The organism is Colwellia sp. F1 (assembly GCF_056238625.1).
The window spans coordinates 1-57,671 of the sequence record NZ_JBWDLI010000018.1; the positions used below are offsets into that span (position 1 = coordinate 1).

At 39.6% G+C, this 57,671-nt stretch carries 49 protein-coding genes, 1 rRNA gene and 1 pseudogene (1 of these 51 running past the window's edge); 38 read left to right on the plus strand and 13 right to left on the minus strand.

The genetic code is table 11. The features are described 5' to 3' along the window. Positions 1-214 precede the first annotated feature (214 nt). Positions 215-329: ribosomal RNA gene (gene rrf / locus AC0UA9_RS15015) — 5S ribosomal RNA — on the plus strand. Between the two features lie 260 nt (positions 330-589). Here the strand turns inward: rrf and AC0UA9_RS15020 are convergent. Beyond that, positions 590-769, minus strand: a pseudogene (locus tag AC0UA9_RS15020) (IS630 family transposase); the annotation flags it as partial. Positions 770-1,011: 242 nt separating this feature from the next. On the opposite strand from AC0UA9_RS15020, the gene tatA reads away from it, so the two are divergent. The 7 genes from tatA to hemB all read left to right on the plus strand — a co-directional run bounded on the left by tatA (position 1,012) and on the right by hemB (position 6,968). Further along, entirely contained in the window at positions 1,012-1,260 is a 249-nt protein-coding gene (tatA, locus tag AC0UA9_RS15025; RefSeq protein WP_475661178.1) for a Sec-independent protein translocase subunit TatA, read from the plus strand. 3 nt (positions 1,261-1,263) lie between these two features. After that, positions 1,264-1,737 carry a Sec-independent protein translocase protein TatB gene (tatB, locus tag AC0UA9_RS15030; protein ID WP_475661180.1) on the plus strand — a complete coding sequence of 158 codons (474 nt, stop codon included), beginning with the start codon at positions 1,264-1,266 and terminating at the stop codon, positions 1,735-1,737. Further along, positions 1,737-2,522 carry a twin-arginine translocase subunit TatC gene (gene tatC, locus AC0UA9_RS15035; protein ID WP_475661182.1) on the plus strand — a complete coding sequence of 262 codons (786 nt, stop codon included), beginning with the start codon at positions 1,737-1,739 and terminating at the stop codon, positions 2,520-2,522. Before tatB ends, tatC begins: the two co-directional genes overlap by 1 nt. After that, positions 2,519-3,046: a hypothetical protein gene (locus tag AC0UA9_RS15040; protein ID WP_475661184.1), complete on the plus strand. Its 528-nt coding sequence runs from the start codon at positions 2,519-2,521 to the stop codon at positions 3,044-3,046. Before tatC ends, AC0UA9_RS15040 begins: the two co-directional genes overlap by 4 nt. Next, the gene (locus tag AC0UA9_RS15045) at positions 3,046-3,843 is read left to right on the plus strand and encodes a TatD family hydrolase (RefSeq protein ID WP_475661186.1); all 798 of its coding nucleotides are present in this window, start codon (positions 3,046-3,048) and stop codon (positions 3,841-3,843) included. Before AC0UA9_RS15040 ends, AC0UA9_RS15045 begins: the two co-directional genes overlap by 1 nt. Before the next feature lie 26 nt (positions 3,844-3,869). After that, the gene (locus AC0UA9_RS15050; RefSeq protein WP_475661188.1) at positions 3,870-5,735 is read left to right on the plus strand and encodes a diguanylate cyclase; all 1,866 of its coding nucleotides are present in this window, start codon (positions 3,870-3,872) and stop codon (positions 5,733-5,735) included. Positions 5,736-5,930: 195 nt separating this feature from the next. Beyond that, positions 5,931-6,968, plus strand: a complete 1,038-nt coding sequence (hemB, locus tag AC0UA9_RS15055; RefSeq protein ID WP_475661189.1) for a porphobilinogen synthase — start codon at positions 5,931-5,933, stop codon at positions 6,966-6,968. Positions 6,969-7,137: 169 nt separating this feature from the next. Here the strand turns inward: hemB and AC0UA9_RS15060 are convergent, their stop codons facing one another. Next, complete coding sequence (locus AC0UA9_RS15060) at positions 7,138-8,100, minus strand: Ppx/GppA phosphatase family protein (protein ID WP_475661190.1); 963 nt, start codon at positions 8,098-8,100, stop codon at positions 7,138-7,140. Between the two features lie 18 nt (positions 8,101-8,118). Next, a complete protein-coding gene (rhlB, locus tag AC0UA9_RS15065) occupies positions 8,119-9,390 on the minus strand; it encodes an ATP-dependent RNA helicase RhlB (protein ID WP_475661192.1) in 1,272 nt (423 codons plus the stop codon). A 191-nt stretch (positions 9,391-9,581) separates the two neighbouring features. On the opposite strand from rhlB, the gene trxA reads away from it, so the two are divergent. The 9 genes from trxA (at position 9,582) to AC0UA9_RS15110 (ending at position 20,350) form a co-directional block, all read left to right on the plus strand. After that, positions 9,582-9,908 (plus strand): thioredoxin TrxA, encoded by a 327-nt coding sequence (trxA, locus tag AC0UA9_RS15070; protein ID WP_475661193.1) that lies wholly within the window; start codon positions 9,582-9,584, stop codon positions 9,906-9,908. 392 nt (positions 9,909-10,300) lie between these two features. Beyond that, on the plus strand, positions 10,301-11,560 hold the full coding sequence (gene rho / locus AC0UA9_RS15075) for a transcription termination factor Rho (protein ID WP_475661194.1): 1,260 nt from the start codon (positions 10,301-10,303) through the stop codon (positions 11,558-11,560). 136 nt (positions 11,561-11,696) lie between these two features. Then, positions 11,697-13,193, plus strand: a complete 1,497-nt coding sequence (gene ubiD / locus AC0UA9_RS15080) for a 4-hydroxy-3-polyprenylbenzoate decarboxylase (protein ID WP_475661195.1) — start codon at positions 11,697-11,699, stop codon at positions 13,191-13,193. Positions 13,194-13,218: 25 nt separating this feature from the next. Next, positions 13,219-13,932, plus strand: coding sequence for an NAD(P)H-flavin reductase (fre, locus tag AC0UA9_RS15085; protein ID WP_475661197.1), 714 nt, complete (start codon positions 13,219-13,221; stop codon positions 13,930-13,932). Between the two features lie 309 nt (positions 13,933-14,241). After that, the gene (locus AC0UA9_RS15090; protein WP_475661198.1) at positions 14,242-16,620 is read left to right on the plus strand and encodes a TonB-dependent receptor domain-containing protein; all 2,379 of its coding nucleotides are present in this window, start codon (positions 14,242-14,244) and stop codon (positions 16,618-16,620) included. A gap of 35 nt (positions 16,621-16,655) precedes the next feature. After that, complete coding sequence (locus tag AC0UA9_RS15095; protein WP_475661200.1) at positions 16,656-17,255, plus strand: PepSY-associated TM helix domain-containing protein; 600 nt, start codon at positions 16,656-16,658, stop codon at positions 17,253-17,255. Between the two features lie 44 nt (positions 17,256-17,299). Further along, on the plus strand, positions 17,300-17,830 hold the full coding sequence (locus tag AC0UA9_RS15100) for a DUF2271 domain-containing protein (RefSeq protein ID WP_475661202.1): 531 nt from the start codon (positions 17,300-17,302) through the stop codon (positions 17,828-17,830). A 29-nt stretch (positions 17,831-17,859) separates the two neighbouring features. Continuing rightward, positions 17,860-18,699, plus strand: coding sequence for a DUF4198 domain-containing protein (locus AC0UA9_RS15105; protein WP_475661206.1), 840 nt, complete (start codon positions 17,860-17,862; stop codon positions 18,697-18,699). A gap of 100 nt (positions 18,700-18,799) precedes the next feature. Then, positions 18,800-20,350: a flavodoxin domain-containing protein gene (locus AC0UA9_RS15110; RefSeq protein ID WP_475661208.1), complete on the plus strand. Its 1,551-nt coding sequence runs from the start codon at positions 18,800-18,802 to the stop codon at positions 20,348-20,350. A gap of 19 nt (positions 20,351-20,369) precedes the next feature. Here AC0UA9_RS15110 and AC0UA9_RS15115 read toward each other — a convergent pair whose 3' ends face one another. From AC0UA9_RS15115 to cyaY, 5 genes are all read right to left on the minus strand, one after another. Beyond that, positions 20,370-21,581, minus strand: a complete 1,212-nt coding sequence (locus tag AC0UA9_RS15115; protein WP_475661210.1) for a heme biosynthesis HemY N-terminal domain-containing protein — start codon at positions 21,579-21,581, stop codon at positions 20,370-20,372. Continuing rightward, positions 21,578-22,903: a uroporphyrinogen-III C-methyltransferase gene (locus AC0UA9_RS15120; RefSeq protein ID WP_475661212.1), complete on the minus strand. Its 1,326-nt coding sequence runs from the start codon at positions 22,901-22,903 to the stop codon at positions 21,578-21,580. The genes AC0UA9_RS15115 and AC0UA9_RS15120 overlap by 4 nt, the downstream gene beginning before the upstream one ends. A gap of 84 nt (positions 22,904-22,987) precedes the next feature. Continuing rightward, on the minus strand, positions 22,988-23,779 hold the full coding sequence (locus AC0UA9_RS15125; protein WP_475661213.1) for a uroporphyrinogen-III synthase: 792 nt from the start codon (positions 23,777-23,779) through the stop codon (positions 22,988-22,990). A 95-nt stretch (positions 23,780-23,874) separates the two neighbouring features. Then, positions 23,875-24,819, minus strand: coding sequence for a hydroxymethylbilane synthase (hemC, locus tag AC0UA9_RS15130; RefSeq protein ID WP_475661214.1), 945 nt, complete (start codon positions 24,817-24,819; stop codon positions 23,875-23,877). A 23-nt stretch (positions 24,820-24,842) separates the two neighbouring features. Then, positions 24,843-25,169: an iron donor protein CyaY gene (gene cyaY / locus AC0UA9_RS15135; RefSeq protein ID WP_475661216.1), complete on the minus strand. Its 327-nt coding sequence runs from the start codon at positions 25,167-25,169 to the stop codon at positions 24,843-24,845. 124 nt (positions 25,170-25,293) lie between these two features. Here cyaY and AC0UA9_RS15140 point away from each other — a divergent pair, with 124 nt between their 5' ends. From AC0UA9_RS15140 to AC0UA9_RS15185, 10 genes are all read left to right on the plus strand, one after another. Beyond that, the gene (locus AC0UA9_RS15140) at positions 25,294-25,467 is read left to right on the plus strand and encodes a lipoprotein (RefSeq protein WP_475661219.1); all 174 of its coding nucleotides are present in this window, start codon (positions 25,294-25,296) and stop codon (positions 25,465-25,467) included. Beyond that, positions 25,467-26,297, plus strand: coding sequence for a diaminopimelate epimerase (gene dapF, locus AC0UA9_RS15145; protein WP_475661221.1), 831 nt, complete (start codon positions 25,467-25,469; stop codon positions 26,295-26,297). Before AC0UA9_RS15140 ends, dapF begins: the two co-directional genes overlap by 1 nt. A 42-nt stretch (positions 26,298-26,339) precedes the next feature. Continuing rightward, complete coding sequence (locus AC0UA9_RS15150; protein WP_475661223.1) at positions 26,340-27,008, plus strand: DUF484 family protein; 669 nt, start codon at positions 26,340-26,342, stop codon at positions 27,006-27,008. A 73-nt stretch (positions 27,009-27,081) separates the two neighbouring features. Beyond that, complete coding sequence (locus AC0UA9_RS15155) at positions 27,082-27,834, plus strand: HAD-IA family hydrolase (protein WP_475661225.1); 753 nt, start codon at positions 27,082-27,084, stop codon at positions 27,832-27,834. Between the two features lie 203 nt (positions 27,835-28,037). Then, on the plus strand, positions 28,038-30,224 hold the full coding sequence (gene uvrD, locus AC0UA9_RS15160) for a DNA helicase II (protein WP_475661227.1): 2,187 nt from the start codon (positions 28,038-28,040) through the stop codon (positions 30,222-30,224). Between the two features lie 26 nt (positions 30,225-30,250). Continuing rightward, a complete protein-coding gene (locus AC0UA9_RS15165) occupies positions 30,251-31,510 on the plus strand; it encodes a response regulator (protein ID WP_475661228.1) in 1,260 nt (419 codons plus the stop codon). A 127-nt stretch (positions 31,511-31,637) separates the two neighbouring features. Then, positions 31,638-33,275, plus strand: coding sequence for a M28 family metallopeptidase (locus AC0UA9_RS15170; protein WP_475661229.1), 1,638 nt, complete (start codon positions 31,638-31,640; stop codon positions 33,273-33,275). A gap of 164 nt (positions 33,276-33,439) precedes the next feature. After that, a complete protein-coding gene (locus AC0UA9_RS15175; RefSeq protein WP_475661230.1) occupies positions 33,440-34,777 on the plus strand; it encodes a DUF2254 domain-containing protein in 1,338 nt (445 codons plus the stop codon). An 87-nt stretch (positions 34,778-34,864) separates the two neighbouring features. Further along, positions 34,865-35,452, plus strand: a complete 588-nt coding sequence (locus tag AC0UA9_RS15180; protein WP_475661232.1) for a DUF502 domain-containing protein — start codon at positions 34,865-34,867, stop codon at positions 35,450-35,452. Between the two features lie 128 nt (positions 35,453-35,580). Continuing rightward, the gene (locus AC0UA9_RS15185; protein WP_475661234.1) at positions 35,581-35,913 is read left to right on the plus strand and encodes a DUF2956 domain-containing protein; all 333 of its coding nucleotides are present in this window, start codon (positions 35,581-35,583) and stop codon (positions 35,911-35,913) included. 7 nt (positions 35,914-35,920) lie between these two features. Here the strand turns inward: AC0UA9_RS15185 and AC0UA9_RS15190 are convergent, their stop codons facing one another. Continuing rightward, a complete protein-coding gene (locus AC0UA9_RS15190; RefSeq protein WP_475661237.1) occupies positions 35,921-36,751 on the minus strand; it encodes a LysR family transcriptional regulator in 831 nt (276 codons plus the stop codon). A gap of 196 nt (positions 36,752-36,947) precedes the next feature. On the opposite strand from AC0UA9_RS15190, the gene AC0UA9_RS15195 reads away from it, so the two are divergent. Continuing rightward, positions 36,948-38,147: an acyl-CoA dehydrogenase gene (locus AC0UA9_RS15195; protein WP_475661238.1), complete on the plus strand. Its 1,200-nt coding sequence runs from the start codon at positions 36,948-36,950 to the stop codon at positions 38,145-38,147. Here the strand turns inward: AC0UA9_RS15195 and AC0UA9_RS15200 are convergent. Continuing rightward, entirely contained in the window at positions 38,121-38,723 is a 603-nt protein-coding gene (locus AC0UA9_RS15200; protein ID WP_475661239.1) for a YqaA family protein, read from the minus strand. The genes AC0UA9_RS15195 and AC0UA9_RS15200 overlap by 27 nt on opposite strands. A gap of 577 nt (positions 38,724-39,300) precedes the next feature. Here AC0UA9_RS15200 and AC0UA9_RS15205 point away from each other — a divergent pair. Together AC0UA9_RS15205 and AC0UA9_RS15210 are read left to right on the plus strand one after the other, a co-directional pair. Further along, the gene (locus tag AC0UA9_RS15205) at positions 39,301-41,802 is read left to right on the plus strand and encodes a carbohydrate-binding protein (RefSeq protein WP_475661240.1); all 2,502 of its coding nucleotides are present in this window, start codon (positions 39,301-39,303) and stop codon (positions 41,800-41,802) included. Between the two features lie 115 nt (positions 41,803-41,917). Then, a complete protein-coding gene (locus AC0UA9_RS15210) occupies positions 41,918-44,965 on the plus strand; it encodes a TonB-dependent receptor (RefSeq protein WP_475661242.1) in 3,048 nt (1,015 codons plus the stop codon). A 110-nt stretch (positions 44,966-45,075) separates the two neighbouring features. Here AC0UA9_RS15210 and AC0UA9_RS15215 read toward each other — a convergent pair whose 3' ends face one another. Continuing rightward, positions 45,076-46,338, minus strand: a complete 1,263-nt coding sequence (locus AC0UA9_RS15215) for an AraC family transcriptional regulator (protein ID WP_475661243.1) — start codon at positions 46,336-46,338, stop codon at positions 45,076-45,078. Between the two features lie 306 nt (positions 46,339-46,644). On the opposite strand from AC0UA9_RS15215, the gene AC0UA9_RS15220 reads away from it, so the two are divergent. From AC0UA9_RS15220 to AC0UA9_RS15235, 4 genes are all read left to right on the plus strand, one after another. Continuing rightward, positions 46,645-47,916, plus strand: coding sequence for a sugar MFS transporter (locus AC0UA9_RS15220; protein ID WP_475661246.1), 1,272 nt, complete (start codon positions 46,645-46,647; stop codon positions 47,914-47,916). Continuing rightward, the gene (locus tag AC0UA9_RS15225) at positions 47,916-50,480 is read left to right on the plus strand and encodes a glycoside hydrolase family 3 protein (protein ID WP_475661248.1); all 2,565 of its coding nucleotides are present in this window, start codon (positions 47,916-47,918) and stop codon (positions 50,478-50,480) included. The genes AC0UA9_RS15220 and AC0UA9_RS15225 overlap by 1 nt, the downstream gene beginning before the upstream one ends. Before the next feature lie 565 nt (positions 50,481-51,045). Beyond that, positions 51,046-51,918, plus strand: coding sequence for a DMT family transporter (locus AC0UA9_RS15230; protein ID WP_475661250.1), 873 nt, complete (start codon positions 51,046-51,048; stop codon positions 51,916-51,918). A 91-nt stretch (positions 51,919-52,009) separates the two neighbouring features. After that, positions 52,010-52,801 carry an aspartate dehydrogenase domain-containing protein gene (locus AC0UA9_RS15235; protein ID WP_475661252.1) on the plus strand — a complete coding sequence of 264 codons (792 nt, stop codon included), beginning with the start codon at positions 52,010-52,012 and terminating at the stop codon, positions 52,799-52,801. Between the two features lie 146 nt (positions 52,802-52,947). Here AC0UA9_RS15235 and AC0UA9_RS15240 read toward each other — a convergent pair whose 3' ends face one another. Next, complete coding sequence (locus AC0UA9_RS15240; RefSeq protein ID WP_475661254.1) at positions 52,948-53,523, minus strand: TetR/AcrR family transcriptional regulator; 576 nt, start codon at positions 53,521-53,523, stop codon at positions 52,948-52,950. Between the two features lie 315 nt (positions 53,524-53,838). On the opposite strand from AC0UA9_RS15240, the gene AC0UA9_RS15245 reads away from it, so the two are divergent. After that, positions 53,839-55,125 carry a DcaP family trimeric outer membrane transporter gene (locus AC0UA9_RS15245; protein WP_475661256.1) on the plus strand — a complete coding sequence of 429 codons (1,287 nt, stop codon included), beginning with the start codon at positions 53,839-53,841 and terminating at the stop codon, positions 55,123-55,125. A gap of 425 nt (positions 55,126-55,550) precedes the next feature. Here AC0UA9_RS15245 and AC0UA9_RS15250 read toward each other — a convergent pair whose 3' ends face one another. Continuing rightward, complete coding sequence (locus AC0UA9_RS15250; protein WP_475661257.1) at positions 55,551-56,117, minus strand: TetR/AcrR family transcriptional regulator; 567 nt, start codon at positions 56,115-56,117, stop codon at positions 55,551-55,553. 195 nt (positions 56,118-56,312) lie between these two features. Here AC0UA9_RS15250 and AC0UA9_RS15255 point away from each other — a divergent pair, with 195 nt between their 5' ends. The 3 genes in view from AC0UA9_RS15255 to AC0UA9_RS15265 are tightly spaced (at most 12 nt apart) and all read left to right on the plus strand, a layout consistent with a single transcriptional unit that may run on beyond the window. Beyond that, a complete protein-coding gene (locus AC0UA9_RS15255) occupies positions 56,313-57,143 on the plus strand; it encodes an alpha/beta fold hydrolase (protein ID WP_475661259.1) in 831 nt (276 codons plus the stop codon). 12 nt (positions 57,144-57,155) lie between these two features. Then, a complete protein-coding gene (locus AC0UA9_RS15260) occupies positions 57,156-57,464 on the plus strand; it encodes a bifunctional 3-phenylpropionate/cinnamic acid dioxygenase ferredoxin subunit (protein ID WP_475661260.1) in 309 nt (102 codons plus the stop codon). After that, a protein-coding gene (locus AC0UA9_RS15265; protein WP_475661262.1) for an NAD(P)/FAD-dependent oxidoreductase crosses the window boundary here: on the plus strand, positions 57,461-57,671 show its beginning. Its footprint extends 1,034 nt past the window's final position; the window shows 211 of its 1,245 coding nt (coding positions 1-211); the start codon lies at positions 57,461-57,463; the stop codon falls past the right edge of the window. Before AC0UA9_RS15260 ends, AC0UA9_RS15265 begins: the two co-directional genes overlap by 4 nt.

Below are 57,671 nucleotides of genomic sequence, written 5' to 3' on the forward strand. Positions count from 1 at the left end.
GTATTGACAGGCTAAAGTCACTTACTAACTTAGTAATGAAAAGCTCGTGTAGAAAAGCCTACACGTCGCGGTTAATTACGTCGTTATTAAGCGATTTATCGCTGTCAAAAAGTTTGACAAAAATTACGCTCTAGAGAGAGAAAAATCACGTACTCGTGTTACTTGAACTTATTGTTAATTATTTATATCAAATTTCTAGATTGTCCCTTTTTTGTTTAGCGACAATAGCACTGTGGTACCACCTGATCCCATTCCGAACTCAGCAGTGAAACGCAGTAGCGCCGATGGTAGTGTGGGAGTTCCCATGTGAGAGTAGGACATTGCTAAACTTCTATTCGTACCGCAAGGTACACCCGAAGAGCCCGTTACGAAAGTGACGGGCTTTTTGCTGTTAGCTATTAAAAAATACAACAATAGTGCTGTGGCTCCACCTGAACCCATTCGCTAATACAGCCGCGGCGCACAGCAGTGAAACGCAGTAGCGCCGGATGATGATAGCGTGTGGGTGTTCTTCTCTTTAGAGAAGCCCGATGCGAAAGCGTCGGGCTTTTTGCTTTGTAGGGTTTAGGAAAAGTAATACCATTCCACCTTAAATTGTTCCTAATTCAATCCAATCTCTACTGCACATTTCTGTTACTCGTTTCGCATCACTAACAAATGAGTTCCATGCTTGTGAACAAGCATCAACGCTATCATCATATCCCTTAAAACACCTATTCGCTAAATGATGTTGGCGTAACCAACTCTACACTTGTTCTATTGGATTTATACTAACTGGTACTATTCAAAAGTTCAGGGATAACCGGTAATAATTTAATGAGCTTGAAAGTGCTTTTCTGTCTTACTTTATAATATAAAAAACAATTAAGTTAAAAATTTATCTTGATAAAGTCTATAATTGCTCGCAGTTATTGTTATAGCGCATAAATTTGTTAAACAATCGATGCTTTCGCTCGTTTAGTGAATATATTTCAGTGTATACTAGGCTCAAATAGTTTATAGGAGTTTGTTATGGGCGGTATCAGTATTTGGCAATTATTAATTATTGCGGTGATCGTTATTTTATTATTTGGTACTAAAAAATTACGTAATTTAGGTGGTGATTTAGGATCAGCTATTAAAGGGTTTAAAAACGCTGTGTCGGATGAAACTGATGCAACGAAAAAATCACAAAATAGCACGGACTCTTTAGGGGATAATACCGCTGCAAAAACTGAAGTGGACGACAAAGAAAGCAAAAAAGAAAACAGCCAGGCATAACGCATGTTTGATATTGGCTTTTGGGAATTAATGCTTATTGCTATTATAGGCTTAGTTGTACTTGGTCCAGAACGTTTACCTGTGGCTATAAGAACAGTGAAAGGTTGGATCACTGGTGTGCGTAAATTCAGTGATACAGTAAAGTCAGAGCTAACAGAAGAATTAAGGGTTCATGAATTACATGCTAATTTAAAAAAAGCTGAGCAGGGGGGAATGAAAAACTTATCCCCGGAAGTAGCTGAATCTCTTAAATCTTTAAAAGAGGCTGCAGCGATGGTTAATGAACCATTTAAAAAAGTAGATACCTCAGCTTTAGATTCGATGATTTCTAGTTCTTTAGCTACATCTAATACGAATAAAGCTACACATGTAGACAAAAAGTCAAATGAAGATGACGGGTTGAACAACAATGAGATACTATCTTCGCCAGTAACTCATGATTCTACTATAGATGTAGATAACGATAAAAAAGAATAATGAACTCAACAAAGCAAGACCAGACCACTACACCAGGTATTGAAAAAACTGTTACACTTTTCGATCACTTACTTGAGTTACGATCTCGGTTACTTCGTGCCGTTTTAGGGGTGTTGTTGGTTTTTTGTTGTTTAGTGTATTTTGCTCAAGATATATATCAATACTTAGCACAACCGCTGCTCAAAACTATGCCAATTGGCTCGCAAATGATTGCAACAGATGTTGCATCACCTTTTTTTGCACCCTTTAAATTAACGATAGTGCTTTCAATCTTTCTTGCTATGCCACATATTCTCTATCAAATGTGGTCTTTTATTGCGCCGGGGTTATATCAAAATGAGAAAAGGCTAGTAGCACCGTTAATGCTAGGATCTACGCTATTGTTTTACAGTGGTATTGCGTTTGCCTATTTTATCGTTTTTCCTGTGGTTTTTGCCTTCTTTACCTCGGTTGCACCTGAGGGAGTGGTAATAGCAACTGACATCAGTAGTTATCTAGACTTTGTATTAAAGCTATTTTTTGCTTTTGGTGCAGCCTTTGAAATTCCGGTAGCCATTATTTTATTGTGTTGGACCGGTGTTACTTCACCTAATAGCCTACGAAAAAAACGTCCTTATGTTGTTGTTGCTGCATTTGTTATGGGTATGCTGCTCACCCCACCCGATATCATTTCTCAGTCTATGCTGGCAATACCTATGTTAATATTATTTGAAATTGGTATTATTGTTGCGTCTTTATATAATAAAGAAGACGAAGGCTTAGACTTAGAGAAGGATAATTCATGAGCGTAAAATTTATTATACTGCTTAGTTTGCTTGGTAGTTTTTTGTCATGGAGCGCATTGGCAGAAAATAATGAGCTTAATAAGCGTATGCTACATTGTACTACCCTCGCTAATGATGATGAACGTTTAGTCTGTTTTGATCAGTTAGCAAGCAAAAATTTAGCCTCTTTAACTGCTGTCAATAAGGCGGAACGGGCAGCGGTTACAAGTCGTAATAGCCAAGCCACAGACGCAGAGCTTGTTGCAGCTAAAAAAATAGACGCCTTTGCCAGCGAAAACTTACAGAAACCGGAAAATGAACAAAGCCCTGACAGCATTATTGCGACGATTAGCAGGCTTAAAAAGTTACTTCGGGGCCAGTGGGTTATTGATTTTGATAATGGCCAAAAATGGCAACAAACAGATTCTGCTAGCCTTAGACTATCCCTAGGCGATAGGGTTAATTTAAATAAAGGAGGTCTGGGTGCTGTGTACTTATCAAAAGAAGGTAGTAATAGGACAATACGAGTTAAGCGACTTAAGTAATGATTGATATTGGGGTTAATTTAACCAATAAGCGCTTTGATAAAGACCGATCTGAGTTAATAACCCGTGCTAAAGGTAAAGGGATGACTCACTTAATTATCACAGGAACTAACGTTAATGAAAGCGAGCAAGCGTTAGCGCTTTGCCAACACTATCAAGAACAATTTCCCAATGTCTTATACGCCACTGCAGGTGTGCACCCGCATTATGCTGATGAGGTCAATGGCAATTATTTAGCAGACCTAGCACAGCTAGCACGCCACCCTCGGGTTAAAGCAATAGGCGAGTGCGGTTTAGACTTCAATCGAAACTTTTCTAGCCCTACTCAACAATTAACAGTATTTAAGGCGCAAATACAGTTAGCGGCAGAGCTTTGTATGCCACTATTTTTACATCAAAGGGATGCATTTGAACTTTGGTTTAAAGCATTAAAACCCTATGTTGACAAAGTGCCTGCCATGGTTGCTCATTGCTTTACTGGAAACAAAGAAGAATTGTTACAATGCATAGATGCAGGTATGTATATTGGGATCACGGGGTGGGTATGCGATGAAAGAAGAGGCACCTCTTTACAAGAAATTGTAAAGTTAATTCCTTTGGACCGCCTGCTAGTAGAAACCGATGCGCCTTATTTGATGCCCAGAACAATCAGACCAAAACCTAAAACTAGCCGTAATGAGCCCAGTTACCTGCCTTTTGTTATTGACAAAATAGCCAGTATTATAGCGCTTGACCCCATTGATTTAGCTTGTCAAACTAGCATTAACGCACAACAAGCTTTTAACATCTCTACTTAGCCCTTATATTAAGCAGCACTATATTTATGTTTTTTAATCAACTATTAAAAACCATACTGATCTTATTGATGATAATTTCAGTGTTTTTAGTGATGCCTGCTGCACAAGCGAATGTAAAAGTTCCTTCCTATCAGCTAAATCAAGATAAACACCTTATTGTTAACTATTTGTATTGGCTTGAACCAGAGGCGCACACACTAAGTATTGTCCGAGATTTCACTGAAATAAACTGGCAACAAAAAAATTTAGCCAATGGCGATATAGAAATACAAACAGGTAAGAATTGGTTTGCTTTTGAATTAACTAATAACCGCAAAATAGAAAAGGCAGTATACCTTGAAGTAGCCAATCAAGTCAGAATGGAACAGGTAGCGTTGTTTCTAGTTGGAGATGATGGCGATACAACACAAAAAATAATGCAGTTGCAACGAGGTAATAATCTCACGACTAACATTACAGTAGCACCCTATTCACAAACAATTATATATTTATCGGTAGAAAGCGCGACACAACTTCGCTCTGCGATAAAAGTGTATTCAGTTACTGGATATATTGAAGCGGGTGATGCACTACAATTTCAACAAGGTATTTTTGTTGGTGGTTTATTTTTTCTTTCAGTGGCCATCATGTTGTTATTTTTTGCAACTAAGGATAAACCGATTCTTATACTATGCAGTTATTTTTTAACGAATACCTGCATGCTTTCCGCGATGCTTGGTTTTAACTTAAGTTACTTATTTCCAGATGCGCCAGGGTTAATAGGGGCCGAAATTCCTGTGCTGTCGGCAATATCAGCCGTATTTTTATTATTATTCACTACTCTACTCTTTCGTTTAAAAATAAGGTTTTACAGTCTCTATAAGACCATTCGTCTTTATATTTTAATTTTACTCTTGTACATCCCTTTAAGCCTTAAGTTATCAGTAGTAGATAATATTGCTATCAGCATGGCTATTTATACATTAGTTAACCTATTTTTAATGGTATTAGGGTTGTATTTACAAAAACAAAGCAGCCGCTTAGCATTGCTCTTTTCTTTTGTTATGGCAATGCAATTAGGCTTTGTATTAGTGGTTATTGTTTCAGTTAATTGGCTTGATATAGGCTTTGTAACTTACCGAAGTTTATTTTATGGCATTTTATTCTGGACTAATTGTTTATTAGTTACCTTACTAATGAGCCGTCAGTACAGCTATCAATTACTTGATAAACAAGAGGCTCAGCGCCAAGCACTAGCCAGTGCGATTGCGTCTGAAAGAGATCATCAAGCGTTATTAACATTACAATCACAAAGCCAAGAAGAATTAGAAAACCGAGTGCAAGAACGTACACTAGAGCTTAATATTGCCTTACAAGAATTAGAAGAAGTGAATGCTGAACTCAAGAAAAAAAATACTCTTGATGAACTCACAGGTTTATTTAACCGCCGTTATTATGATCAAAAGATTCTCGCAGAATATCGTCGTAGTAAACGAAATTTAACCCCGTTGAGCTTAATCCTAATAGATATAGATCATTTTAAAACGGTTAATGACACTTACGGGCACTTAGCGGGTGACTATTGTTTACAATGGCTTAGTGAACATATTAAGCAAAGCTTAAAACGAAGTAGTGATATGGCCTTTCGTTACGGTGGTGAAGAATTTTGTTTAATATTGCCAGACACAGATACAAAAGGAGCGGTAGCGCTTGCAGAAACCTTAAGAAAAAAAGTTGAAACACAAGCTTGCATCTACAAAAACTTCAATATTCAACTAACCATCAGTAATGGTGTATTTACTTATGAGCAGCAAGATAATGTTAAGCCAGAGCAAATATTTTCAGGTGCAGATAAAGCACTTTATCAAGCGAAACATCATGGACGGAATCAAACAAAAGTAGGCAAAACGTAATAATAGCAGCGCTTCTAAATGAGGCGATATAGTTTTATGTAAAGCAAACAAGGTACTGGCCAAAAGTTTATGCTAATAGTGAGTTATTCATACTATTCAATAGACATGGCAGTAGTGGGTTATCTTAACCAATAGATGTGTTTAGCAAGAAACTGCTAAACACTTATCATAAGCACAGCAACTTAGGAAGAAGTCATGAGTAATAATATTTTTGGTCAGTATCCCGCCCGTCGTATGCGCCGTATGCGTACCGATGATTTTACTCGGCGTTTAATGGCCGAAAACGAACTGACAGTAAACGATTTAATTTACCCAGTATTTGTCCTTGAGGGTGAGAATAGACAAGAAACTATTGACTCTATGCCAGGCGTACAGCGTAAAACAATTGATTTACTGCTTGAAGAGGCGCAAGAGCTGGTTGGCTTAGGGATTCCGGCGATTGCTATATTTCCAGTAACACCTAGCGAAAAAAAATCATTAATGGCAGAAGAAGCTTATAATCCGGAAGGATTAGCACAGCGTGCTGTTCGTGCATTAAAGGAAAAGTTCCCGCAGTTAGCTGTTATTACTGACGTAGCGCTTGACCCATTTACAATACATGGCCAAGACGGTATTTTAAGTGAGAGCGATGAAAATAAAGCAGGCGCAACAGGTTACGTATTAAATGACGTGACCAAAGATATTTTAGTAAAGCAGGCGCTATCCCATGCGCAAGCTGGTGCTGATATTGTAGCTCCATCAGATATGATGGATGGTCGTATTGGCGCTATTCGAGAAACCCTTGAAGCAAATGGTTTTGTTAATACAAAAATATTAGCTTATTCAGCAAAGTATGCCTCTAATTATTATGGCCCATTTCGTGATGCTGTCGGCTCTGCAGGAAATATAAAAGGAGGCAATAAGCATACATACCAAATGGATCCCGCAAACAGTAATGAAGCACTTCACGAAGTAGCACAAGATATTGCAGAAGGGGCTGATATGGTTATGGTGAAGCCAGGCATGCCTTACTTAGATGTAGTACGCCGAGTCAAAGATACCTTTCAAGTCCCCACCTATGCTTATCAGGTTAGTGGTGAATATGCCATGCATATGGCGGCGATTCAAAATGGTTGGTTAGCAGAAAAGCCCTGTATTATGGAAGGTTTACTTGCATTTAAACGAGCAGGTGCTGATGGTATTCTGACCTATTTTGCGAAACAAGTTGCAAGGTGGTTAAAAGAAGATCAATAACCAGATCTCGGTTTAATAAGTGTTTCTCGCGCAGCTATTTTTCCTGATATCATCGATAAATTGACTTACAATAGGCTCGCTATTGACGCGAAGTTTGCTTTGTATTAAAAAATTATCAAGCATAGCGTATTGTAAGCCGTGTTTGGGTTAAAGAGTAAGTTTGCTCGCTTTAGTCAGAGCTCTTTTGGGTAGCTAGCATTTCTGATAATAAGCCCTCTCGTAGGGCTCCTGTAGATAATTTAAGCGCTTTAATTTTAAAACAATTAAAGAGCGCGATTAATATACATAAACCACTGGCTAATACTGCAGCTCTATCGGGGCGCAAACCATCAAAAGCGATCTTATCTACGGATTTATATTCAATTAAGGCTTGCTGAATTTCTTGTAAAAAATCAGCCGTTATTGCTGGTGGTTGGGCTCTTGTTTGCTGGCGATAAGATAAAATCTCAGTTAAAGCCTGTAGTGTGCCAGAGCGGCCAATAACAGATTGCCACCCTTGTTGAATAAAATCTGCACTGATAGGCATTATCATATGGCTAGCAGCATTGATTGCTCTAGTAAAATTGTACTTTGTTAATAGGCCATTAGGAAAAAAGCGAGTATTAAAACTTACACAGCCTAAATCTAAACTAATTGCTTTATGGGCCGTTAATCCCTGGCCTATTACTAATTCAGTACTAGCGCCGCCAATATCGACTACCAAACACTTTTGCTCAGGAGGAGTGCTACAAGCATAGGTCGCCCCCTTGTAAATAGCCTCGGCTTCTTGTTCACCACTGAGAACTTTTACGCTAACGGGTAGAATTTTATCGGCTTGCTCCAGAAACTCATCGCGGTTGGTGGCAATTCTTAATGTAGCTGTTGCGATAATACGGATATTATTGACAGGAATACTGGCAAGGTGCTTGGCAAATAGTGTTAAACAGTCTAAACCGCCCTTCATGGCTTCAGAACTAAGGCGTAACTGTTCATTTAGCCCAGCCGCTAAACGCACCTTTTGTTTAACTTTACTTATTGGTATTAGTTGGTTTTTTTGGCGCTTAACAATCAGTAAATGGAAACTGTTAGAGCCGAGATCAACCACAGCATAATGATTAACATCGTACTGTGGTATTGTATCAGAGATAGACATAATACTTGGCTAATAGGCTTATCGACGACCACGGTAATTACTGTTACCGTTTTGTCTATTACCACCAGGGCGACCTGAATTAGGTCTTTGGCGACGAGGACGGGGTTTAGGCTTAGGTAAATCGTCAATTAATGCATCAGCATCGTATTTTGTTACCGGAAGCGAGTGCTCTATATATGCTTCAATGTCTGGTAAATTAAATACATATTGCTCACATGCTAAACTAATAGCATGCCCAGTTGCCCCCGCGCGACCAGTACGACCAATGCGATGGACATAATCCTCACAATCATCAGGTAAGTCATAGTTAAACACATGTGTCACGGCTGGAATATGTAAACCACGCGCCGCAACATCAGTCGCCACTAAAAAATCTATACTACCCTCAGTGAATTGCTCTAATATTTTCAAGCGCTTTTTTTGAGGTACATCACCCGTTAGTAAACCAACACGTAGTTGATCAGCAACGAGGTGGTCATAAACTTTTTCACATACATGTTTAGTGTTAGCAAAAATAATGGCTTTTTCAGGCCAGTCCTCTTCGATAAGTGTTTGTAAAAGAGACATTTTATCTTCATTGGAGGGGTAAAAGAGTTCTTCACTTATACGTGTATTAGTTTTTTGCTCAGGCGCTACTTCTACACTGGTTGGGTCATTCATGTGGTCAAAAGCAAGCTCTTTGACACGAAATGATAAAGTAGCCGAAAATAACATGCTTAAACGTTCTGTAGCCGCAGGCATTTTGTTAAACATATAACGAATGTCTTTGATAAAGCCTAAATCGAACATTCGATCTGCTTCATCGAGTACAACAACCTCAGTATGCCTTAAGTTGTATATGCCTTGCTTCATGTAATCAATTAAACGACCACAGGTGCCAATTAAAATATCAACCCCTTGTTCTAGCGCTAAACGCTGGCTTTCATAACCCTCGCCACCATAAACAACACCAAGGCGTAACCCTGTACTTTTCGACATTTCAATGGCATCACGGTGAATTTGAATCGCTAATTCACGCGTAGGCGCCATAATTAATGCTCGAGGTTGATTATGTGTTGGTGCTTCTTTTGTTTGCAATAAGTGATGGAAAGTTGCCGCTAAGAAAGCAATGGTTTTACCTTCTCCTGTTTGCGCTTGACCAGCAATATCAGTGCCCTGAAGCAGCACAGGTAAGGATTTCGCCTGAATAGACGTACAATGTTCGAAGCCCATAGCTTCTAATCCGGTTACTACTTGCGGAGCAAGATTTAAGTCTGCGAATTTTATTTCAGTTAAGTGTGTTTTTTTCATGGCGCTAGCTTAACACCTTTTAATTAGTTAATAACTAATTTTATTTTAGCGTGATTAAAGTGCATTAAGTTTAAATCAAAACTTGATCTTTTAGTAACTAAACCCCATTAATATAATATAAAGGTTTTATCGAAACAGTAAATACTATAATTTATAGATCGGCGCTAATGCCATAATGAACGGAGAAAGAGATGAGCGACAAAATTATTCAGCTAACTGATGACAGTTTCGAAGCAGATGTTTTAAAAGCATCTGGTTTAATATTAGTTGATTTTTGGGCTGAATGGTGTGGCCCTTGTAAAATGATAGCGCCAGTGCTTGATGATATTGCTACCGAATATGAAGGCAAGGTCACTGTAGCTAAATTAAATATTGACCAAAACTCAGATACACCACCCAAATATGGTGTGAGAGGGATACCAACCCTGTTATTATTTAAAAATGGTGAAATTGCTGACACTAAAGTTGGTGCACTTTCAAAAACTCAATTAAAAGAGTTTTTAGATAAAAACCTTTAAGGCATAGTGCTTCATATTTCTACTAATTTAATGCCGCTATTTTTTTGGTACGCGGCATTTTTATTACCTATTTAACAGCGGCGGCTTATTATTTATAAGGCAAGTATGCTAGCGCCAGTGCTTGGAGGATATAATAAAAAATCCATATTTTTTTTCTTACATTTTAATTAGCGCCTTTACCTAGTTCATTTTTAATGCTAAATTGTTGCCCTGAGTAAAAAACAACACCCCTTTATCCCTATTTTATTGTCTTTATTTGCTAGTTTTTTAGCGTCATTATTATATAAATAGCGTCAATATTAGATACGAAGATTATAAAATCATATTTAACATATACTGCCGTTGGCAATCGCCTCAGGCATAAACACTTAAAATAATTTAAGAAACCCCCTATGAACCTTACCGAATTAAAAGAAAAATCCATCAATGAATTAGTTAAACTAGCCGAAACAATGAAGCTAGAAAACCTCGCTAGAACACGCAAGCAAGATATAATATTTGCTATATTAAAAAAACATGCTGAAAATGATAACGATATTTTTGGTGGCGGTGTTTTAGAAATTCTACAAGATGGGTTTGGCTTTTTACGTTCAGCAGACTCATCTTACTTAGCTGGACCAGATGATATTTATGTATCGCCTAGTCAAATTCGTCGCTTTAGCATGCGAACAGGCGATACAATTCAAGGTAAAATACGCTCACCCAAAAAAGGTGAACGCTACTTTGCTTTATTGAAAGTTACAGAAGTTAACTTTGACCGCCCAGAAAACGCTCGTAATAAAATCCTCTTTGAAAACCTAACACCTATTCACCCAAACGAACGATTTACCATGGAACGTGGTAATGGCTCTACTGAAGACATAACTGCTCGTATTTTAGATTTAGCATCACCAATAGGTAAGGGGCAGCGTGGTTTAATTGTTGCACCACCCAAAGCAGGTAAAACGTTATTATTACAAAATATTGCCCAAAGTATTGCCCATAATCAACCAGATGCCGAACTAATGGTTTTGCTTATTGATGAGCGACCGGAAGAAGTAACAGAAATGGATCGCTTAGTAAAAGGTGAGGTTATTGCGTCAACATTTGATGAGCCCGCTAGTCGTCATGTGCAAGTCGCTGAAATGGTAATCGAAAAGGCTAAGCGTTTGGTTGAGCATAAAAAAGATGTTGTTATTCTACTCGACTCAATTACCCGCTTAGCGCGTGCTTATAACACAGTTATACCTTCCTCTGGTAAAATCTTAACCGGTGGTGTTGATGCGAATGCACTGCATCGCCCCAAACGCTTCTTTGGTGCAGCACGTAAAATTGAAGAGGGTGGTAGCTTAACCATTATCGCGACAGCACTAGTAGAAACCGGTTCGAAAATGGATGAAGTAATTTACGAAGAGTTTAAAGGTACAGGTAATATGGAATTACACCTGTCACGTAAAATATCTGAAAAGCGTGTTTTTCCAGCGATTAATATTAATCGTAGTGGTACGCGTCGTGAAGAGCTTATTACTAAACCTGATGAATTACAAAAAATGTGGATTTTACGCAAAATTGTGCATGAAATGGATGAAATAGGCGCGATAGAGTTCCTTATTGATAAACTGGCCATGAGCAAAACCAACAATGAATTTTTCGATTCAATGAAACGTAAATAATATATTGTCGTATTACCGAAAACCAGTCATTGTGGCTGGTTTTTTTTTAGATATTCGCATCCAGTCTATCTGGTTTAATTAAAGAGCATTTTTTAACATCAAGGTAGCGTTTACTTGCTCTATAATGGAAAACTATATGAAATATAATGATTTAAGAGATTTTATCAGCCAGTTAGAAAAAGTAGGCCAGTTAAAGCGTATTAGTAGTCCTATCTCTACCCACCTAACGATGACTGAAATTAGCGACAGGGCCTTGCGTGCTAAAGGGCCTGCGTTACTGTTTGAAAATGCGGTAGATGAACAGGGCAAGCCATACCATGTTCCCGTATTAACCAATCTTTTTGGTACGCCTGAGCGTGTGGCTTTGGCTATGGGGCAAGATAATATCGAAGCATTGCGTGATGTTGGTAGGCTACTGGCTATGCTTAAAGAGCCTGAACCACCAACGGGATTTCGCGATGCATTAGGTAAAATACCTATTTATAAGCAAGTGCTTAACATGCCAACTAAACTGGTTAAAAAAGCACTTTGTCAGCAAATAGTACTTAGTGGCGATGAGGTTGATTTATCGAAATTGCCAATTCAAACGTGCTGGCCAGGCGATGTGGCTCCCTTAATCACTTGGGGATTAACGGTGACTAAAGGGCCACATAAAGAGCGACAAAACCTAGGCATTTACCGGCAACAAGTACTCTCTAAAAATAAAGTTATTATGCGTTGGTTATCTCACCGTGGTGGCGCGCTTGACTTTCAAGAGTTTAAGAAAACTAACCCAGGGGAAAAATACCCCGTTTCTGTTGCACTAGGGGCAGACCCTGCCACCATTTTAGGTGCCGTGACACCCGTACCTGATACACTGTCAGAATACGCCTTTGCCGGATTATTACGTGGCGCTAAAACAGAGGTCACGAAATCGATAAGCAATGACTTAGAAGTGCCTGCTACCGCAGAAATTATTTTAGAAGGCTACTTAGATCCAGATGAAACAGCACCAGAAGGGCCTTATGGTGACCACACGGGATATTACAACGAAGTTGATGACTTCCCTGTTTTTACTGTCACTCATATTACGATGCGTAAAGACCCTATTTACCACAGTACCTATACCGGTAGACCACCTGATGAGCCAGCAATTTTAGGGGTGGCTTTAAATGAAGTTTTTGTGCCTATTTTACAAAAACAGTTTCCTGAAATTCAAGACTTTTACTTGCCTCCCGAAGGCTGTTCTTACCGTTTAGCCGTAGTCACTATAAAAAAACAGTATGCAGGACATGCTAAGCGCGTGATGATGGGAGTTTGGTCTTTTTTACGTCAATTTATGTACACAAAGTTTGTTATTGTGTGTGACGATGATGTCAATGCAAGAAGCTGGGAAGATGTTATTTGGGCGATGACTACACGTATGGATCCAAGCCGAGACACCGTATTAATAGAAAACACCCCGATCGACTATTTAGATTTTGCTTCACCTGTATCTGGTCTAGGCTCAAAAATGGGTTTAGACGCGACCAATAAATGGCCAGGTGAAACCAATAGAGAATGGGGTGAGCCTATTGTTATGGATGAAGCTATCAAGCAGCAAGTTGATGAAATATGGCATGAGCTTGATATTTTGCCAGTAGCAAATAATTAAAAAATTTTACAGAAAGGTTTAATGAATGAATATAGTTAATTGTCAAATTGTGTCGTTAACATCACTAACGGCTCATGTTTATAAAGTGCTACTAAAACCAGAAACAAAAGTCGACTTTGCTGCCGGCCAATACTTAAATTTTGTCATGAGCGAGGACGATAAGCGTGCATTTTCTATTGCGAGCTCGCCTAATAATGAGCTGATAGAACTGCAAATTGGTGCCTTTGTCGCGAATAGTTACCCAATGCAAGTGATTGAGCGGTTGCAAGCCGCACTGGCCAACAATAAACCTGTTGCGGTTGAAATCCCGTTAGGGACAGCTCAGCTACGGACCGACAGTGAACGACCCTTATTATTACTGGCAGGGGGCACAGGGTTTTCGTATATAAAATCAATGTTTGAATATTTAGCGGAACAAAACTCACAACGCCATATTATGGTATATTGGGGCTTACGTGAGCTTTCAGCAGCTTATGAGTTAGCAGAAACAGCAGCTATTATTGCTAAGTTACCCCATGCTAACTTTATCCCCGTGATTGAAAATGTGGGTACCATGGAAAGCTGGCAAGGTAAAACAGGTTTAGTGCATCAAGCGGTTATGCACGACATTGATAATTTAGAAGCTTACGATATATACCTTGCTGGGCGGTTTGAAATGGTTGGTGTAATTCGTGACGACTTTATTGAACGTGGTGCATTGTTAGAGCACATGTATGGAGATGCTTTTGCTTTTATCTAACAACAAATGAGCGCTAAGCGTTGTACAAGGATGTATAGCGTCAAAGCCTAAGCAGGTTTCTGGCGTTATTATAAACTTGCTTAACATGCCTTTCTTCTGCTTTAGCTGACATCAACGTAAAGCTATATTTTATCTACCCCATGCGCTTTAAGCGACCACCGTTTTAGACGAATAACTTTATCCCATAATAAAATACCTCAATTCAATATGATTACTAAATGATAATGGTTATCATTGACATTCTTGATTGTGTTTTGTAAAGTGCCCGCATTAAAAATAACAACACAACTTTTTACAAGGGATTTTTCAATGAATATCAACTTTAAACATCAATCATTAGCGCTGAGTATTGCTTTGGCTTGCTGTTCAAATGTTTACGCACAAACTGCAAACACGGCAGAACTAAAAACGTTTGAACCACTAGAGCATATGGTTGTTACTGCAACAGGCTTCGAGCAAAAACTTACCGCTGCACCGGCCAGCATTTCAATTATTACTGCCGATGATATTCAAACTCGTCCATTTACAACCTTGCTAGATGCCATTAAATATCAAGAAGGTATTGATGTGGGAACTAGCCGTGACAAAAGTGGCCAAGGCTCAATTAGTATGCGTGGTTTAACGAGTGAATACACCTTAGTGTTAGTTGATGGTAAACGCCAAAACAATCATGGTGATATTTATCCGAATAACTTTGGTGGTAATGCCTTTGGTCATATTCCGCCACTAGACTCAATTGAGCGTGTTGAAGTTATCCGTGGCCCTGCTTCTACACTCTATGGTGCAGACGCGCTAGGTGGTGCTATTAATATTATTACCAAAAAATCTCAAGGTAAATGGTCGGGCTCATTAAGTTTTGGTCGAAGCTTACAAAGTGATGACCAATTTGGTGATGACATTACCACTGATTTCTCGGTAATGGGGCCTTTAATTAAAGGGACGTTAGATTTAGGTTTGCGGGGAAGTATTTATGAACGTTTAGCCTCATCACCAGAATTTGAGCCAGCGGTAGATTCAAATGGCGATATACACTATCGTTCATTAGGATTTGGCAGCGGTGGTAAAACTGTAGATAACACCAATCAACAATATGGCTTCTCTTTATCTTTTACACCAGGAGATGATCACAGACTACGTTTTGATTATGATAACTCTCATCAAGCCTATGACAATACACCAAACTATGATGTTGAAAGTGGCAGTATTAGCTACCCGTTAGGCACAAAAGATAATATCGAATCTATTTGGGCAGAAAAAAACGGTCAAGTAAACCCGCGTGCCGGCTATGCCGCCACACAAGAATTTGACCGCCAATGGTGGTCATTAACATATAATGGTGATTGGGACTTTGGTCGTGCCTTTGTTTCTTTAGCTTATGTTGATACACAAAATAATGGCCGCACTATGCCGTTAAGTGTAGAAGAGCGGAAGTTATTAGGCGAAATGTATTATGCGACTGGTGAGTATGCTGGTATGGCAGAGGCTGACCGTAAAGCCTTGGCAGAAGAAACATTTTTACCTAGAAATCAACGCCCGTTAGAAAGTAGCCAATATACTTTTGATGCTCGTTTAGACATTCCGGTAGAAGATTTTGCGGGGTACCATACATTTGTTATTGGTACTCAAGTTACACAAGGTGAGTTACTTGATGGGGTATTTGGCTTAGAAGATGACCAAGTAAATGGGGTGCAAGAGCAAGAAATGTATGCCTTTTTCATTGAAGATAACTGGACCGTTATTGACCCTTTAACGATTACCGCTGGGGTTCGATACGATAATCACGATGTTTTTGGTAGCAACATTTCGCCGCGCTTATACTCGGTTTATACCCTGTCAGATAATTGGACAATTAAAGGAGGGGTCAGCACTGGTTTTAAAACACCACAAACAACAGATTTATATGATGGCATCACAGGTTTTGGTGGCCAAGGAACATCTCCTTTTGCAGGTAACCCTGATTTAAAGCCAGAAACCAGTGTTAACAGTGAAATTGCCCTATATTGGAGTGATAGTGAAGCAGGGCATAATTTCAACATTACATACTTTAATACTAAATTTGAAGACAAAATTGCACGAGGCGACACTGTGCAAAGTTGTGAGGCAACCGCAGGAGTGCGCCCTTGTGTAAACCTCGGTGCTTATGATGAATTAGGTTATACAACCTATAGTCAAAAAATAAATATAGACAAAGTAGATATTCAAGGTATTGAAGTGGCGGGCAGGGTCGCTATGACAGACAATTGGAATGTTAGTGCTAACTACACCTGGACAGATAGTGAGCAAAAAAGCGGTGTAAGCGCAGGTCAACCATTAACGAATACGGCAGAACATATGGCCAATGTAAATACTGACTGGACAATCACAGAAAAGCTGAATGCTTATTTGCAATTAGAAATACGTTCAGATCGCTATAGAGACTGGAATAGTGTCTTAGATAAACCTCTTTATTACAAAAACTATAGTGCGGTAAACTTTGGCGCTCGCTATAAAATATCTGATAATCTCACAGTTAACTTACGCGTAAACAACTTACTTAATGAAGACTTTACCTCGTATACAACAAGTTATGTTGATTTAGATAACGACGGTTTATATTCATACGATGACGACGAAGTGGTTTTTACTGATGATTACAACATTAAAGATAAAGCACGTAGCTATTGGGTAAGCATTAACGCTTCATTTTAACTAAAAACAAATAACGAGTAACACGGAAACAGCATATGACAATATCTTTGGGTAACGCACGGCAATGGCATTGGATCAGTGCGGCCATTTGTAGTGTAGGTATGCTGTTTTTTTCTTGGACGGGTATTACACTTAACCATGCTGGTGATATTCCTGCAAACTCAGAGATCACTACACTTGAAATAGAGTTACCGGCCAACTTGCTGCAACCTTGGTTCGCTATTGAAGAAGGAAAAACCACCTTACTCAGTGTTGTCAGTGACTATTTAGTTGCAGAGCACGGGGTGTATATCGCCAAAAATGCCGTGGGTGAATTAAGCGATGGAGAGTTTTATTTGTCAATGCCAAACCCTGGTGTAGACGCCTGGCTTTCTATTGACCTTGAAAGCGGTGAGCTTATTTATGAACATACAGATCGCGGTTGGATTTCATTTTTTAATGATTTGCATAAAGGCCGTTACACCAATGATGCTTGGCGCTGGTTTATTGATATCTTTGCCGTTATTTGTATTGTGTTCTGTTTGAGTGGTTTGTGGTTATTGTACAAACAATCTGGGTTTCGCTTATCAACATGGCCAATGGTGTCATTAGGCATACTGGTCCCGCTTGTTATTATTTTAAGTAGTTTACATTAATTAAGCTGTCAGGTTACAGCCAACATAATTTAAAAGGAAAACTAATGAGTCGTAATGTTTTTTTCAACATGTCACTTTGTGCCGTTCTAGCATTAGGTATTATTTTTAGTCGTGTCACATTCGCCGCTGATAGTTTATTAATTGGGGTAGAAATACCACGGATGAAGGTTGCAGAGTATCATAAGCCGTATGTTGCTATATGGTTAGAAGATAGCAGCCGTAAAGGCAAACAAATAGCGTTATGGTATGACCATGACATGAAAGATGACGAAGGGAAAAAATGGCTGAAAGACATTCGCCAATGGTGGCGACGCATTGGTCGAAAAGCAGCACAACCGTTTGATGGTTTAACTTCTGCAACCAAAGGGCCTGGAAACCATGTTATTTCCATTGCTCTAAAGCAATTTAAGGCATTACCGGCAGGCGAATACCAATTGCGTATTGAGGCATCAAGAGAAGTAGGCGGCAAAGAAGTGTTAAATATTCCTTTGCAATTGCCACTGCAATCAAATAAATACCCATTAAAAGCGCAAGGCAGCACTGAACTAGGTGTTGTTAAAGTCACTTTAAATTAATAAAAAATTAACAGTTAAGGAATAAAACAATGAAAATATCTACACCATTTAAGGCATTACTCTCTATTGGAGTGGCGATGAGTTTAACCTTGAGTTTAAGCGCTAATGCCCACAGAGCATGGATTTTACCCAGCAGTACTAGCTTATCAGGAGAAGCACCTTGGGTTACTTTTGACGCAGCAGTTTCAAATTCTTTATTTGTTTTTGAGTATGTACCATTACGTATGAAAGGCTTAATGGTACAAGACCCAACAGGTAAATCAATTGATGTAGTTAACGCACACACAGGTAAGTTCCGCTCTACATTTGACGTAAACTTAGTGACAGAAGGTACTTATAAAATTGGTTATGCTTCTGGCGGTTTACGTGCGTCATGGAAAGACAAAGAAGGTAAGCGCAAAAGATGGCCGGCGCGTGGTAAGGTCGCCAATGAAGCTGACTTTGCAACAGAAGTACCTAAAAACGCTGATGCGTTAAAAGTATCACGCTCTTACCGTCGTTTAGAAACATTTGTTACCGCAGGTGAGCCAACAGAAAAAGTGTTTGAGCCAACCAACTCGGGCTTAGAGCTAGTGCCTGAGACCCACCCCAATGACCTATTTGTTGGTGAAACGGCAAAGTTTCAATTTTTATTTCATGGTAAACCAGTTGCTGGTGTAAAATTAGCTATTGTTAAAGGCAATACGCGTTATCGCAATGAGCAAAATCAAATTGACCTAGTAACTGATGCCAAAGGCTACGTGAATATTACTTGGCCAGCAGCGGGTATGTATTTACTAGAGGCTGAATTTGAAGATGATAAAGCAAAAGCTCCAGCAACAAGCCGTACTGGTAGTTACAGCGCAACCTTTGCTGTTTTTCCACAGTAATGACGGCATAGTTTACAACCGTTAGTCAGCTGCTTGCATTGGCGTAGGCTGACTAACGTGCTGCTAAAGTAACTACTCACCTGTTTGGTTTAAATATTTTATGCAAAGTCTATTTATTATTGTTGTTTTAAGTGCGGCATGGTTGGCACTTTGTGCGGTGATGTGGCGCTTACATCGCTTAAAGTTTTCTAGCGCGCCAGCGGCTAACGCATCGATATTAATTGCCTATGCCAGTCAAACAGGTAATGCCCAAGCGATTGCCAAACGCTGTGCATCGGCGTTGAACCTCACACAACCGTCAAGTGTCATCGCCTTAAACGCCCTAACACTTGAACATTTAAAGCACATTGAAAAAATATTATTTGTTGTCAGTACTTATGGCGACGGCGAAGCACCGGATAATGGAGCTTTTTTTGCTAGGTTGTCAAGAGTGCTGTCTAGTCAACGCTTACATCATTTGCATTACGCCATTATTGCATTAGGCGATAGCACCTACCCAAAATTTTGCGCCTTTGGTTACCAAGTTGATCAAATGATGAAGGCAGCAGGTGCGCAATCACTCGAAGAGATGATTACTGTAGACAAGTACAACGAACAAACAACCGATTTGGCTAGTATTACGCCCAATTGGATTAAAGTAGATAACGCCCCAGCACTCAAGTCTGAAGTGAAAACAGCGCAATATTGGCAACTCACCAAGCGCGAGCTACTTAACCCTGGTTGTAACGATGCAAAATTATTTCAATTAAGTTTTTCTAGTGTTGGCCCATTACCTCATTGGCAAGCAGGTGATTTAATTGATGTACAACCAGAGCAACCAATGGTACTTGTAGAGGATTGGCTACGAGAACATAATTTTAATGGTAATACTTGGCTAACCCATCAAGGCTGCCAACAGCCACTAAAGCAGTGGTTGTTAGTAAGAGAGTTACCGACATCTTGCCCGTATGCAATTGACGAGTTATTAAATAAACTACCTTATTTAGCCAAACGCAGTTACTCGGTTGCCTCCGTACCACAAACAGGGCAATTAACGCTTATTGTTCGCTTACTGGAAAAAAACAACATAACTAACCCTGCGCTTAACGCTAGCGCATTAACCGATGCAACCAAAGAAAGTAAAGGCATAAATTTTGGTCTAGCTTCTGGTTTTTTAAGTAATACTTGCCAAATAGGCAGTGTTATTGAAGGGCAAATGAGAGGCGTGGGTTTACATCATCACATAGACCAAAGTAAACCGATAATATTGATTGGTGCTGGCAGTGGTTTGGCCGGTTTAAAAGCTCAGATAGCGGCACGGCAGTTCTCAGGACAAAAACAAATTGGCGATAGTTGGTTAATCTTTGGTGAGCGCAATAGTCAGCCGTTATTACCGGTTAATCAGCAATTATTTGCACTGCAAAAAACCGTGTTAACACAATTAAGCTGTGCGTATTCTAATGATGCGCAACACCCTAAATATGTACAAAACATACTATTGCAAGAAGATAAAATGCTTACCAAATGGGTAGAAAAAGGCGCTTTTATTTATGTTTGCGGCTGTTTAACCGGCATGGGCGAAAGCGTTCACCAAACGTTAATAGAAGTGCTTGGGCAGTCAAACGTTGAGGCGTTACAACTGCAGCAGCGATATATTCGAGATGTATATTAGCAGTGAAGCCTTATGAGGTTTAGGTCTTAGCAATTTTTAACCATACCTCATTGGCAGCTTGGTGCTGACCTTCTGCCATTAATGCTTGTGCAAGTGCTTGTAAATCTTGTTTGTCATATTGTTTTTCTTGTTGGTTCGCCTCAAGGTTAATTAAGCTTCTAAAGGCTTTTTCTGCCATAGACCATTGCTCGCTCATCAGTGCTAAGTGCCCTAAACAGCTTAACCACTGTGCATTGTGTCTATCGTTATGAAGGTGCTTTTGTACAATCGCGATCAGCGCATCATTTTGCTTTATCGGTAAGTTACGTAAACGCTGTAAAAAGTGTGTACTAGGCTGTTTTTTGAGTCTGGGGGCGATTAAGCTTACCAGAGGCTCGTTAATACCCTGTTCAGCTAATACTCGGCAGTAAGAAAACAACACCGCTTCGCGTTGCTTGGTTTTACGGCTAAGGCTTTGCCAATAAGCTTGTAAATCAGTTTGATTTTTTTGCATAATAAGCGCGTTAAACGCACCATAATAAGCTGTTTCTTCCCAAGCTTGCACAACCTTGTCGGCAATGTTTTTGTCTTTACGTGCTAGCGTTAACCAAGCAATAGCCGCTTCATAGCGCTGTTCAGCCAAGCATAAGTTTATTTCTAAGGCAAGTAAGCGGGCGTCATGACCAATTTGTTTGTGGTGTTCGTCAATTAAGCTGCGTGCTTTTTTATAGGCTTCATTGTTTGCTTGGTTCATTAACAATTTAACTTTTACAATAACACTGGCAAGGTTAGTGTTGTCTTCTTTGGTAGACGCTTGCGCTAACAAAGCTAAATAGTGGTTGGTATTAGCATCGAGTTGCTGTTTCGCTGAGGCGGCCGCGGCAAGTAAATAAGCACTGTGCTGACGCTTTGCGGGCTCAGCACTTTTGGCAAATAGCTGCTCTGCTGTTTGATAATCTTCAAGCATATAAGCAGCTAAGCCTTTATTGAATTGGGCAATACCGCGTCTTCTGCTAGCAAAGGCGAGGGTATGCCAAGCCTTAAAGCTGATTTTAAAGCCGCCGCGAACAAACTTATAGGCAAAAAACAATATAACCAATGTTGCTGTTATCCAAAAGAGTGCCGCATATACTGTTAGCTCAAGGATAGTTTCACCCATGCTAATTAAAATATAGCCAGGCTCTTCAAGTAATAACGGGCTCAGTGCTAAAACAGCGAAAAAAAGCGCGATAATGACGATAAAGCGAATCATATAATGCCCTCACTTTTTGGCTGCTCAGCTGGGGGCTCTTGTGTTTTATCTTCTTGCTCTTGCGGAGGGAGGTTATTCCCGTCATTGTTAAGCGTATTGTTAGGTTTTTTCAAAGGGGTATTTGTTTTGCTTTTTACCGGTGTAGCCTGCTGAGCGCTTAATGTTGCTCTAATTGCCGTTAATGCGCCAAGTTCACTGGGGTAATTAAAATTAATTTGCTTTTGTTGTAAGTCGTTTAGTGTCTTAACAAAATGTTGGTTAACATTATCGCTCATATCAAAATATTCATTAAGCCATTGCTTGATGTCACTTAATGATTGTTGATAAACCTCGCCTTTACGTTCGGTCGCAGACCATAACGCAAGCTGAAGCTTTAAACGTAAGTTTTGTTTTAAGTTTTCTTGTTGTGTGGGCGAGATTAAAGCTTCGACCGTACCGGATCTTTTGCGCACACTAATAAAGTCATCTAAAAATTTTTGCCATGTAATAGCTAGATTTGTTTGCCAATCACTAATGTTGTCAGATAATTGTACTGTATTAGTTGCATTCTCAGTGCCTAGGGTTGTTATTGCTAACGGTAATTGCGTAACTTGTTTACTTAGTGCCATGAGTGTTAAAACGACTTCGTCGGTATCTAACGAGGGCATGAGTTCAAGTGTATTAATATCTTGGCGAATTACTTCACGCACGGGTAAAAATGCAGGGTCTTTTAATTCAGTTAAACGGGCATCAGCGTCTTTTAATAAACCAATAGCGGCAGTAGCGTCATGCTCTAGCCATAAGGTACGTGCAGCGATACGAATTAAATATTCGGCTTCGTGCAATAGCCAGTCACTTGGCTTCTTCGCTTTAATTCCCTGTTCAAGTTGCGCTACTTTGGCGTTAAGAGCATCAATTTCATCTTGAGCAACACGGCTTATGTTAAGGGCAACCTGTTGAATTTTTTCGGCTAAGTCTCTTTCTTGATTGCCCAATGCTTGCTGTATATTAGCTTTATAACGTTGTAAGGTTGCGTTATTTTCATTACTTATTTTACTAGTAAGTGTTTGCACGACTTGTTGGCTTTGTAATTGCTGCCAATAGAAATGCCCTGCAGGCGCGACGATGGCAACAAGCAGGGCGAGTAGTGCTAATTTAGATAGCTTTCTGCTTGCTGCGTTTGATTCTTTTAACGCTGCAGCGGTAGGAGGCTTCTTGGTAGCACTTTGTTTGACATCGTTTTGCTTGATATCTTTTTGTTGAGTAGCATCTTTTTTTGAACTGACTTTGCTGGTAGATTCGCTCAGTTTTTCTGAGGTTGACGGCGTTTTTGATTCAGTCATTATTCATTCCATTCTTTAAAATAAGCCTGTTATAGACCTAAGCTAAGTTCTCGTTAATTTAAGATTGCTAGCGTGATTATGGATTTACTCATTACCTTGTATTTGCGTTAATATATCAGTTATAGCTACCTCACTAGCACCATCACTTACGATGACATGTTTTAAACCAAACTGCTGTGCGGTGTCGGCGATACGTTGGCTAACGACTATCCATACACACTCTGTACGCCAATACCTCGCTAACGCTTCATCAGCTTTATTACGGGATGTTGGGTTAATCAGTGTTAATTGTAGTAGTCTTTCTAATATAGCGTTACTGGTTGCTACAATACAATTTATTTTCCGAGCATGCCAGAATTCACTCATGTTTTGGTTGAATAGTCGCCATACACATTGGTAGCTATTTAAATAACTGACAGTAGCACCTCGCTCGCCTAATGTTTTGGCTAAAAGCGCTCTGCCGCTATCGCCACGAACAATAGTAATAGGCTCACCATTAAAATGTTTACTTAGCACTGGCAGTGCCAGCAAACCTTCGCTGTTTTCCTGCTCAGGGCAATGAACTTGCGAAAACCCTAATCGCTGCAGTGCTATTTTAGTAACCTCACCAACGGCAATAAGGTGTTGGTATTGCCAATCCTTTGCGGGTAAACATTGATGGGCAAACTCAACCGCAGAAACACTAACAAAAACAATAATATTATTATTGGTTAATAAATCTTTACTTATTTGGCGTTCAGCTAATGACTGATAGTCAAATAAGGGTTGATTAACATGGGCAATATTCATATTGCTCAGCGACCTAGCAAGCGCTTGTGCTTTTTTAGTTGGTCGCGTTATTAAAACATTAAGCGCATTATGGTTATTAAACATCATTTTCATCAAACATTATGTTAATGGACCTGGTAATACCAGGCCTATTAAGTTACTTCCCTCTTAGCGAGAATTAAATGAAACTCATGGTATAAGGACTAGTTATCGGCAGCGTGAGCAGCGAAAACTTCTTCTAAAATTCTTCCTGCACCACGATTCAGTAAGTCTTGTGCTAATGCATTACCTAACGCTTCGCCTTGCTCAACCGGGCCAGTAATTTCACCTTCAATTAACTCACTTCCGTCTGTTGCACCTACTAAACCACGTAAGTGCACTTCTTTACCGTCGTCAGAAACAAGGCTGTAGCTGGCAATAGGTACCTGACAACCGCCTTCTAACGCTTTGTTCATCGCACGTTCGGTTAATACTCTTATTCGTGTGGTGGGGCATTCAAGTGGTTTAAGTAATGCTCTCATGCGTTCATCGTCAATACGAGATTCAATACCTACAGCACCTTGACCGTTAGCAGGGAGTATTTCCTCAGGCTCAATATATTGTGTAATGCGCTCACGCATTTTTAAACGAATTAAGCCAGCTGCCGCTAAAATAATAGCATCGTATTGGCCTTCATCAAGTTTTTTAAGGCGCGTATTAACATTACCGCGTAAATCATGAATTTCTAGATCTGGGCGTTTAGCTTTTAGTTGGCACTGACGACGCAAGCTAGACGTACCAACAATAGCACCTTGGGGTAAGTCGCTAAGGCATGAATAGGTGTTAGAAACAAAGGCGTCACGGGGGTCTTCGCGTGGACAAATGACCTCTAAGCCCAAGCCTTCAGGAAAATCCACTGGTACATCTTTCATTGAATGCACAGCAATATCAGCTCTGCCTTCTAACATAGCGACTTCTAACTCTTTAACAAAAAGTCCTTTACCACCCACTTTAGCCAAAGGTGTATCTAACAGGACATCTCCTTTGGTCGTCATGGGAACAAGCTCAACCTCAAGCTGCGGGTGAAAGTGCTCTAATTGTGCTTTTACGTATTCGGCCTGCCAGAGGGCAAGGGCGCTATTGCGAGTCGCTATTTTTACAGTTGTCATTTTGTTTCTTCCAAAGGTATCGATTATTCAGTGGATAAAGTTACTTCTGTTGCAGCTTGTGTGCTGACGGCGTTTGATAAAAACCGCCAAAACTCATCACCACCGCGCTTATCTGTCCATGTTTTGTCATTGTCAGAATAGGTGAAGTGATGACCATTAAATTTTGTAGCTACCCAAATTTCATGTAATGGTGCTTGCTTATTAATAATTATTTTGCTGCTGTCTTTAAAGGTTAGGGTTAATAAACCACCGGCACTTTCATAGTCTATGTCAACGCCACAGTTTTCAATGGCTTCTTCAACAGCAAGTAACAAATCTTCAGAGATTAAATTATATTGGCTATCGTTCATTGGCTTTCTTTTGTTGTTTGGATAATCAGCATGTGAGTATAATAGCAATCTGACAAAATAAATACCTATTAAGTTAACTTGAAAAGCTTGACTTAAACGACTTTCATGGCAATAACTAGTACTTATGCATTCAATTAAACATTTTTCGCTTTTATTTCTCTGTTTTTCTACCACGCTTATTATTTCTGGCTGTGGTTCAAAAGGTGACTTATACCAAGTCGAAGAAAGTAAAACAATGAAAAAACCCGTAATAAAAGAGCCTGCACAGGTGACTAAACAACTTAAGAAACAGTCATAATGCTAGTGAATTTTTCCAAAATGCATGGCCTAGGTAACGATTTTTTAGTCTTAGACAATGTTACACAGAATGCTTATTTATCGACTGAACAAATCGCCAAGCTAGCCGATAGACATTTGGGTGTTGGCTTTAATCATTTATTGATCGTTGAACCTCCCTATGATCCCGATTTAGACTTTCATTATCGTATTTTTAAGGCAGACGGTAGCGAAGTGAACCAATGTGGTAACGGAGCACGATGCTTTGCACGCTTTGTACGCATGAAGGGCTTATGTAATAAAAATAAAATCCGTGCTTCAACCGGCTCGGGCAAGGTGACCTTGTTTGTTGAGCGTGATGGCAATATTTCAGTCACTATGCCAGTCCCCCAGTTTGAACCGGCTAAAATACCCTTTGTGGCACAAAAAACTGAGGGAACCTATATTTTGCGTAGCGCAACTGAAACTGTACTTTGCGGTGTGGTGTCGTTAGGTGGCCCCCATTGTGTGGTAACCGTTGATGATGTGCTTGACGTACCAGTAGAAAAGTTAGGTAAAGAAATTTCGCAACATGAACGTTTTCCAGAACACGCGAATGTCAGCTTTATGGAAGTGGTTGCGGCAAATCAGATAAAACTACGTGTTTATGAGCAGGGCGCTGCTGAGAATTTAGCCTGTGGTATTAGCGCCTGTGCTGCGGTTGTTGTGGGTCAAATGCAAAACAAACTCAGCAAGCAGGTGACAGTAGAGTTGCCTGGCGGAAAGCTCAGGGTTTACTGGAAAGGGGTTGGGAGTCCAGTAAAAATGTCTGGTCCTGCCGTACATGTTTTTGATGGACAATTGTCTATATAAGCACAATAAAATTGAAGAAATTAGATGAAAAGTGAACAACACATGACAAATATAGATGACTTACCCTTAACTGATGAGTTGGTTAGCGCCTACTTACTAGATAATCCTGAGTTTTTTAACCGTAATAGCGAATTAATCACAGGGTTAAGGTTAAACGACACCAAGCGAGGAACGGTTTCGTTAGTAGAAAGACAGCAACAGCAACTCAGGCAAAAAGTGCAGAATTTAGAAGACGAAATCACCCAGTTAATGTCAGTCGCTCATCATAACGAAGACTTATTTGTACTTTATAGCGATTTATACCTACGCTTGATTGACTGTCAATCGGCAGGTGAATTACTTGATTGCTTAGTACAAACAACAACAGAGCTATTGTCGTTGTCTGCTTTTACATTATACCTTAGCGAAGCAACTAGCATTAAACATGATAGTTTATCTAAAAATGATTGTCAGGGCGTAATGCATAACCGCTTAGCAAGCAGTGATTATTATTTTGGCCGCCTGCAACAAAGCGAGCAAGAATTAATATTCTCGCACAACTGTCCCGGCTCTGTTGTATTGGTGAAGTTAACCCACGCAGAAAAAACGTTAGGTTTTTTAGCCATTAGCAGCAATGACGCACACCATTTTGATCCACGCATGGACACTTTATTATTAAGCCAGTTTAAACGTTTGGTTGCCAAGTTATTGTACCAACACCTTACGACATAGCGGTTAATGTGTTTACCTAAGCAAAGAGTTGCTTTCCACTTAGTTCCGATATTGATAATAGAGCGACCATAAAATGAAATTCTACCGACGTTTGTCTACTATTAAAGCAATAAGCTTTGACTTAGATGATACGCTTTACAGCAATAAACCGATAATGCAGGCAATAGAAAAGAAAATGATTGCTTATTTCTCTGGTTTGGCTATTTGGACCAACGGTTTACCCATTGACAATACAACTAAACTTCCTAAGGTGCTCAACCACCATTTTTGGCGGTATTTTCGTCAACAAGCTGTGCAAAAACAACCCGACTTAGCCCATGATGTTGTACAAGTGCGCTTAGTGACGTATCGCCTTGGTTTTATTGCCCTAGGCTTAAGTGAAAATACAGCCGAGCAACAAGCATTAGCGGCGCTTAACTATTTTATTTCATTACGCAGTGACTTTACTCTCCCTAAGGCAAGCGTAAATTTATTGGCAAATTTACGTGAAAAATACCCACTTATTGCTATTAGTAACGGCAATGTTGATACAAGCACATTAGGTATTGCGCACTATTTTCAGCATATTTACCATGCAGGGTGGCAATCAGATGGCACGTTATTAAGGCAAAAACCGGCAAGTGACATGTTTGACTTAGCGTGCGAAAAGCTCATGATCAAACCGTCTCAGCTACTGCATGTAGGAGACTGCGGACGCGCAGATATTCAAGGGGCATTACTTGCAGGTTGTCAAACCGCCTGGTTGTCTTGTTATGATGTGGGGCAACCCATTACGCTACTGCCAGATATTGAATTAAACCGGCTAACCCAGTTGGCAGGCTTGTAAATTAAGGAGAAGTAGCGCCGCTGTACTGACGCGCTTATTGAGATTGGCGTTAAACTTATACAAAAGGCTGACTGTACATAAAACCAGTGTTACACTATTCACTATACTAATAAATATACCCTAACTCGTAGGCAGGCTTTTAATCACATTACTATATCCTGCCCTATAAAAATTATTCCCCTCTCAAAGTAAAGGTTTCCACGATGGATGTTTCAGAATTACTCGACTCTTTAAACGATAAACAACGCGAAGTTGTTGCAGCACCTAAACAAAACATGTTGGTGTTAGCGGGGGCGGGCTCTGGTAAAACGCGGGTATTAGTTCAGCGTATTGCATGGTTAATGCAAGTGGAACAAGCAGCGTCACATTCTATTTTAGCGGTAACCTTCACTAATAAAGCCGCAGCAGAAATGCGCGCCAGAGTTGAACAAGTTACCGGTGGCAACACCCATGGCATGTGGATAGGCACCTTTCATGGCTTAGCGCACCGCCTCCTTCGTATGCATTTTCAAGAAGCAAAGTTACCACAAACCTTCCAGGTGCTTGATAGTGACGACCAACTGCGCTTAATTAAGCGTATTATTCGCACGTTAGCGCTGGATGAAAAAAAATGGCCCGCGAAGCAATTTGTTTGGTATATCAATGGCAAAAAAGATGAAGGGTTAAGGCCTGAGCATATTGATGCCCAGTTTGACCCTAGCGAAGCGCTTTTTGTCAAAGTGTATAAAACCTATCAAGAAACTTGCGACCGTGCAGGCCTCGTTGATTTTGCCGAATTACTCCTGCGTGCTCACGAACTTTGGCTTAATAACCCTGAATTACTCGCGCATTATCAACAACGTTTTGGCCATATCTTAGTTGACGAATTTCAAGACACCAATGCCATACAATATGCTTGGTTAACATTGCTCGGGCGTGCGCAATCTAAGGTCATGATAGTGGGTGATGACGACCAATCTATTTATGGTTGGCGCGGTGCACGTATTGAAAACATTGAGCGCTTTACCCATGAGTTTAGTGAGGTTCAAACCATTCGTTTAGAGCAAAACTATCGTTCAACCGCAAATATTCTTAACGCCGCAAATCAGTTAATTAGCAATAATAATAACCGCCTAGGTAAAGAGCTGTGGACGGATGATAAAGCCGGTGAAAAAATATCGGTGTACACGGCTTTTAACGAAATAGATGAAGCTCGCTTTATTGTTGGCTGTATTAAAAAATGGCATGACGATGGCGGCAAGCTTGATGAAGTGGCTATTTTGTATCGTTCTAATGCGCAATCACGCTTGATGGAAGAAGCCTTACTGCAAAGGCAGTTGCCGTATCGTATTTATGGCGGACAGCGTTTCTTCGAGCGCCAAGAAATAAAAGATGCCTTAGCTTACTTACGACTCATTAATAACCGAGACGACGACGCGGCCTTTGAGCGTATTATCAACACACCCACGCGTGGTATCGGTAATCAAACTGTAGCGTTAATTCGTGATGCTGCCAGAAGCCTAGAAGTAACCTTATGGCAAGCGTGCCAACAAATGCTGCAGGCTGAGCAGTTAAAAGGACGCAGCGCTAAAACCATTAGCCAATTTATTCAATTAATTGACCAACTCGAAGACGACTCAACTGACCTAGACTTAGACCAACAAGCCAACTTTGTTGTGCAGCATTCAGGCTTAAAAGCCATGTACAAAGCAGAAAAGGGCGAACGCGCTGAGCAGCGTATTGAAAACTTAAATGAATTAGTTACGGCCTGTCAAACCTTTGAAAGTGCGCCTTTATCTGACCAAGACTTGGCCGAAGAACTAACGCCCTTAACCGCATTTTTAACGCACGCAGCTTTAGAGTCTGGTGAGTCACAAGCGGATGAATTTGAATCAGCGGTACAGTTAATGACAATGCATTCAGCTAAAGGGTTAGAGTTTCCGTTAGTTTTTATCGCTGGCCTGGAAGAGGGCATGTTCCCGTCACAACAGTCGGTAGAAGAAATAGGGCGCTTAGAAGAAGAGCGACGCTTATGCTACGTTGGCATGACAAGAGCGATGAGTAAGCTATACTTATGCCATGCAGAAAGTCGTCGTATTTACGGACAAGAAAAGTTTCATAAAGCGAGCCGGTTTTTACGTGAACTACCCGAAGCATGTATTGAAGAAATACGCATGCAAAGCCAAGTGGCCAAACCTAAAGCGGTAGGCAAGTTCTCTAACACCTTTACTTTAGAAACATTTGCCAACACAGGCTTTAAATTGGGACAACAAGTAAAACATGCTAAATTTGGTGAAGGTGTTGTGCTAAATTATGAAGGTAGTGGCGCGCAATCACGCATTCAGGTTAACTTTGCTGATGTGGGTAGTAAGTGGCTCGTGGTTGAGTATGCGAACTTACAAGCAGTTTAATATAAATTCAATAAAAAGGGCTGACAATGTCACAAAAATTACTCGTAGTAGAAGACAGCAAACCAATTGCTAGTGTTATTAAACAAATAGCCCAGTCACTAAACTTTGATGTGGTGATAGCTACGACGTTAGCCCAAGTTGAAGAAATTTTATCAAAGGATACTGATTTTTTTGCCGCCACAGTTGACTTTTCACTGCCTGACGCACCAGACGGCGAAGCAATTGCTTATGTGTTATCACACAAAATCCCCAGCGTTGTCTTAACCGGCAAAATGGATGAGACAACCCGAAAAAAAATATTAGCCCAGCCTGTAATAGACTATATCCCGAAAGAAAACAGCCAAGCGTTTTTATACTTAAAGCGTATTTTACATGGGCAACAAACAAACAGTAATAAGTCTATTTTAGTGGTTGATGACTCATCAGCAGCGCGTACGCATATTGTTGGCTTATTAAAACGCCGTAACTTTACGGTTTACACAGCAAATAATGGCGTGCAAGCGTTAGCGCAATTGCGTCAACATAAAAACATTAAAATGGTGATCACCGACCTAGAAATGCCCGAAATGAATGGCATAACGCTAACCAATGAAATTCGTAAAAAATATACCCGCGAACAAATGACAGTGATTGGTATTTCTGGTGCTGAAAATGGTATTCATTCAGCTCGCTTTATTAAAAATGGCGCTGACGATTTTCTACGTAAGCCATTCTGTCCAGAAGAATTTTACTGCCGTATTACCCAGAACATTGAAAGCATAAGCAATATTGCGCAAATTCAGCACACAGCCAACACAGACTATTTAACTGAATTACTAAACCGGCGAACCTTTATTAATAGCGCTAAGCAGCGCATAGCCGAATATAGCAAGCGCGATATATCTTATTGTTTAGCGGTATTTGATATTGACTACTTTAAAAAAGTGAATGATACCTATGGCCACGAAACGGGCGATCAGGTATTAAAAGTGTTAGCTTTATACATGCGTAAACACTTTGCGGGTGGTTTATCGGCACGTTTAGCAGGTGGCACCTTTGGCCTATTGTTACATGGTGTAGATGCCGATCAGCTTTATATTAAAATAGATGACTTTCGCCGTGAAGTGGCAGTATCTGATATACCCGCGGGTAACACACAAATATCTATTAGTGTTAGCTTTGGTGTGGTGTTTGACAGCAAAGACAGCTTTTCAAAACAAATGAGTGATGCGGATAATGCCCTGTATTTAGCTAAAGATAATGGCCGAAATCAAATTGTTATTTCGGGTAGTGAAGAGCAAAGTTAAGTGCTTGTGTTGATATATTTACAGTTTCTCGTTTACCAGGCTTTCCGCTTGTTGCTAAGCCTGGCTATCGGTGAAAATATTTGTTTATAATCGTTAGATCATTTTCCTCAATTAAAAGATACACACAATGAAAAAAATAATGGGTTTAACTTTGCTTGTTTCCGCGGTACTAAGTGGTTGTGGTGCAAATAATAGCGCTGTAATAGGCAACACAGAGAAAGATATTGCGGCAAGTTACAACAGCATTAATAAGGCACAACTTATTGACCATATTAAAGTGCTGTCATCAGACGAATTTGAAGGCCGTGCGCCGTCGAGTAAAGGCGAAGAACTAACACTGGCCTACTTAACTGAGCAATTAACCGCTGTTGGGTTTAAACCTGGCAATGGCGACAGCTTTTTGCAAAAAGTCCCTATGGTCTCCATTGAGGCATCGACCGACATGACCTTGTCAATAAGTGGTAAAGATTACCAATATGGTCAAGACATGGTGATGGGCTCGAGCCGCATTAGCGACTTTGAGCAACTTAATGATTCAGAATTAGTCTTTGTTGGTTACGGTGTTAATGCACCAGAATATAACTGGAATGACTACCAGGGCTTAGACGTAAAGGGTAAAACCGTGGTTATGTTGGTGAATGACCCCGGCTTTGCTACACAAGACCCAGCGCTTTTTAATGGTAATGCGATGACCTATTACGGGCGTTGGACATACAAATACGAAGAAGCCAGCCGTCAAGGTGCTGAAGGTGCCATTATTATTCATGAAACCGCACCGGCATCTTATGGTTGGTCAGTTGTGGCAAACTCATGGAGTGGCCCTCAATTTGGCTTTGTACGTGACGATTTAAATAAAGGGCGTGTTGCTGTTGAAGGCTGGGTAAATAGCGAGGTGGCATCTGAGTTATTTGAACGCGCTGGCTTGAACTTTGAACAAGCTAAAATTGAAGCCGCTAAAGGCAGTTATCATGTTGCTATGGGGGATTTATCCGCGTCAGTTAAAGTAAAAAACACGGTAAAAGAGTCAGTGTCATATAACTTTATCGCGACTTTACCTGGTAGCACTAAGCCCGACGAACACATTATTTATACTGCACACTGGGATCATTTAGGTAAAGATACGAGCTTAACGGGTGACCAAATTTATAATGGCGCAGTAGATAATGCCTCAGGCACGGGTGCGCTGATTGAAATAGCAGAAGCCTTTGCTAAATTGCCGGTTGCGCCACAGCGTTCAATTACCATTTTAGCGGTAACGGCAGAAGAGCAAGGGTTACTAGGCTCTAAATATTACGCCGCTAACCCTATTATACCAGCGGCTAAAACTGTCGCTAACATTAATATGGACGCCTTAGGTGTAAGCGGAAGAAGCAGTGACGTATCTGTTTATGGCTTAGGCCAGTCAGAATTAGATAACTACCTGGCTGTCGCTGCGAAAAAACAAGGCCGCACTATTGCAGGCGACCCTCGTCCAGCAGCCGGCATTTACTATCGCTCTGATCATTTTGCTTTTGCTAGCATTGGCATTCCTGCACTTTACGCAAAAACAGGGCCAACCCCAGTTGATGAAGCAACCAAAGCATTACGCGCTAAACTACATGACAGCTTAACGCAGTGTTATCATGGCCTATGTGATGAATATAGTGATGACTGGGATCTGTCTGGTGCAGTAGAAGATATACAAGCCTTTTATGACATTGGGTATGCGCTATCTCAAGAAAATGTATGGCCTAAATGGAGCAAAACGTCAGAGTTTACCCGCTAAAATCTTATCATAGTAAATGTAGCCGTGGCCTTAATGCAGGCTCCTAACCTGCGGCCTCGGCTTATTTTTTCAGCCAACCATCATTTTTATTCATATATCTATTATGAATAGTATCAGCTACTACTATATACTCAGATCACTTCAATAATAAAAAGAGTAGAGCTGTGCAATTTAATATTGTTAAGTATGCGCCACTGATAGAAAAAGCACGTACGAGCTTTTGGTTTTTACCAAGCCTTATGGTGCTTTCTTCTATTATGCTGGCGTTTTTTACTATCTATATTGACGCTGTTTATATAGATAGCCTTGGGCTTTCATTGCCACTGCTGTATAAAATGGATATTGAGGCCATTCGCTCTTTATTAGGGACGATTGCTGGCGCTATGATTACCGTGACCAGTATCGCTTTTTCACTCACTATTGTTGCTTTAACCTTAGCCTCATCGCAATTTGGCCCCCGTTTGCTGCGTAATTTTATGATGGATACCGGTACGCAAGTGGTACTTGGCGCTTTTATTGCTAATTTTTTGTTTTGTATTCTGGTGTTTTGCGCCATTAGTTTTGCAGAGCCCTACGCTTTTAAACCGGGCTTAACCGTGGTTATTGCCCTAGCAATGACCTGCAGCAGCGTGGGGGTTTTGATCTATTTTATTCATCATGTATCAAGGTCTATTCAGGCAGATGTTGTGATTGACGATGTGTATCAAGACCTTCAAAGCAGTATTGAAAACCTCTTTCCTTCAAGCAATATTCAAGAACAAAATGTAGTTAACACTGGCTCGCGACAAACAGACATTGGGCAAAGGCCTCAACTATTTAATGTGTTCGCAAAATGTAGTGGCTATGTGCAAACTATTGATCACGCGGCACTAATAACCTTAGCTACGGAATATAATGTGCTGATTAAGTGCAAACTTACCTCAGGGAACTTTGTCGTGAAAGACGCAACTGTGGCCACTATTTATGCGGTTAATGCCGTTGCCAATGATGCAGTAGACAAAAGTTTAGCCAAAAAAATAATGGCTAATGTTGTGTTGGGAGCCTGTAGAACACCGGTTCAAGATCCTAAATTTGCAGTGCGGCAATTAGTCGAAATTGCTTTACGCGCACTCTCCCCCGGTATTAATGATCCATACACGGCAATTACTTGTGTTGATAAGCTTAATTCAGTCTTGTGCGGGTTAACAACGAGAGTATTTCCTGAGGAGCAGCGGTATGATCAAGAAGGTACGCTGAGGTTGGTTTGTAAAGTGTTAACCTTTACTGATATTGCGAGAGAGGCGCTTGAGCAAGTTAGGCAACACGCCACGGGTGATATATCTGTTACTATCCGGTTACTCGATGGGTTAAGCGAACTTAAGCGATTTGCGCAAAATGATGAACAAAAACACTTTGTCCTCAGCCAAAGTAAAATGATTGAGGCGCAGCAAGTTAAACAACCATTGGTTGAACAAGACTTTAAAGAAATTAGCAGCAGAGTTGCGTTTATTGTTAACCTTTAAGCGGCCTAATGTTGAGCCATCATCTCAGTTGAAATACAATTTACGCTAATAGCTATACGCCTAACGACAAGACAACAAGGACATTTAATGTTAAAAAAACTCGCTATCTTAGTCATGCAGGGGCTACTTGCCTTATTGCCACTATCGCTCACTATTTACTTTTTTGTCTGGTTAATAGGAACAATAGAAACAAGCTTAACACCTTTGATCCCGCAAAGTATTTACTTTCCCGGCTTAGGCTTACTGCTCGGTTTTGTTATTCTGCTGCTAGCAGGTTTAGCGGTAAACGCTTATGTTGTAAAGTCATTAATCAGCTTTAGTAGCAGCATATTAGAAAGAATACCGATTGTAAAAACCATTTATGGCGCGCTGCAAGACGCCGTTAATTTAATCAGTATTAACAAACAGCAACAAATACAAAGCGTTGTTTCGGTAAAGATTAGTGACAGTATTCACTTAATAGGTTTTGTTACGAGCCATGAAGGTGCCCAGACGCTGTTTGAAAACAATGAAAAACTAGGTGTTTACATTCCGCTAAGTTACCAAATAGGTGGCTATACTTTATATATCGACAAAGACCAGTTAACTCCGCTCGATATTAGCGTTGAAACTGCCATGAGAATATCGCTAACCGGTGGTGGTGTTGCTACTGCACAGCAAAAAGAAACAAAATAGCTTAATCGCAATAAAAATGCATACCAACCCGATAAATAAAATAGACAATAAAGCATGGGATTAAGCAAACACTTTATGCAAGCTTTCACTAAACCCACTTAATATAAATAAGTACAACCATCACTCATATGACTAAAATATCAAAAGAAGTACAAGCACAAGCAATAAAAATTGCTAAAGGTACGCAGCGACCTAATCAAACAAAAGCGCAAACTAAGTTAGTGGCTCAGGGCATAGAAAAAGGCATTGCTGAGTATAAAAAACAGCAAAAAATAAAAGCACGCGAGCGCGACAAAGCACGTAAAAGTACATTAAAAGTCGCTGCGGATAAACCTGACGATGTTGAGGGTACGCCTGCAACTAACTCAGCTAACAGCCTGTTACCATGGGTGTTATTAGCAATAAGTTGGCTTGGTTTTATTGGTTGTTATTTATATTTCACTGGGATTGTCACGGTATAATTAAAAGTTATCGCCTATGCTTTACAATCAGCTTTTTTAACGTGTCAATAATGCCTGAGGGGGTTTGATAGGCTAATACAACCTCTCGCAGCAGCTGTATACCATTAATAGGTAAGAAAACAATGTCGAATTTTTTCAGTATTTCAGGTGACGCTGGTACCAAAGCACAGCCTAACCCTGCATGTACTAGCCCTAGCGCATAATCTATGGTTTGAATTTTAGCCCTGATGTCTAAGGTAATACCGGCTAATGTTAATGTGTCATTTAAGCTGTCCCACGCGGTGCAAGGGCTACGCTTAATAAAAGGCAGCCCGTCTAAATCTTGCAGTGAAATAGAGTTTTTAAGGGCAAGTACGTGGTTATAAGGTAATGCCAGCAGGTATTCTTCTTGCCACAGTGGTAGGTAATGCTCCGTTTCTGTTAATTCTTCCTTCATGATAATGCGCGCATCACAAGTTGCTTGGTGCGGCACTAAGGTTAACTGCATTAATTCTTGTGCAGCGGTGAAGTCTTTTAGTAACGCAGACATACGCTCAACCCCAAGGCCGTGCGTTACGCCTAAATTAAAGCTTTTGTTAATGCTTTCACCGGTAAAAATATTTTTTATTGCTTCTGCTTGCCCCAGCAGTTGTTTTGCTAAGGGGTAAAGCCTTTCACCTGTGTCTGTTGGCGTAACACCTCTAGCATGCCTACTAAATAAAGAAGTCCTTAACGATTGCTCTAACAACCTAATGGCGGCAGAAATTGAGGGTTGTGCAATAAAACAACTTTTGGCCGCGGCACTAAAACTTTGTTTTTCATAAACAGCAACAAAGTACTGCAAGCTTTTTAAGTCCATAGTCTCACTTACCTAGTATTAACTAGGCAAGTATCGCTCAAAGCGTTATAAAAAGCATTGATATAGATAAAAGCTATACCAGATAAAGAAAATGAATATTTTATCTTTGGCTAAGTTTTAACTACTATCAAAATAGTTAATAGCTCATTAATTATTAAAACTACCATTAACATTATTTACTCAAGGTGTTTTTCATATGTCGAACTCAACCGCTAACGCAAACAAACGTCCTGACTTTAACTGGCAAGACCCTTTATTACTTGAGTCTTTATTGTCAGAAGAAGAGCGCATGGTTCGTGATAGCGCGCACCAATATTGCCAAAACCAGCTTATGCCAAGAATACTAGAAGCTAATCGCAATGAATATTTTGACGTTGAAATAATGCGTGAATTAGGGGCCTTGGGTTTATTAGGCGCAACCATTCCTGAAAAATACGGCTGTGCTGGCGTAAATTACGTCACTTATGGTTTAGTTGCCCGTGAAGTTGAGCGGGTAGACAGTGGTTACCGTAGTGCAATGAGCGTGCAGTCATCGTTAGTAATGCACCCCATTCATGCCTACGGTAGTGAAGCGCAACGCATGAAATACTTACCTAAATTAGCAACAGGAGAATATATTGGTTGCTTTGGTTTAACCGAGCCTAACTCAGGCTCTGACCCAGCCAGTATGGCAACCAAAGCGGTTGCGGTTGACGGAGGCTATCGTTTAACTGGCACCAAAATGTGGATAACGAACTCGCCCATTGCCGACATATTTGTTGTTTGGGGCAAGCTCGACGGCGTGATCCGTGGCTTTATTCTGGAAAAAGGTATGACAGGTTTAAGCACCCCTAAAATTAATGGTAAATTTTCTTTAAGGGCGTCAATTACCGGCGAAATTGTTATGGATAATGTTTTTGTTCCTACCGACAACATGCTACCTAACGCTAAAGGGCTGGCGGGGCCGTTTGGCTGTTTAAATAAAGCCCGTTACGGCATTGCTTGGGGCGCGTTAGGTGCCGCAGAATTTTGTTGGCATGCCGCCCGTCAATACACCTTAGACCGAGAACAATTTGGCCGACCTTTAGCGGCTACTCAACTTATTCAGAAAAAATTGGCTGATATGCAAACTGAGATCACCACGGGTTTATTTGCCTGCTTACAAGTGGGTCGCCTCATGGATGCAGGAACATTAGCGATAGAGGCTATTTCACTGGTTAAACGCAACTCTTGTGGTAAAGCGTTAGACATTGCGCGCATTGCACGTGATATGCATGGTGGTAATGGCATTAGCGATGAATTTCATGTTATTCGCCACGTAATGAACCTTGAAGCGGTAAATACTTATGAAGGAACTCATGACGTACACGCATTAATTTTAGGCCGTGCTCTAACCGGCATTCAGGCTTTTTATTAATACACTCACTCCCCACACTGCTAGCACGAGTACTGTTAAAGCAATTGTTGCCTTGGTTTTATGCTTGCTAATAATGCGCTCAGCTCGATTACCGGCATAATATACGATAACAGCTAAACCAAAATACCGGATAGTGCGCGCAATCGTTGCGGCAACTAAAAATAAAGCAAGTGAGTATTTAGCCGCGCCAGCAGCAAGCATAGCAACTTGAAACGGAACAGGCACAATGCCAAGGGTTAATACAAACCAAAACCCTTGATCGTGTATTTTTTGCTGCACAGCGTCAAATTGTTCAGGAGTTGACAATGTAGTAATAACCCAATCACCGATGGCGTCAAATAAATAATACCCTATACCATAACCAAATAAAGCCCCTACCACACAACCTAACGTTGCCATGAGTGCAATCAACCATAACTTTTCACGACGCGATTGCATTAAAGGCACTAACACTGCCTCTAAAGGTATAGGTACAATAGTGGATTCTAAAAAAGACGCGACACTAATGCCACTAAGCATATAGTGAGAGTCGATAAACTGGCGCGTTCTTTGTTTTATCTTCTGTTTAATAGTCATAGGCCTTACGTTAATAATGATCGATGGCTTTGGGTCATCTAGAGAGCTATTGATTTTATATTACTGTAACTTTATCAGATAACTAAATTTAAATTGCCTGTAAATTTTTTATTAAAACCTAACAGGTTATCAAGTGTATTCTTCTGCTATTTTTTCTTATAGTCTTTCACTTTTAATCGCCAGCGTCATAGAAGAAGCGTATAACTGTGCAGTTGGTGATAGTACTATTTATGATAGAGCAGGTACGGTTTCTGCTAATATCCTTCATTTTGAAGTAGCCTCATTTACATAAGTCAACCACCACATTATCCCTTCTAAGCCACATGTAACAAGTGGTTCAAGTAAAATACGCTTACTCAAACTAAACTATGCGGTTTTTTTATTGTTCGAGTTCACTAGCAGAACGATTAACAATAATAACTAAGGTAAAAATTGATGATACCTAATTATGGTTTGCTCAACATAGGCATAAGCTTGCTTACGCATAACACATTAGGTAGATGTCAACGGAGTTGGTTGATAGGAAATATTAGGTTCCCTAAAAATAAAAATGAGAGAAGAGTAACAGGGGTTATAAATGATTAATAAAAATATACTACATGCATTTCCGGTAATAGTTGCTACATGCCTAGTAGGTTGTGGTAAGGATGACGTTGATGAGAATGTAAGCCGTAATTTGTTCGCCATAGGTGAAACAGTTAAAGCTTTAGAAGATGGAGATATGATTGAAAATGATGTCAGTAAAAATGATCAGGGAGAAGGTTTAACTTACGCCTTAGCTGATGACAATATAACAGGAAATGGGCAATTAACTTTTAACACTGATGGCACTTTTACTTATAAGCCAAACCCTGATTTCTCAGGAAAAGATTCATATAGATATATCGTTACACACGAGGCAACAGGTGAAACTGATAGTGCATTACTAACTATTGATGTCATTAGTGATTACGAAACACCAGCCGAAGCAGGTTGGGTTAATGTATGGCATGACGACTTTGATACTACCCATTTAGATAATACTCAATGGTATAGTGAAAATGCAACCATTGTAGATGGCAGCTTAGTACTTACCTCAAGTGAAGGCATTACCTCGTTTATCAGAGCATTACCAGTATTACCTCAGGGGCGTTTTGAAGCAAGTATTCAAGTGCCTGTTGGTACAAATGTTTTGTCTGCCTTCTCGGCTATTCCCATGGCTGATATATACGATGGTAGTAACAAACTCACTGCGTTCGAAGCTATTGATAATTCGATGATAGCAGCAGCGTACTATGGTTTAGGTTTAACCAACGGCGTTGAATATAACTCAAACTCGGTAACAGCAGCTTCAACTGAATTTCATTCTTACGCTGTTGAATGGAGTGATAAATTTATTCGTTGGTATTTTGATGGAACACATATTCATACGGTTAATAGGATCAATACATGGGCTTACAACTTACTCAACGATGAAGTGATTGCTAATGTATTTAGTGTGGGCAATATTGCAGGCCCTTTTGACCAAGATATGCAATTGGTTATTGAACTAACAAATAATAATCCAGAAGCAGTAACAATGTTAGTTGACTCTGTTAATGTTTGGACTTGTGATCCTGAGGTTGCATTAGCGCTTACTGATTGTGCAAACCCAACCCCTTCAATCGATAAATTAGCTTCTGACGAAATTCCTGAAGTTGCTGTTGTAACGACCGACATATTTGTTGATGGTTATTTTAATAAAGATGACGATGAAATACAGCCTCTTAGTCCACTAGTATGGAAACATACAGATGATGTTATTGAGTTAACCATTAGCAGCTTTAATGATTCAATTATAAAAATAATCTCCTTAGAAGACGAGCATGACTTAGTAATTGATGTGACGTCAACAGGTGGCGATAGCAATATAAATATTTCTGCTCCAGGAATTGAGCTTGTTGGACACAATGCTGTGTTGAGCTTTGATATGTATATAGATAGCGCTAATACGCTAACCGATACTTTCGATATCAGAATGGAGAGTGGTTGGCCCTATATGGGAGTACTGGTATGGAATACCACTGATTTAGCTTTAGACACTTGGGTGACATACTCTATTCCTATTGATGATTTTATTAACTCACCCTTTATTGCTCCTGATTGGTTAACTTGGTTAGCAGGTATTGTTGAAGGTGATTCACTGCCTTTAGATACCCGTAATATAAGCTCCTTATTAACTATTGAAACTCATGATGCTGTGCATTTTCAACTTGACAATATTCAATTAACTTGTCACTCGTCTGAAAGCTGCGTGCAAGCGCCATTAGCAATTCAAGAAGAAGCTGGCTCAGCGGCACCCAGTATTCGCATTGAGGCTGAAGACTACGACAATGCAACTGGTGCTGACCTAACCATTGAAGATAGTGGTGACGAAGGTGGTGGGCAAAATGTTGGTTTTATCGCGGCAGGAGACTCTTTAGAATATAACATTTCAGGGCCAGCTGATGGTACCTATTACGTTGATTATCGTTTAGCCACTGAATCAGGAAGTGATGGCTTTACATTGTCGGTTGATGGCGTTGTGGTTGATACACAAACAGTTGAACCTACAGGTGGGTGGCAAACATATTTAACGCAAAGATCTGCAGAATTTGATATGACAGCAGGTGCACATACCCTGCGATTAGATTTCATTGAAGGGTCTGTGAACCTAAACTGGTTAGAATTATTTACTCCCATCTTTGAAATATTTCTTGAAGCTGAAGACTATGACAATGCGACTGGTGCTGACATAACCATTGAAGATAGTGGTGATGAAGGTGGTGGACAAAATGTGGGCTTTATCGCTGCTGGTGACTCTCTGGAGTACATTATAAATATTCCTGCCGATGGCATTTACAACATTGAATACCGTTTAGCGAGTGACTCAGGAAGCGATGGTTTTGAGTTATCTTCTAGTGGCAATGTAATTGACAGCCAAACAGTAGAGCCTACAGGTGGCTGGCAAACATACCTATCTCAAACATCAACGATTGAGCTGCTGCAAGGTGAGCAAACCTTACGTTTCGATTTTATTGACGGTTCAATTAACATTAATTGGATCAAGATCACAAACTAAACGGCATTATCACTTCTTCGTTATTAACCTTAAATTACGGGGAAGTAAGTTGAATCAATAAAGAAGACTACGATAAAAATTCATAAGATAGTAGTCTTATTAGGGGTAAATAATTATGTATAAAAAAGAATTCAAGCTACACACCCTTGCTATCGCTATTGCAAGTATATTTAGCGCATCAAGTTATGCACAAGAAGAAATGGCCAATGAAATATTACCAACAGAAACTAAACAAATAGAAGTTATAGAAGTAACGGGTATACGCGGCAGTTTATTACGTTCTATGGATTTAAAGCGTGAAGCAAAAGGTGTTGTTGATGGTATTTCAGCAGAAGATATTGGTAAATTTCCTGATACCAATTTAGCAGAATCTTTACAACGTATTACAGGTATAGCTATTGAACGAGACAAAGGTGAAGGCTCAAAAATAACTGTCCGCGGCTTTGGTCCTGAATTTAATATGGTTACCTTCAATCACCGTCAAATGCCTACAACAGGCGGACGTTCCTTTGATTTTGGTAATATTGCATCAGAAGGCGTTTCAGCTGTTGAAGTTTATAAATCCGGTCGAGCAAATGTAGCTACAGGTGGTATTGGTGCGGTAGTGAATGTATCAACCTTTAAACCGTTATCAAAACCCGGTGAGCAAGGTGCCTTTACAATGAAAGGGGTTTACGATTCGGGCACTCGAGAAGGTAGTAGCTTCACTCCAGAATTGGCTGGTTTATATAGTAATACTTTTGCTGATGATACATTTGGTGTGTCTTTATCATTAAGTTATCAAAAGCGAGATGGTGGCGAACAGTCGGTGACAACCCAAGACTTCATGAGTCGCAATTTTGTTACAGAACAAGATATTATAGATGAAGTTGATGATGCTGAATGGGGCTCTATTGCTGTTGGTGACCCCTCGGCCATTAACTTTCCGACCGAAGTCAATGATGGAATTTATTCTATTCCAACTAATATTCAGTACAACCTAGATGACTTCACCCGTGAACGTATAAACGGTCAATTAAGTTTACAGTGGCGACCTATTGAAAGCTTAACTGCCACACTTGATTATACGTATGCTGAAAATCAACAAGACTATCAACATCAAGATGTATCTGCTTGGTTTGACCCTGGTTGTTCAACACGTGAATCTGTATGGGTACAAGAAGGAAAGATATGGTCTCCAACCACTTATAGTTTAATTGGCTGCTCGAACGACAACCTTCAAGGGGTTGGAGTATATGCAACCGTTGATGAGAATAAGTCATTAGGTTTTAATTTAGAGTGGCTACCTACGGATGACTTATCCATAACGTTTGATTATCATGATTCCAGCGGTCAATCAAAGCCTAATAGTAAATATGGCTCGGGGGGGTCTGTTGCGGTAGCCTCATTGAACCGTATTACTACCTCAGGTTACTTTAGCGCCGACGGAATGCCTGTACTAGAGGTTCAGTTAGGGGAGCGTAATTCTTATAACCAAATCACACGTATAGACTCTCTCGATATTAATGATATGCAATTATCAGGTAGTAATTTTGGCAGTTATAAAAATCGTATGGATGTTGAACAGGCTCAATTTGATACTGTATATAAATTTGATGATGGCCATAGTATTGACTTTGGTGTTTCCACTGTAAAAGTTACTAATAGAGGGCAATCTACAAACGTTGCAAGAAACACTTGGAGTGGTGTGGGTACACCGGGTGATATAGCTGATTTATTAACTATCGACACTATAGCTGGTGTTTACGATAGTCTTGAGGGCAGTAATGATCCTCGTCAAGTAACAGAGTTTTTCACTTGGGATTTTGATAGTTTAATTGCCCGGGGTGAAGCGTTATTGCGATCAGGGGCACATGGTACTGTATCCGATGGGGGTCCTTGTTTAACAGGTTTTTGTCCGTCTTATGACTTTGATCTAGATGAAGTAACAACAGAAGAAACGTTTTCAGTTTATGTGCAAGGCCGTTATGTTGCAGAACCATTTGATATGCCAATGAACCTTTTTGTTGGTCTACGTTACGAAAAAACCGATGTGCACTCTGAAGCTTTAGTCCCTCTACAAGATAGAATTGAGTGGAGCATAATCGATAACAACTTTGCCCTCTATCAACAGAAGGATACCGACGGTAATACAATTGTTGGCTTTTCAGAAATTGATGGGGAGTACGATGTATTATTGCCGAGTATCGATTTTGATATTGAGTTTATTGAAGATGTTTACTTTAGAGCATCCTATAGCACAACAATAACTAGGCCCTTGTATAATGATTTAAAAGGAGCATTAAATATTTATTATTATGGTGCTGATGGTGGCGGTGGCGGTAGAGGTAACCCAGCTTTATTGCCTATGGAGTCAGACAACTTTGATTTCTCTTTAGAATGGTATTACGACGATGTAAGTTATATGTCTCTTGGCTATTGGACTAAAGATGTTGATAATTTCATTGTCAGTGAAACATTTGAAGATCAAACGCTATTCTCAGATCTAACTTCTCCTATTGATGGTGCATTATACGACCAAGCTGTAGAGGCTCTTACTGGTGGAGACCCTACTATTAGCTTTAATAATGAAGAGCTTAATCGTTATTTTGCTGACAATTTTGGAGATGAAGTCAATGTAGAAGTTGCTGGCGAAGGTGATGATATCAAAGTGGTTGTTACCGGGTTAGCGACAGATCCTGTTGCTACATTTGATGTAACCATGCCTGTAAACCAAAACAAAACAACAGTTAAAGGGTGGGAATTTGCCATTCAACATAGTTTTGGCGAATCAGGCTTTGGCTTTCAAGCTAACTACACAATAGTTGAAAGCGATTTGGTTTACGATATTAATCTAAATGAGGAGCAATGGGTTGTTCCTGGAATGAGTAATACCGCTAACCTAGTTGCCTATTATGACAAAGATGGTTTGCAAGCACGAATAGCTTATAACTGGCGTGATCAATATTTACAGTCGGCAGCAAGAGATCCTAGATTTGTTGAAGAGTACTTTCAGATTGATGCTAACATCAGTTACGAGGTCACTGATAATTTTTCTGTGTTTATTGAGGGAATCAATTTAACAGAAGAAGATCAAAGAATTCATGGGCGTTCTAGTTATCAAGTACGACAGTACTCAGTAGGTCATGCTCGTTATAACCTTGGCCTTCGTTATTCGTTTTAAGTGTTTTTTGAAGCATTTAATTTATTTAACAAGCCACGACATCTCGTGGCTTGTTATAAATTTATAAAGGAGCAGGCTGTTGGGTGGTAGCAGCACAATTTTACAGTAACTTACGACGCACTCTTTTTGTATTGTGAGGGTGTCATATTTTCAAACTTCTTGAAGAAAGTATAAAAGACAGACTTACTATTAAATCCTACTGCTAAGTATATATCCGTGATTGTTTTAGCACTACATTCTGGGTCAATTAGCATTTTCTTCGCTTCGTCAATGCGGTATTTATTGACAAACTCATAAAAATTAATACCGAAGTGTCGGTTAATCATCATCGATAAATCTCGCGGTATAATTGACAGAGCTTCAGCGAGTTTTTCAAGGGTAATATCTGGCTCCATAAAGGCTTTATTCCTTAACATTTCTTGATGTACTTCCTCAGCCCTATCAGGGTTAATGAAGGCATCGTCAGCACTTTTCTTAACGGTTTTTATATTAGTGACTTGTTCAAAAGTTAAAAAATGGCGCATAGCTGAAAAAACTAACAAATTCACCAATATAAATGACGTATAATTTCCAGTTAATCCAATATTAGAGAATATCTCGGTATTAAATGGTTTAAATAAGTTAATCACTTTACTAATTGACAGCATTGTTTCTGAAATCATTACCAACATAAAGCCAAGCACAAGGCTTTTTAACCAAGTTATATGGCCTTTATCTATATTTGAATACTTATCTTGTAAAAGGTGGTTATATTTACTAATTAAGATGAAACAAAAGACAGCATACGAAGTACGTATAAACTTACTAAAGAACTCCACGCTAACATAGCCAGCACTATATACAAATGACTCGTCTAGCAGTAACTGTTGGCGTTGTTCAAAGGAAAAACGCAGGTAATACTCAAACACCATAAAGACAATATAAGAAACCAAAGGTATTAAATGAAGAAGGTCTAATTTGGTTAATTTAAAGTCTTTATAGATGAGTGATCTAATACATAAGTAGAGTAATGGGCCATCAATAAAATAAGCCATTTGAGGAATGAAATAAATTTCTGGTAACTTAAATCTGATCTGAAATTTAAATTCAGAACCCCACATGATTAATTCATTTGCTGGAATTAAAGCGTGTGCAAAAAGAAAGGCAGCAAGGAAGAATGTACTCTTTAACCGGCTAGTATTTGTTACATATAACAAAGTGCCAAAAAACAAACACTGTAGTGTAGTCATTAACAGTATTACATCATGAAAGTTGAACAATACAGATTGAAATTCAAAGGGACTCATCGTTGTTAAAAGTAGCTTCAGTAGATTTATTTCTGGCAGGATATCACGCTTTAAAGTGGTTGCAAGAACCAAATAAAAATTATCCACATTAAATAATATTAATATAAAACTTCATGTGAATTTACCTGACTCACCGCTTAACCAATGGTTCTAAGTGCGATAAAGGCAAGTAAATATAGCTCGCATTAATACCTACGTTGAAATATCGAAATATCACCTGCAGCCCTTTAAAAGTCAAATGGTTCTTAAGTGAAATATTTACTCATACGATACAAAAAATAAAAATTGTAGTTCGAGTTATTTAATCGGACGACATACTTTACACATTACTATAAAAATCGACTTAACTGCCTTTGGGCGTACTTATCTGAAACTTTACTCAATGAGAATTATATGAATATTCATAGTTCAGCTGGATCTAGCGCCTTATCAGGACAACAAGCACCAGCAAAAAAGCAATTTGCTTTATTTGCCTTAACAGCTTTATTTTTTATGTGGGGATTTATTACCTGTTTAAATGACATATTAATCCCACACTTAAAAGGAGTATTTAATCTTTCATACACTCAGGCAATGTTAATTCAATCCTGTTTTTTTGGTGCCTACTTCTTAGTATCACTTCCTGCTGGTGGCGTAGTTAAAAAAATAGGATTTCAAAAAGGAATCGTCGCCGGGTTAGTGATTGCAGCATTAGGGTGTTTAGGGTTTTATCCAGCAGCTGCTCTCCTAAGTTACCCCTTGTTTTTATTGGCGCTTTTTATTTTAGCAAGTGGTATTACTGTTCTGCAGGTGTCGGCTAATCCATTTGTTAGTTTACTTGGGGATCCTAAAACAGCCTCTTCTCGATTAACATTAACACAAGCATTTAATGCACTAGGTACTACTGTAGCGCCTTTTTTCGGTTCCTATTTAATCCTAGATTATGTTGCTGGTGAAATGGCTCATGTAGGTGGCTCTGCTGAAGCTGTACAAATGCCATATATTTTATTAGCCAGCATGCTTCTTATGTTAGGGGCTGTCTTTGCTTGGTTGAAGCTGCCTGTGATTAAAAATGAAGAACCTGAAAATATCAACACATCAAAAGTAGCTGAGAATATATGGGAACATCGACATCTTGTCTTGGGTGCTGCAGGCATATTTTTTTATGTTGGCGCAGAAGTGTCAATAGGCAGTTTTTTAGTGATTTTTTTTAATGAACCCACAATAGCAGGTTTAGCCGAAGCAGAGGCGGCGAAATATATTGCTTATTATTGGGGAGGAGCCATGGTAGGTCGATTTATTGGTGCTGCTGTGATGCAAAAAGTGCCAGCAGGTAAAGTTTTAGCAATAAATGCAGCATTGGCTATGCTCCTTATCGCAACCTCAGTTTTAGCTGAGGGGCAGCTTGCAATGGCATCAATTCTCATTGTGGGCTTATGTAATTCAATCATGTTTCCTACCATTTTCTCTCTAGCATTGTCTGGACTGGGTAAGTTGACTTCTCAGGGCTCAGGGATTTTATGTTTGGCTATTGTTGGTGGTGCAATAATACCTCCATTACAGGGTCTGCTAGCTGATGATGTTGGTATTCAGCACTCATTCGTTTTACTTATATTTTGTTATCTTTTTATCGTTTTTTACGGTTTAAAAGGTAGCGTTCCAAAAACTAAAAAGGTCAGTTTCTAATGAACTTACAAACTAAAATAACAACCTATTCTATAGTACTAATGTCTACCACGGCTATTTTGTTGGGTTGCAGTAGCAAAGATATAAGCAGCATATCAAAAGCAACAGATGTAAACGCCACACACAATATTAATTTTTGGCCTGAATTGCAGAGTGAGGTTAAGCAGGATGATGAAGTAGAAAGTAAAATCAAATCGATTTTATCTACCATGACGCTCCCACAAAAAGTCGCTCAGATGATTCAGCCTGAAATACGAGATATTACAGTAGAAGACATGCGTAAATATGGCTTTGGATCATATCTAAATGGTGGTGGGGCATTTCCAGATAACAATAAACATGCAACCCCTGAAGACTGGATTAGGTTAGCTGAAGACTTCTACCAGGCGTCTATTGATGACAGCCTTGATGGCTCTACTATCCCTACGATGTGGGGAACTGATGCTGTACACGGACATAATAATGTTATCGGTGCAACGTTATTTCCACATAACATAGGACTAGGCGCGGCTAACAACGTAAACTTGATTGAAAGTATTGCTTCAATAACAGCAACAGAGGTTATGGTTACAGGCATTGATTGGGTTTTTGCGCCAACAGTTGCTGTTGTTAGAGATGATCGTTGGGGTCGAACTTACGAAGGTTATTCAGAGGACCCCGAAATAGTGAAAAACTACTCCGCTGCAATAGTTAAAGGTTTGCAAGGCCATGCCAATAAAGACTTTTTAGGTAACAAGCGCGTTATAAGTACGGTGAAACACTTTTTAGGCGACGGTGGAACTGTAGGCGGTGACGATCAAGGTGATAATATAGCTACTGAAAAAGAGTTATTTGATATTCATGCCCAAGGCTATATCGGTGGACTAAATGCAGGTTCTCAATCTGTTATGGTTTCTTTTAATAGCTGGCATGGTAAGAAGAACCACGGTAACAAATACCTTTTAACGGATGTGCTAAAAAATAAAATGGGCTTTGATGGCTTTGTGGTTGGTGACTGGAATGGGCACGGTCAAGTTGAAGGTTGTACTAATGAGAGTTGTGCACAATCAGTTAACGCTGGGTTGGATATTTTTATGGTCCCCACAGATGCTTGGAAACCTTTATATGAAAATACTATTAAGCAAGTGGTCGCTGGTGAAATTCCAATGTCGCGTATTGACGACGCAGTTAGTCGTATTTTAAGAGTTAAACTTCGTGCCGGATTATTTGATAAACCAAGCCCCAAAAATCGTGTTTTTTCAGGAAAAACTGATTTAATTGGTTCTTCACATCATAGAAAAGTTGCTCGCCAAGCGGTAAGAGAGTCACTTGTCTTACTTAAAAATAATAACCATATATTACCTATATCACCTAAACAAAATATCTTAGTTGCTGGCGATGCGGCTCATAATATTGGTAAGCAATCCGGTGGTTGGTCAATCACATGGCAAGGTACTGGTAATAAAAATGCAGACTTTCCTGGTGCTACTTCAATATTCTCTGGTATTGAGCAAGCAGTTAAATTAGCTGGCGGTAAAGCCACATTAAGTGTCGATGGTACTTACAATGAAAAACCTGATGTTGCAATTGTTGTTTTTGGTGAAGAGCCTTATGCTGAAGGGCATGGTGACATAGATAATCTAGAATACCAACGCGGGAATAAAACAGATTTAGCGTTACTTAAATCTTTCAAAGATAAAGGAATCCCTGTGGTTTCCATTTTCATTAGCGGGCGTCCTATGTGGGTTAATGCTGAATTAAATGCGAGTGATGCTTTTGTTGCTGCTTGGTTGCCAGGCTCTGAAGGGCAAGGTATTGCTGATGTAATAATAAGAACTGAAAATGGTGAGATAAATAATGATTTTATTGGCAAACTATCTTACTCATGGCCATTAAGTGCAACGCAAACGGCGGTTAATCGTTTCGATAAAGATTATGAGCCACTACTACCTTATGGGTTTGGGCTTACATACGCGAGTGAAAGTACTTTAGCTAATGACCTTCAAGAAACAACTGATGCAAGTAATATCACCCCTTCATCGATGGAGATATTTAGTGGTAAAACGTATAAGCCATGGAATTTAAACTTAATTTCAAATAGAAAAACCAGAGGAATAGACAGCAATATTATTGAACATGGAGCTATAGTTTATCGTACAATCGATCGAGTAGTGCAAGAAGATGCACGTAATTTGATTTTTGATGGTAGCGAAACAGCGGGTATATCATTTACTAGCGACAGTCATTTCCCTCAGGATTTAAGGTCTTACATTGAAAAAGAAAGCCACCTAACTTTATCAGTAAGAGTAAATAAAGCACCGTCTTTAGCTGTTAACATTAGTGTGTCTTGCGAAAATAACTGTAAAAAGAAGGTTGATATTAATCAAAAGCTCAATGACTTACCAATTAAACAATGGCAAGAAGTGAAAATTGATTTGTCATGTTTTGCTGATCAGCCAGTAGAGTTTGCTAGAGTTGTAAATGTATTTGAATTGGAAACATCAAGTAGTATGAATATTGATGTTAGCCGTATAAGTATTGAGCCGACCACTGAATCATCAGGCTTGATGTCATGTGATTTGTAATTCGCATAATGGTTTATCAAACAGTACAACAATGGTGATATTGAAATTTAGTTGATACTCCAGTATATAATAAAAAATTATACATGCCTGTCGGTTTGCGCCGCTAGGCATTTTTTATAGATAATGCCCTTTAATATTGTAACAGGTAGGTACTTTCACTCTTGTTGTTCATGCAATTTCGCCTACCGGCAAGCACCACAGTAGAGCAAGCCAAAGTGTGTCTTAAGATTGATACCAAATATGAAATGTAATATACCATTTATAGTTATTTATAAGCACTTTTAAAATCAATATAATAGACGGGATATTATCGGTAGTGAATTTCATTATTTGTTATTAGTCGTTAAATTGAATAACAGGCAACATGCTGTGAACAGTAATCAAAGGAAACGATACTGACTTTGGTTTTCCACTGTTAAAAGCGGGGCTCCCTCAGTTTTTATACATCACTACTACGTTAACAATTTTTAATTAAATGATGCAAAGACCTTATTGGCTATACGCTTTACTGGCAGCATCTCATCGGGCTTATCTCAAGCTCATTTTTAAAGGAATCATTTAGATTATGTGGATTATTTATGCATTGCTCGCGACCCTATGTTTTGGTGCACGAGGAATCATGTATCAATGGACATCGCAGAAAAGAATGGACCGTAATTTATTATTATTCGGTGTGTTTTTTGTTGGCTTTATCATCAGTAGTTCAGGCGTGCTCTTATTAGGCCAACAATGGTATGGCTGGAAAGATCTTACCGTAGGCTTGGCATTGGGCTTTGGCTCTTTTGCCGCCAATGCTTTTTTACATAAAGGTTTTGCAACGGGTAAAGCCTCACTGATTAGCATTTTGTCAGGGTTAACACCGTTATTTGTACTGGGTTTTGCTTTTTTATTATGGCAAGAAACCTTAACAACACTGCAATTAATAGGTTTTTTCATTATTTTTGGTGGCCTTTATATTATTCGTTACTCGAATGATATTTCATTAACCAATTTACAAGGAGCACAATGGGGCTTGCTTGCAGCATTATTTTTTTCCTTTAATGATTTATTAGGTAAGCAATCAACGTTACTCGAAGCTGACATATTCGCCACGTTAACCTCAATGTTCGGCTTTGGTAGCTTATTGTTTGCTATTAGTTGGTTAGCAAAACGCAAAAAAGTAGTGAGCGACCCTAATGACAACCGCCCTAGTTGGTCAGGCATAAAAACCTTCTCTTGTGGGCTACTTGTAGGCTTAACCAATGTTGCTGGTATGGTTGCCATAATCTCGGCTTTTGCCATTGGCAATACTGGCTTAGTGTCAGCTATTTCAGGCATGAATATATTAATTATCCTATTGTATTCACGCATTATTTTAAAAGACTCGTTTACTCGCCAAGAGATTTTAGGGCTGACCACCGCCTTTATCGGGGTTATTGTTCTGCGACTTAGTTTTTAATCGGTTGACAAAATTCGCGGTAACGTATTTTCAATATAAATTTTGTATAAATGCTCATTGAAATAGCAAAGAATTAATAGGAATGTTAAAAATGAAGAAGAAGTTAGCACTTATTGGTTGTGGTTATTTAAGCCAAACTATCGCTAAAGCAGTAAAAGATGGGGCTTTACCAGACTATGAACTGGTAGCAGTATTAGGGAGAAACCCAAACAGAGCCAAGCAATTTGCAGAATACTTTCACTGTAAAGCATACACAGATATTGACGCACTACTGGCGTCAAAACCAGACTTTGTCGCAGAAGCAGCATCAGCTGAATCAGTGGTTGATTATGGCGAAAAAATACTAGCAGGTGGTGCACACTTTATTGTTTTATCTACCGCCGCATTTGCCGATGTTGAACTATACGAGCGCACAGTAAAAACGGCAGCACAGCACAATACTAAACTGTACGTCGCTGGTGGCGCAACCGGTGGTTTTAACCTTTTACAAACCGCTGCATTTATGAGCCCAACCCCAATTGATGTAACCATTACTTCTAAAAAATCACCAAATTTTATTGCGAGAACTCCGTTCAATAAAAAGGGTTTGATGAACATAACTAAAACAGAAAGAGTGTTCACCGGCACCGCCAAGAAAATTATAGAAGTGTTCCCTTGGGTTTTTAATGTTATTTATGCCACTTCACTCGCCAGTGCAGGGCCTGAAAAAACTAAGTTTAATATTGACGCCGAGCCTAACTTCACTGGCGATGACTATCGAATTGAAGTTAAAGGTGACAAGGTTGAACTAGACTTAACAATTAAGTCGGGTGACTATGCGATCGCCGCTTGGAGTGTTGTCGCCACCCTTAACAATGCCGCTTCGCCGGTTGTGTTTATGTAGTCATAATTTACGAGTGATAGCGCTTGTAGAAATTATTGTTTCATAAGTTATTACGTTTTAAAGGCGGGTATAGCGGCTAATGTTTTTCGTGCCGCTATTAGGTCTTTTGAGTTATAAAAAGCAAGGCCACAGTCTTTGTAATGCAGCTAGCAGTCTTTGCAATTGCATGAAAGTAACAAGTCTACAATTCTCTTTCCTTGATGTTGTGAGTTAGACTCAATACTATCGGTAGAGGAGAGTGAGCTTGTTATTAAGTAGGAGTAGAATAAAAATGCGAGATCTTCAGATTGCTTTTTATCATTGTTTACTTCATAAAACAGTGATTGAATAAAAGAAATTCTATAACTTTCAATTTCGTCTAAGGTAGCTCTAGCCACTTTATCTCGTCTAGCCCATGCGCGCAAAGCTAACTCTGTCGAGGCCGCATCAAAAGCACGCTTGCCTTTAAATGGTAAAGCCGCAAGGCTGTTAAGTTGCGCTTTAGGGTCAGTATGCTTGAAACGTAGGTTAGAAATGACAGACTCTGTTGCATTAATTCGCCACTTTTCTAATAAGGCAGTTAATAACTCTTCTCTATTATTGAAATGATAGTAAAAGCTCCCCCTAGTGATTTTTAATTCTTTTGCTAATTTATCCACCCTAACATGATCAATTCCGCCGCCTGAAACTAAAACATTCATGGCTGCTTCTATCCAATCGTCTTTTGTTAAACATTTTTTCACAGTATGTCTCTCTATTATTAAATCAGATCTGTTTTTTATCGTTTTAAAAAACCATTTGTTAGTAAGTGCTAACGTACTTAGCGGACTTGTTTTAATAGTAATAAAGTCTAGATCATACACTATTTAACTCATAAAAATAGGTGCAGCTACCGAGTTTTTAATGATATAGATCACGATTAAATGATATCGCCACTTATTGTTAAATACACAACTGTATGTTAAGTTTATTTAGCTGCCTTAGATATAACCTAAGGTGGTAACAATAAACAAAAACAATAAACTTTATAAAAAACAAAACATTACGGGGTTGTGTGTATGCACTCAAGAATAAAAACAAATACTGCATTAATGTCTTTTCTACTAATGAGTTCAGTTGTGTATGCTGAAGATGGTGGGGAGTTGCAAAAGCTTGAAAAAGAGATAGCGCTTCTTCAACAATCATTGCAAGAGATTAAAGCGAATCAAGAAGTTGCTCAACAAGGTATATCATCAGTGACACCGGGCTACTTTCGTGTGTTAGGTTCGGACACTGAATTTAAAATTAGTGGCTTTGTTCACTTAGATGCCGGCGTTATTGAGAGTGGGGCTGGTATAACTGATAGTAATTTCTCAACCTATGCTCCGGTACTTAATGGCACAGTGGTAGGAACAGATAAAAAAGATACTTTTGATATGTCGTTTCGTCGAAGTCAATTAAGCTTTGACACTATCACTCCGGTGGCTGGTAAAGCAATGCAAACACATATCGAATTAGATATGCTCGGCAACGGTGGTGATGAAAACTATACAAATGGCTATGGTGTTCGCATGCGTCAAGCCTATGTCAAATATGATGGTTGGCTCATTGGTCAGTCATATACTAACTTTCTTAATTTTGCTTCATTAGGAGAACTAGCGAATCTGGGCCAACATGCTAATGCGTTATTTATACGCCAAGCTCAGGTGAGATATACCAGCCAATTTGACGGCGGAAGTTGGAGTGTTTCGGCAGAAAACCCTTATGAAAGTAAGTCAGTGACAATAGCAGGTGATGTGGAGGATACCAATAAAGATGATCAGCTCATACCAGATTTAACAGGCCGTGTAGACTTTAAAGGCAGCTGGGGGACAGCAGGCGTTGCGGTATTGGCGAGAAAGTTTACGATGGATAATCGTCTATCAAATGACTTTGATGACTCTACCATTAGCGGTGCGATGAGCGTAACAGCACGCTTTCCGATATGGCGTGGTAGTTTAGGTGTGCAGGCAAACTATGGGGCACTAGGTCGTTATTTAGAGCTTGGTCCTTACCCTGACACCTATGTTGAAAATGGAAAATTGCATGCTTTTATGGCCAAAGGTGCCTCAGCTATTTATAGCCATACTTGGCGAAAAGGCTTACGCTCTACTCTCGCCCTTGCGCATACAGAATCGGCGCAAAACTTAGCTCAATTCTCACCGAGTTCCATAGATAAAACCTCAACATTTCAAGCGAATGTATTTTGGGACCCTATCGACAAGACTACACTAGGATTAGAGTATGGTTTATACCGTATTGAGCATGCAGATGGACTGACGAAAGATGTATACCGTTGGCAAATGACGGCACAATTTAACTTTTAAACTATGCCTGGCTCACTAAGTTAAGTGCTGCTGAATAAAAAGCTTACTCATAAAAAGTTTGACTATTTATATAGTCAAACTTTTTAATCTGATGTTCAGAAAACGCCTACATGAATGGTTGGTTTAATATGATAAAAACGATTAAGGTATTTAGCTATATCCCTATGTTTATTATGATATTACTTACCCTCGGCCAGAGGTAATAGTACTTGTCTTATGGTGATTGTCTAACGGTATTTGCACAGGCCTAATTGGTTAGTTACGATAAGGTAATATGTCGTTGTGTATTCTTTTGTTGGTTGCCGTTAGTTGGTAAATAACAGCAGGTCACTTAAGTACAGTTCTGTATGTTTTTCTAAATTCCATTTTCTGGCTGGAAGCGGTGGCTGACGTCGCGACTAGCGATCAGTAAAAAATGGGGTTTGTTACAATAATAGTTCAAATATTTCTTCAAGATGAGTATCGCTGTAATCTATACCTACCGCCCTAACTCCTTGCATGGTGTAGTAAAAACAAGCGGCTTTAAGAGCAGCCTGTTGTTCGCTATACCCTAGCTTTTCAAAATTCCCTGATATAAATTTAAGTCTATGATTGTCAACCTCTTTTGTTGTTTTTGTGACGTTTGAATCACTTTGAGACCAATTTCTAATCGCGCGCTCAAGTGCTGCCGCATGGTTGTGTTTTGAATTTTTCTGCGGTATTAAGAATAGTTGCTTCAATTGTGCTTTGTGAGATAAGTCTGAATCACTTAAGCGCTCTATTATGGCGTTAGTAGAACGAGTACGCCAATTGGTTAATATCTTCTGAAATAGCTCTTGTCGGCCACTAAAGTGCCAATAAAAGCTCCCCTTGGTCACTTTTAGTTTTTTAGCTAACGGCTCTACCCTTACCGCTGATATGCCGGCTTTAGCCAGTTCAGATTCTGCAATTTCCACCCAATCACTTGCGGTAAGTGCATTTGATTTTGAAGGGTTTTTATCGGTTAAACTCATTATTCACTCCAATAATTCTCTAAGGGCTAGATTGTATTCTATTTTAGATAAAAACATTAGGGCTTATGGCTAAAAATCAAAAGAAATAGAAAAACATACGCATGCGTATTGACATAGTGGTTGGGTTTGGATTAATGTAATACCCATAGAAACATTACACGACCTCGTCAAAATTGATGTAAAGGAACAAATAAAATGCAAATAACTGAGTCTGGTAAAGGTAAAATAATCGAAGCGTTTGGTTTACAAACAAACTATTTAGAGATGGGTGAAGGGGAGGTACTCCTTTTGTTGCATGGCTCTGGCCCCGGTGTTTCAGCAAGCACAAATTGGCGCAAGGTGATGCCTGAATTAGCCAAGCACTTTAGAGTAATCGCGCCTGACTTAGCGGGTTTCGGACATACAGAGAGAGCAAGTGACTTTGCTTACGACATTAAGCATTGGGGCAAACACTTATTAGGCTTTATGGACGCCTTAGGTATCGATAAAGCGCATGTTATTGGTAACTCTTTTGGCGGTTCGCTAGCTTTAGCTACCGCGGCACGTTTTCCTGAGCGCTTTGAAAAATTGTGTTTAATGGGCACACCATGTGACAAATTCTTGATGACACCAGGGTTGCGCTCTGGTTGGGATTACACCCCATCACGTGAAAACATGCGTAAAGCGATGGCGCATTTTCCATTCTTAGCAGAAACAATCACCGATGAACTGGTTGAAGAGCGTTATCAAACTAGTCTTATTCCAGGTGCGCAAGAGGGGCTGCGTAAACTATTAATCAAACCCAATGAAGAAGGTGACACTGAGCTTTCAGGTATGCCAGAGCATGTTGTCGCGAAAATAAATCACCCAGCGTTAGTACTTCATGGCCGAGAAGATAAAGTTGTCCCCACTGAAATGGGGCTCAAATTAGGACGCTCAATGCCCAATGCTGATATGCATATCTTTGCTAATTGTGGTCACTGGGTCATGGCAGAAAGACCTAAAGAATTTTTACAGTTAGTCATTAATCATTTTTTATCTAAATAAACAGGTGATCCTATGCTTTATGTTTGTAAGTTAGACGAATTAGACATTGGCGACTCAATTAGACTTGACCAATTTAAGCCGCCAATAGCCATTATTCGTGGTGAGAGTGGTCAAGTCTATGCTATTGATGATACCTGTACTCATGCAGAAGCCTCTTTTTGTGATGGTTTTGTTGAAGGTGACACCGTTGAATGCCCATTACACATGTCGGTTTTTTGCCTCAAAACAGGCACACCTGATAATCCTCCTGCGATAAAGCCCGTTGGTACTCATATTGTAGACATTAAAGCAGGCGAAATTTATATAGAGGTTCAACGATGAGTGCAGTGAAATCCGTCATTATTGTTGGGGGCAGTGCCGCTGGTATTAGTTGTATCAGGCAACTACGTCAAGGCGATTTTACGGGTCGTATTATCTTAATTGATAAAGATAAGTATGGTGCTTATGAAAGGCCACCACTGTCTAAACAGGCACTAATTAACCCTCAGCTGCAGAGTGAAGATATTGTGCTCATCAGTGCTCAAGAGT

Excerpts from the sequence above, each read along its gene's own strand:
- AC0UA9_RS15210 (WP_475661242.1), top strand. The coding sequence starts at position 41,918 with ATGTATAAAAAAGAATTCAAGCTACACACCCTTGCTATCGCTATTGCA.
- AC0UA9_RS15250 (WP_475661257.1), bottom strand. The coding sequence starts at position 56,117 with ATGAGTTTAACCGATAAAAACCCTTCAAAATCAAATGCACTTACCGCA.
- AC0UA9_RS15120 (WP_475661212.1), bottom strand. The coding sequence starts at position 22,903 with ATGACTGAATCAAAAACGCCGTCAACCTCAGAAAAACTGAGCGAATCT.
- AC0UA9_RS15090 (WP_475661198.1), top strand. The coding sequence starts at position 14,242 with ATGAATATCAACTTTAAACATCAATCATTAGCGCTGAGTATTGCTTTG.
- AC0UA9_RS15115 (WP_475661210.1), bottom strand. The coding sequence starts at position 21,581 with ATGATTCGCTTTATCGTCATTATCGCGCTTTTTTTCGCTGTTTTAGCA.
- fre (WP_475661197.1), top strand. The coding sequence starts at position 13,219 with ATGAATATAGTTAATTGTCAAATTGTGTCGTTAACATCACTAACGGCT.
- AC0UA9_RS15220 (WP_475661246.1), top strand. The coding sequence starts at position 46,645 with ATGAATATTCATAGTTCAGCTGGATCTAGCGCCTTATCAGGACAACAA.
- AC0UA9_RS15105 (WP_475661206.1), top strand. The coding sequence starts at position 17,860 with ATGAAAATATCTACACCATTTAAGGCATTACTCTCTATTGGAGTGGCG.
- uvrD (WP_475661227.1), top strand. The coding sequence starts at position 28,038 with ATGGATGTTTCAGAATTACTCGACTCTTTAAACGATAAACAACGCGAA.
- AC0UA9_RS15170 (WP_475661229.1), top strand. The coding sequence starts at position 31,638 with ATGAAAAAAATAATGGGTTTAACTTTGCTTGTTTCCGCGGTACTAAGT.
- hemB (WP_475661189.1), top strand. The coding sequence starts at position 5,931 with ATGAGTAATAATATTTTTGGTCAGTATCCCGCCCGTCGTATGCGCCGT.
- AC0UA9_RS15200 (WP_475661239.1), bottom strand. The coding sequence starts at position 38,723 with ATGACTATTAAACAGAAGATAAAACAAAGAACGCGCCAGTTTATCGAC.
- AC0UA9_RS15150 (WP_475661223.1), top strand. The coding sequence starts at position 26,340 with ATGACAAATATAGATGACTTACCCTTAACTGATGAGTTGGTTAGCGCC.
- AC0UA9_RS15155 (WP_475661225.1), top strand. The coding sequence starts at position 27,082 with ATGAAATTCTACCGACGTTTGTCTACTATTAAAGCAATAAGCTTTGAC.
- trxA (WP_475661193.1), top strand. The coding sequence starts at position 9,582 with ATGAGCGACAAAATTATTCAGCTAACTGATGACAGTTTCGAAGCAGAT.
- AC0UA9_RS15245 (WP_475661256.1), top strand. The coding sequence starts at position 53,839 with ATGCACTCAAGAATAAAAACAAATACTGCATTAATGTCTTTTCTACTA.
- AC0UA9_RS15260 (WP_475661260.1), top strand. The coding sequence starts at position 57,156 with ATGCTTTATGTTTGTAAGTTAGACGAATTAGACATTGGCGACTCAATT.
- AC0UA9_RS15110 (WP_475661208.1), top strand. The coding sequence starts at position 18,800 with ATGCAAAGTCTATTTATTATTGTTGTTTTAAGTGCGGCATGGTTGGCA.
- ubiD (WP_475661195.1), top strand. The coding sequence starts at position 11,697 with ATGAAATATAATGATTTAAGAGATTTTATCAGCCAGTTAGAAAAAGTA.
- AC0UA9_RS15165 (WP_475661228.1), top strand. The coding sequence starts at position 30,251 with ATGTCACAAAAATTACTCGTAGTAGAAGACAGCAAACCAATTGCTAGT.
- AC0UA9_RS15230 (WP_475661250.1), top strand. The coding sequence starts at position 51,046 with ATGTGGATTATTTATGCATTGCTCGCGACCCTATGTTTTGGTGCACGA.
- AC0UA9_RS15235 (WP_475661252.1), top strand. The coding sequence starts at position 52,010 with ATGAAGAAGAAGTTAGCACTTATTGGTTGTGGTTATTTAAGCCAAACT.
- AC0UA9_RS15255 (WP_475661259.1), top strand. The coding sequence starts at position 56,313 with ATGCAAATAACTGAGTCTGGTAAAGGTAAAATAATCGAAGCGTTTGGT.
- AC0UA9_RS15185 (WP_475661234.1), top strand. The coding sequence starts at position 35,581 with ATGACTAAAATATCAAAAGAAGTACAAGCACAAGCAATAAAAATTGCT.
- AC0UA9_RS15045 (WP_475661186.1), top strand. The coding sequence starts at position 3,046 with ATGATTGATATTGGGGTTAATTTAACCAATAAGCGCTTTGATAAAGAC.
- AC0UA9_RS15140 (WP_475661219.1), top strand. The coding sequence starts at position 25,294 with ATGCATTCAATTAAACATTTTTCGCTTTTATTTCTCTGTTTTTCTACC.
- cyaY (WP_475661216.1), bottom strand. The coding sequence starts at position 25,169 with ATGAACGATAGCCAATATAATTTAATCTCTGAAGATTTGTTACTTGCT.
- AC0UA9_RS15050 (WP_475661188.1), top strand. The coding sequence starts at position 3,870 with ATGTTTTTTAATCAACTATTAAAAACCATACTGATCTTATTGATGATA.
- AC0UA9_RS15180 (WP_475661232.1), top strand. The coding sequence starts at position 34,865 with ATGTTAAAAAAACTCGCTATCTTAGTCATGCAGGGGCTACTTGCCTTA.
- AC0UA9_RS15100 (WP_475661202.1), top strand. The coding sequence starts at position 17,300 with ATGAGTCGTAATGTTTTTTTCAACATGTCACTTTGTGCCGTTCTAGCA.
- AC0UA9_RS15205 (WP_475661240.1), top strand. The coding sequence starts at position 39,301 with ATGATTAATAAAAATATACTACATGCATTTCCGGTAATAGTTGCTACA.
- tatA (WP_475661178.1), top strand. The coding sequence starts at position 1,012 with ATGGGCGGTATCAGTATTTGGCAATTATTAATTATTGCGGTGATCGTT.
- tatC (WP_475661182.1), top strand. The coding sequence starts at position 1,737 with ATGAACTCAACAAAGCAAGACCAGACCACTACACCAGGTATTGAAAAA.
- rho (WP_475661194.1), top strand. The coding sequence starts at position 10,301 with ATGAACCTTACCGAATTAAAAGAAAAATCCATCAATGAATTAGTTAAA.
- AC0UA9_RS15225 (WP_475661248.1), top strand. The coding sequence starts at position 47,916 with ATGAACTTACAAACTAAAATAACAACCTATTCTATAGTACTAATGTCT.
- AC0UA9_RS15190 (WP_475661237.1), bottom strand. The coding sequence starts at position 36,751 with ATGGACTTAAAAAGCTTGCAGTACTTTGTTGCTGTTTATGAAAAACAA.
- dapF (WP_475661221.1), top strand. The coding sequence starts at position 25,467 with ATGCTAGTGAATTTTTCCAAAATGCATGGCCTAGGTAACGATTTTTTA.
- hemC (WP_475661214.1), bottom strand. The coding sequence starts at position 24,819 with ATGACAACTGTAAAAATAGCGACTCGCAATAGCGCCCTTGCCCTCTGG.
- tatB (WP_475661180.1), top strand. The coding sequence starts at position 1,264 with ATGTTTGATATTGGCTTTTGGGAATTAATGCTTATTGCTATTATAGGC.
- AC0UA9_RS15040 (WP_475661184.1), top strand. The coding sequence starts at position 2,519 with ATGAGCGTAAAATTTATTATACTGCTTAGTTTGCTTGGTAGTTTTTTG.
- AC0UA9_RS15060 (WP_475661190.1), bottom strand. The coding sequence starts at position 8,100 with ATGTCTATCTCTGATACAATACCACAGTACGATGTTAATCATTATGCT.
- AC0UA9_RS15195 (WP_475661238.1), top strand. The coding sequence starts at position 36,948 with ATGTCGAACTCAACCGCTAACGCAAACAAACGTCCTGACTTTAACTGG.
- rhlB (WP_475661192.1), bottom strand. The coding sequence starts at position 9,390 with ATGAAAAAAACACACTTAACTGAAATAAAATTCGCAGACTTAAATCTT.
- AC0UA9_RS15125 (WP_475661213.1), bottom strand. The coding sequence starts at position 23,779 with ATGATGTTTAATAACCATAATGCGCTTAATGTTTTAATAACGCGACCA.
- AC0UA9_RS15095 (WP_475661200.1), top strand. The coding sequence starts at position 16,656 with ATGACAATATCTTTGGGTAACGCACGGCAATGGCATTGGATCAGTGCG.